General features: G+C 35.9%; 47 protein-coding genes and 1 other RNA gene (1 of these 48 running past the window's edge). 18 read left to right on the top strand and 30 right to left on the bottom strand.

Annotated features, from left to right (window positions below; genetic code table 11):
* The 3 genes in view from AC1W31_RS00900 to AC1W31_RS00890 are tightly spaced (at most 17 nt apart) and all read left to right on the top strand, a layout consistent with a single transcriptional unit that may run on beyond the window.
* Positions 1–926 carry the 3' portion of a glycosyltransferase family 4 protein gene (locus AC1W31_RS00900; RefSeq protein ID WP_481732507.1) on the top strand. It extends 175 nt beyond the left edge of the window, so 926 of the gene's 1,101 nt are visible here — the last part of the coding sequence; its start codon lies off the left edge, out of view; its stop codon occupies positions 924–926.
* A gap of 17 nt (positions 927–943) precedes the next feature.
* Positions 944–1,516, top strand: coding sequence for a pentapeptide repeat-containing protein (locus AC1W31_RS00895; RefSeq protein ID WP_481732506.1), 573 nt, complete (start codon positions 944–946; stop codon positions 1,514–1,516).
* Positions 1,517–1,523: 7 nt separating this feature from the next.
* Entirely contained in the window at positions 1,524–2,717 is a 1,194-nt protein-coding gene (locus AC1W31_RS00890; protein WP_481732505.1) for a glycosyltransferase, read from the top strand.
* A 158-nt stretch (positions 2,718–2,875) separates the two neighbouring features.
* Here AC1W31_RS00890 and AC1W31_RS00885 read toward each other — a convergent pair whose 3' ends face one another.
* From AC1W31_RS00885 to hslV, 3 genes are all read right to left on the bottom strand, one after another.
* Positions 2,876–3,664, bottom strand: a complete 789-nt coding sequence (locus tag AC1W31_RS00885; protein WP_481732504.1) for a glycoside hydrolase family 25 protein — start codon at positions 3,662–3,664, stop codon at positions 2,876–2,878.
* Between the two features lie 113 nt (positions 3,665–3,777).
* The gene (locus tag AC1W31_RS00880; RefSeq protein WP_481732503.1) at positions 3,778–4,413 is read right to left on the bottom strand and encodes a peroxiredoxin; all 636 of its coding nucleotides are present in this window, start codon (positions 4,411–4,413) and stop codon (positions 3,778–3,780) included.
* 144 nt (positions 4,414–4,557) lie between these two features.
* Positions 4,558–5,097 carry an ATP-dependent protease subunit HslV gene (gene hslV / locus AC1W31_RS00875; protein WP_481732502.1) on the bottom strand — a complete coding sequence of 180 codons (540 nt, stop codon included), beginning with the start codon at positions 5,095–5,097 and terminating at the stop codon, positions 4,558–4,560.
* A 156-nt stretch (positions 5,098–5,253) separates the two neighbouring features.
* Here hslV and AC1W31_RS00870 point away from each other — a divergent pair, with 156 nt between their 5' ends.
* The 4 genes from AC1W31_RS00870 (at position 5,254) to madM (ending at position 8,960) form a co-directional block, all read left to right on the top strand.
* On the top strand, positions 5,254–6,162 hold the full coding sequence (locus tag AC1W31_RS00870) for an alpha/beta hydrolase (protein WP_481732501.1): 909 nt from the start codon (positions 5,254–5,256) through the stop codon (positions 6,160–6,162).
* Between the two features lie 162 nt (positions 6,163–6,324).
* A complete protein-coding gene (locus AC1W31_RS00865; protein ID WP_481732500.1) occupies positions 6,325–7,809 on the top strand; it encodes an acyl-CoA synthetase in 1,485 nt (494 codons plus the stop codon).
* A 24-nt stretch (positions 7,810–7,833) separates the two neighbouring features.
* The gene (gene madL / locus AC1W31_RS00860) at positions 7,834–8,199 is read left to right on the top strand and encodes a malonate transporter subunit MadL (protein ID WP_481732499.1); all 366 of its coding nucleotides are present in this window, start codon (positions 7,834–7,836) and stop codon (positions 8,197–8,199) included.
* Positions 8,199–8,960, top strand: coding sequence for a malonate transporter subunit MadM (gene madM / locus AC1W31_RS00855; protein ID WP_481732498.1), 762 nt, complete (start codon positions 8,199–8,201; stop codon positions 8,958–8,960). Before madL ends, madM begins: the two co-directional genes overlap by 1 nt.
* Before the next feature lie 80 nt (positions 8,961–9,040).
* Here the strand turns inward: madM and AC1W31_RS00850 are convergent, their stop codons facing one another.
* From AC1W31_RS00850 to AC1W31_RS00830, 5 genes are all read right to left on the bottom strand, one after another.
* Entirely contained in the window at positions 9,041–10,036 is a 996-nt protein-coding gene (locus AC1W31_RS00850; RefSeq protein WP_481732497.1) for a glycosyltransferase family 2 protein, read from the bottom strand.
* A 169-nt stretch (positions 10,037–10,205) separates the two neighbouring features.
* Positions 10,206–17,240 carry an SdrD B-like domain-containing protein gene (locus AC1W31_RS00845; RefSeq protein WP_481732496.1) on the bottom strand — a complete coding sequence of 2,345 codons (7,035 nt, stop codon included), beginning with the start codon at positions 17,238–17,240 and terminating at the stop codon, positions 10,206–10,208.
* A 1,090-nt stretch (positions 17,241–18,330) separates the two neighbouring features.
* The gene (gene trmD, locus AC1W31_RS00840) at positions 18,331–19,020 is read right to left on the bottom strand and encodes a tRNA (guanosine(37)-N1)-methyltransferase TrmD (protein WP_481732495.1); all 690 of its coding nucleotides are present in this window, start codon (positions 19,018–19,020) and stop codon (positions 18,331–18,333) included.
* A 4-nt stretch (positions 19,021–19,024) separates the two neighbouring features.
* Positions 19,025–19,552 carry a ribosome maturation factor RimM gene (gene rimM, locus AC1W31_RS00835; protein WP_481732494.1) on the bottom strand — a complete coding sequence of 176 codons (528 nt, stop codon included), beginning with the start codon at positions 19,550–19,552 and terminating at the stop codon, positions 19,025–19,027.
* Between the two features lie 170 nt (positions 19,553–19,722).
* Positions 19,723–20,304: a 30S ribosomal protein S16 gene (locus tag AC1W31_RS00830; RefSeq protein WP_481732493.1), complete on the bottom strand. Its 582-nt coding sequence runs from the start codon at positions 20,302–20,304 to the stop codon at positions 19,723–19,725.
* 168 nt (positions 20,305–20,472) lie between these two features.
* Between AC1W31_RS00830 and rnpB the strand changes: the two genes are divergently transcribed.
* Positions 20,473–20,997: RNase P RNA component class A (gene rnpB, locus AC1W31_RS00825), an RNA gene on the top strand.
* Between the two features lie 54 nt (positions 20,998–21,051).
* Here the strand turns inward: rnpB and AC1W31_RS00820 are convergent.
* From AC1W31_RS00820 to fabG, 4 genes are all read right to left on the bottom strand, one after another.
* Positions 21,052–22,482, bottom strand: a complete 1,431-nt coding sequence (locus AC1W31_RS00820) for a DUF4403 family protein (RefSeq protein WP_481732492.1) — start codon at positions 22,480–22,482, stop codon at positions 21,052–21,054.
* A gap of 4 nt (positions 22,483–22,486) precedes the next feature.
* Positions 22,487–23,467 carry a Smr/MutS family protein gene (locus AC1W31_RS00815; protein WP_481732491.1) on the bottom strand — a complete coding sequence of 327 codons (981 nt, stop codon included), beginning with the start codon at positions 23,465–23,467 and terminating at the stop codon, positions 22,487–22,489.
* A gap of 18 nt (positions 23,468–23,485) precedes the next feature.
* Positions 23,486–25,567 (bottom strand): VWA domain-containing protein, encoded by a 2,082-nt coding sequence (locus AC1W31_RS00810; RefSeq protein WP_481732490.1) that lies wholly within the window; start codon positions 25,565–25,567, stop codon positions 23,486–23,488.
* 109 nt (positions 25,568–25,676) lie between these two features.
* The gene (gene fabG, locus AC1W31_RS00805; RefSeq protein ID WP_481732489.1) at positions 25,677–26,423 is read right to left on the bottom strand and encodes a 3-oxoacyl-[acyl-carrier-protein] reductase; all 747 of its coding nucleotides are present in this window, start codon (positions 26,421–26,423) and stop codon (positions 25,677–25,679) included.
* Positions 26,424–26,667: 244 nt separating this feature from the next.
* Between fabG and AC1W31_RS00800 the strand changes: the two genes are divergently transcribed.
* Positions 26,668–27,519, top strand: coding sequence for a DUF481 domain-containing protein (locus tag AC1W31_RS00800; protein ID WP_481732488.1), 852 nt, complete (start codon positions 26,668–26,670; stop codon positions 27,517–27,519).
* 250 nt (positions 27,520–27,769) lie between these two features.
* Positions 27,770–29,725 carry a WG repeat-containing protein gene (locus AC1W31_RS00795; protein ID WP_481732487.1) on the top strand — a complete coding sequence of 652 codons (1,956 nt, stop codon included), beginning with the start codon at positions 27,770–27,772 and terminating at the stop codon, positions 29,723–29,725.
* 42 nt (positions 29,726–29,767) lie between these two features.
* Here the strand turns inward: AC1W31_RS00795 and AC1W31_RS00790 are convergent, their stop codons facing one another.
* The 3 genes from AC1W31_RS00790 to AC1W31_RS00780 are packed head-to-tail and all read right to left on the bottom strand — an operon-like array spanning position 29,768 to position 32,365.
* Positions 29,768–31,297: an FMN-binding glutamate synthase family protein gene (locus tag AC1W31_RS00790; RefSeq protein ID WP_481732486.1), complete on the bottom strand. Its 1,530-nt coding sequence runs from the start codon at positions 31,295–31,297 to the stop codon at positions 29,768–29,770.
* An 8-nt stretch (positions 31,298–31,305) separates the two neighbouring features.
* A complete protein-coding gene (locus tag AC1W31_RS00785; protein WP_481732485.1) occupies positions 31,306–31,887 on the bottom strand; it encodes a DUF502 domain-containing protein in 582 nt (193 codons plus the stop codon).
* Positions 31,847–32,365, bottom strand: a complete 519-nt coding sequence (locus AC1W31_RS00780) for a DUF4139 domain-containing protein (protein WP_481732484.1) — start codon at positions 32,363–32,365, stop codon at positions 31,847–31,849. Before AC1W31_RS00780 ends, AC1W31_RS00785 begins: the two co-directional genes overlap by 41 nt.
* A gap of 162 nt (positions 32,366–32,527) precedes the next feature.
* Here AC1W31_RS00780 and AC1W31_RS00775 point away from each other — a divergent pair, with 162 nt between their 5' ends.
* The 3 genes from AC1W31_RS00775 to ychF all read left to right on the top strand — a co-directional run bounded on the left by AC1W31_RS00775 (position 32,528) and on the right by ychF (position 35,465).
* Positions 32,528–33,607: an Ldh family oxidoreductase gene (locus AC1W31_RS00775; protein WP_481732483.1), complete on the top strand. Its 1,080-nt coding sequence runs from the start codon at positions 32,528–32,530 to the stop codon at positions 33,605–33,607.
* A gap of 303 nt (positions 33,608–33,910) precedes the next feature.
* Positions 33,911–34,246 (top strand): DUF3276 family protein, encoded by a 336-nt coding sequence (locus tag AC1W31_RS00770; protein WP_481732482.1) that lies wholly within the window; start codon positions 33,911–33,913, stop codon positions 34,244–34,246.
* Between the two features lie 112 nt (positions 34,247–34,358).
* Positions 34,359–35,465, top strand: a complete 1,107-nt coding sequence (gene ychF, locus AC1W31_RS00765; RefSeq protein WP_481732481.1) for a redox-regulated ATPase YchF — start codon at positions 34,359–34,361, stop codon at positions 35,463–35,465.
* Positions 35,466–35,602: 137 nt separating this feature from the next.
* Here ychF and AC1W31_RS00760 read toward each other — a convergent pair whose 3' ends face one another.
* The 7 genes from AC1W31_RS00760 to AC1W31_RS00730 form a co-directional block, all read right to left on the bottom strand.
* On the bottom strand, positions 35,603–36,988 hold the full coding sequence (locus tag AC1W31_RS00760; RefSeq protein WP_481732480.1) for an OmpA family protein: 1,386 nt from the start codon (positions 36,986–36,988) through the stop codon (positions 35,603–35,605).
* A 154-nt stretch (positions 36,989–37,142) separates the two neighbouring features.
* A complete protein-coding gene (locus tag AC1W31_RS00755; protein WP_481732479.1) occupies positions 37,143–38,441 on the bottom strand; it encodes a type IX secretion system plug protein in 1,299 nt (432 codons plus the stop codon).
* Between the two features lie 162 nt (positions 38,442–38,603).
* Positions 38,604–40,496 carry an ABC-F family ATP-binding cassette domain-containing protein gene (locus AC1W31_RS00750; protein ID WP_481732575.1) on the bottom strand — a complete coding sequence of 631 codons (1,893 nt, stop codon included), beginning with the start codon at positions 40,494–40,496 and terminating at the stop codon, positions 38,604–38,606.
* Between the two features lie 246 nt (positions 40,497–40,742).
* On the bottom strand, positions 40,743–40,907 hold the full coding sequence (locus tag AC1W31_RS00745) for a hypothetical protein (protein ID WP_481732478.1): 165 nt from the start codon (positions 40,905–40,907) through the stop codon (positions 40,743–40,745).
* 3 nt (positions 40,908–40,910) lie between these two features.
* Entirely contained in the window at positions 40,911–41,222 is a 312-nt protein-coding gene (locus AC1W31_RS00740; RefSeq protein WP_481732477.1) for a hypothetical protein, read from the bottom strand.
* A 285-nt stretch (positions 41,223–41,507) separates the two neighbouring features.
* Entirely contained in the window at positions 41,508–44,048 is a 2,541-nt protein-coding gene (locus AC1W31_RS00735) for an ATP-dependent Clp protease ATP-binding subunit (protein WP_481732476.1), read from the bottom strand.
* 58 nt (positions 44,049–44,106) lie between these two features.
* A complete protein-coding gene (locus tag AC1W31_RS00730; RefSeq protein ID WP_481732475.1) occupies positions 44,107–44,715 on the bottom strand; it encodes a WbqC family protein in 609 nt (202 codons plus the stop codon).
* Between the two features lie 95 nt (positions 44,716–44,810).
* Between AC1W31_RS00730 and AC1W31_RS00725 the strand changes: the two genes are divergently transcribed.
* Entirely contained in the window at positions 44,811–45,701 is an 891-nt protein-coding gene (locus AC1W31_RS00725; RefSeq protein ID WP_481732474.1) for a lysophospholipid acyltransferase family protein, read from the top strand.
* Positions 45,702–45,735: 34 nt separating this feature from the next.
* On the opposite strand, the gene AC1W31_RS00720 is transcribed toward AC1W31_RS00725, so the two are convergent.
* From AC1W31_RS00720 to mltG, 5 genes are all read right to left on the bottom strand, one after another.
* A complete protein-coding gene (locus AC1W31_RS00720) occupies positions 45,736–46,350 on the bottom strand; it encodes an L-threonylcarbamoyladenylate synthase (RefSeq protein ID WP_481732473.1) in 615 nt (204 codons plus the stop codon).
* A 29-nt stretch (positions 46,351–46,379) separates the two neighbouring features.
* Positions 46,380–47,333 carry a glycosyltransferase family 2 protein gene (locus AC1W31_RS00715; protein ID WP_481732472.1) on the bottom strand — a complete coding sequence of 318 codons (954 nt, stop codon included), beginning with the start codon at positions 47,331–47,333 and terminating at the stop codon, positions 46,380–46,382.
* A 168-nt stretch (positions 47,334–47,501) separates the two neighbouring features.
* The gene (locus AC1W31_RS00710) at positions 47,502–48,365 is read right to left on the bottom strand and encodes a YihY/virulence factor BrkB family protein (RefSeq protein WP_481732471.1); all 864 of its coding nucleotides are present in this window, start codon (positions 48,363–48,365) and stop codon (positions 47,502–47,504) included.
* Positions 48,366–48,416: 51 nt separating this feature from the next.
* Positions 48,417–48,827 (bottom strand): acyl-CoA thioesterase, encoded by a 411-nt coding sequence (locus tag AC1W31_RS00705; protein WP_481732470.1) that lies wholly within the window; start codon positions 48,825–48,827, stop codon positions 48,417–48,419.
* 138 nt (positions 48,828–48,965) lie between these two features.
* Complete coding sequence (gene mltG, locus AC1W31_RS00700) at positions 48,966–50,006, bottom strand: endolytic transglycosylase MltG (RefSeq protein WP_481732469.1); 1,041 nt, start codon at positions 50,004–50,006, stop codon at positions 48,966–48,968.
* Between the two features lie 293 nt (positions 50,007–50,299).
* Here mltG and AC1W31_RS00695 point away from each other — a divergent pair, with 293 nt between their 5' ends.
* The 3 genes from AC1W31_RS00695 to AC1W31_RS00685 all read left to right on the top strand — a co-directional run bounded on the left by AC1W31_RS00695 (position 50,300) and on the right by AC1W31_RS00685 (position 52,448).
* Positions 50,300–50,908: a septal ring lytic transglycosylase RlpA family protein gene (locus AC1W31_RS00695; RefSeq protein ID WP_481732468.1), complete on the top strand. Its 609-nt coding sequence runs from the start codon at positions 50,300–50,302 to the stop codon at positions 50,906–50,908.
* Positions 50,909–51,093: 185 nt separating this feature from the next.
* Positions 51,094–51,993, top strand: coding sequence for a DUF58 domain-containing protein (locus tag AC1W31_RS00690; RefSeq protein ID WP_481732467.1), 900 nt, complete (start codon positions 51,094–51,096; stop codon positions 51,991–51,993).
* A gap of 80 nt (positions 51,994–52,073) precedes the next feature.
* Positions 52,074–52,448, top strand: coding sequence for a four helix bundle protein (locus tag AC1W31_RS00685; RefSeq protein WP_481732466.1), 375 nt, complete (start codon positions 52,074–52,076; stop codon positions 52,446–52,448).
* A 28-nt stretch (positions 52,449–52,476) separates the two neighbouring features.
* Here the strand turns inward: AC1W31_RS00685 and AC1W31_RS00680 are convergent, their stop codons facing one another.
* Both AC1W31_RS00680 and AC1W31_RS00675 read right to left on the bottom strand, forming a co-directional pair.
* Positions 52,477–53,841, bottom strand: a complete 1,365-nt coding sequence (locus AC1W31_RS00680) for a redoxin domain-containing protein (RefSeq protein WP_481732465.1) — start codon at positions 53,839–53,841, stop codon at positions 52,477–52,479.
* Between the two features lie 76 nt (positions 53,842–53,917).
* Positions 53,918–55,384, bottom strand: coding sequence for a DUF4369 domain-containing protein (locus AC1W31_RS00675; protein WP_481732464.1), 1,467 nt, complete (start codon positions 55,382–55,384; stop codon positions 53,918–53,920).
* Positions 55,385–55,467: 83 nt separating this feature from the next.
* Here AC1W31_RS00675 and AC1W31_RS00670 point away from each other — a divergent pair, with 83 nt between their 5' ends.
* Positions 55,468–56,307 carry a YdcF family protein gene (locus tag AC1W31_RS00670; protein ID WP_481732463.1) on the top strand — a complete coding sequence of 280 codons (840 nt, stop codon included), beginning with the start codon at positions 55,468–55,470 and terminating at the stop codon, positions 56,305–56,307.
* Positions 56,308–56,410: 103 nt separating this feature from the next.
* Here the strand turns inward: AC1W31_RS00670 and pfkA are convergent, their stop codons facing one another.
* Positions 56,411–57,385 carry a 6-phosphofructokinase gene (pfkA, locus tag AC1W31_RS00665; RefSeq protein WP_481732462.1) on the bottom strand — a complete coding sequence of 325 codons (975 nt, stop codon included), beginning with the start codon at positions 57,383–57,385 and terminating at the stop codon, positions 56,411–56,413.
* Positions 57,386–57,671: the final 286 nt, after the last annotated feature.

Here is a 57,671-nt window from a genome sequence, read left to right as displayed (position 1 = left end):
TTAGGCATATTTTTGGGTTTATGCCTACCAGTATGTTGGTGTCGAGAACCAATCGGTTGAACAGTATTTTACAAATTCAACGTGGTAATTACGACATCTTTCATCCAACATTTTTTCATCATTATTTCCTACAACACCTTAATAATAAACCTTTTGTGATTACTTATCATGATTGCATCAAGGAAAAATTTAATCTTGATCACATTGACAATGCCAGTAAAATACAGAAGCAAGAATTATTGACCCGTGCCTCAAAAATCATTGCCGTTTCTGAGAATACGAAAAAAGACTTATTAGAGTTGTATGAAGTGGAAGCGGATAAGATTGACGTAGTTTATCATTCAACCGATTTTACTAATCACGTTCAACCAAATCATTTTCATCTGAAAACCCCTGAAAATTATTTTCTTTATGTCGGGGCAAGAAACGATTACAAGAATTTTGATGGTTTGTTAAAATCCATTAAACCAGTACTCAAAAAGCACCCTGATGTGGTTTTATTGTGTGCAGGGAGTGGAAATTTCACCGAACAAGAAAATGTCATGCTCAAGACTTTGGGCATCGAAAATCAGGTTATTCATCAGCACTTTTACAGTGACAATACCCTTTTTTCGCTTTATCAACGAGCCATTGCCTTTATTTATCCTTCCCTTTATGAAGGTTTTGGCATTCCAATTTTGGAGGCATTTGCGTGCGGCTGCCCCGTAATTTTGAGTGATAGTTCATGCTTTCCAGAAGTTGCCCAAGATGCGGCTTTATATTTTAACATTGATAATAAAGATGATTTAAGTCAGAAATTGGAGGAAATAATTTCAAATTCAGATTTACGTAATTCATTGATTAACAAAGGATTAAATCGACAGAAAGCATTTTCTGCTGAGAAAAAAGCGAAAGAGACATATAAAGTTTATAAAAGTATTTTGTAGTAAAAACGATTTAATTAATGGATATTTTTTTTACTGAAGACCAGCACTTTCAAGGAATTTCATATTTGGAGGTTGCACTAACCAAAGGGGAATATGAAAATTGCATATTTTCGAACTGCATTTTTGCAAATTCCAGTTTATCCCTCATAAACTTCATTGATTGTAAATTTAACCAGTGTGATTTCAGTTTAGCCAATGTAAAAAATACCGCCTTCAAAGATGCAAAAATGAAAGACTGTAAATTAGTAGGCGTGAAATTTGAAGAATGTAGCACTTTTGGATTTGCCATAAATTTTGAAAATTGCCAGTTAAATCTCTCCTCTTTTTATAAATTAGGCTTAAAAAATGCAAAATTTAAAGACTGTAATTTAGAAGAAGTTGATTTTGGGGAATGCAATTTAGGGAACGTTATTTTCAATAATTGCAATTTATTGGGCGCTAAATTTGACCATACATTTTTAGAAAAAGCTGATTTCAGAACCGCCTACAATTTTTCAATCGACCCGGAGAAAAATAAGATTAAGAAAGCGAAATTTTCATCCAACAGTTTAGCTGGATTATTAGAAAAATACAATATTGAGATTGAATAAATTAGCTATGGCAGCACCGAAAAATATACTAATCTTTGAACCTGACGCAAGTGGACATCATTCTGGATACCTTTATCATTTGATTATTAATTTCTTACAAAACGATTATTCCTATAAATTAATCGTTTTGGTTAGTCCAGATTTTTTTGAAAAACATCATCAAATTCTTCAAAAAACCATTTCTCCGAGAGTTCAGTGGGTAAAATTTTCGGATGCTGAATTTACGGAATGGCAAACACCGAAGAGCGTTTTCAAACGTTCGGTTTTTGAGTGGAAGTTGTTTTGTCAATATGCGAAGCAATACAACGCTGTCGTGGCATTTTTTATGTATATTGATTATTTACAATTGGTTATTCTCACGCAATCACCTCCACCCTGCCCTATTTCGGGAATATTATTTCGTCCAACGGTTGTAAATTATGCGGCTACTTCTTGGAAAGAAAAGTTAAATTACTGGCGCAAAAATATCACTTTAAAGTATTTTGTAAAGAGTAAAAGTGTAGACTCTCTCTTTAATTTGGATGCTTATGCAACCCAATTTATAGCACAAAATTGGCATACTGATAAGGTAAAGTTTTTACCCGACCCCGTTCAGGTATATCCAAGCAAGCGAACGCCTGCAGAAATAAAAAAAACATTGGGAATTGAAGAAAATCGAAAGGTATTTTTAATATTTGGTTATCTGGATTCACGCAAAGGAATTTCCGAAGTAATGGAAGCGATTGGTGCTATTTCCAAAGAAAAATCTCAAAAAGGTTGTCTTTTAATTGTGGGTCCTTGGCAAGAAAATGAAAGAACATTATTTGAAATTCAATTGCCAAAAATAAAGCAAAACACTGATTTTCAAATCATCATCAAAGATACATTCATAAAAGATGAGGATATTCAGCAATATTTTAACGCAACGGATTTTGCTTTAGCCTTGTATCATAAACACTTTGGGATGAGCGCCATTATGGTTCGAGCAGCGACGGCACAAAAGCCATTAATTGCCAACAATTTTGGTTTAATGGGAAGAATTGTTTGTGAAAATGAATTGGGCATTACCATCAATCATGATTTGAAAGAAAAATTGGAAATGCTTCTGGAAGATGAAAATAGCATCGGTAATAAGGATAAAATGAAGGCCTTTGCAGAATTAAACCAGGCAGAGAATTATGCAAAGGTTATTTTGAATCATTTTAAAGCAGTTAGCAGTTAAGGAGCATCCAATTAATAAAATATACTCATTGCCGTTCAACTTCCCGAAAGTTTAACCCATAACGGAGTTATTTCAAAAAGTTCCTCCAAGTCAAAGTGAATATGTTTAAATTGAATTCTTTCAAAGCGTTTATTTTGTATAAATCCTTACATATCAAACTACAAACATAAATCCTTCAAATCTTCTTCCGAACCCAAGAAAACATTATAATCTACCGTACCTTTTACACCTTCGCACCAGCCTTTTTGATTATGTTGCCAAAACCATAAACTTGAACCGTAACCTTTTAACGTTTCCTTTGAATAATCGGCAATCCAAAGCGGATAATCGTCAAAATTGCCTTTGATAAACTTCTTATAAAAGTTGGGATTTGTATAGATTATGGGCTTCACTCCGTAATGTTTTTGCACAATATCCAACCAGATTCCTATTTCACTAACTATTTGACTATCAGACTTTAAGGAATTTTGTTCAATGTCTAAAACGGGGGCAAAATCACCTTTTTTTAGTTTAACAGAATTAATGAAATTCATTGCTTGGCCTCTGGGTTCACGCCAAGTAATAAAAAAATGGTACGCTCCTCTTTTGATTCCTAAATCGCCCAATTTTTTCCAGTTTCTTTCAAATTGCTTATCTGAATGCGTCATGCCTTCGGTGGCTTTTAAGAAGCAAAATTTTAGTCGTAAATCTTCCTCAGAAAACCGCATTTTTTTTACTCTTTGCCAATCAATTACGCCGTTGTGGTGCGAGACATCAATACCGTGCATTTGGTACGTTAGCGGCATAGAAATCCCTAATTTTGACACATTTTTCCAACCATTTGGATTGGGTCTAAACCACATATATACCCCGAATATTACTAAAATAAAGATTAAAATTTTGAGAGATTTCTTGATTAGTGGAGGCAGAAAATCATATTTGAGACGTAAAATACTCAGTAAGTTCATAAAACAAATAAGGGATTAGAAAAATGATTTGTACAAAATTACAAACATTTTCCTAATCCTTTATTTTTTGAGCGTTATTCCACAACTCGCAAAATTGTAGGTACTGTATTTCCCTATTTATTTGGTTGTGGAGTAGTACGTAAATACGGTTTCACAATCGTAAATCCTTTTGGAAATTTAGCCGCTGCATCTTCTGTTTTTACGGCGGGTGTGATAATTACATCTTCACCATCTTTCCAGTCTGCTGGCGTTGCTACTTGATACTGAGCCGTTAATTGCAATGAATCAATTACTCGTAAAAGCTCTTGAAAATTACGTCCAGTTGAAGCTGGGTAAGTTAATGTCAATTTAATTTTCTTATCGGGCCCAATAATAAATACGGAACGAACCGTTGCTTTTTCAGAAGCATTTGGATGAATCATATCGTACAAAGTTGCTACATTGCGGTCTGAATCAGCGATAATTGGGAAGTTCATTTTTACGCCATTAATTTCCTCAATATCTGGAATCCATTTATTGTGCGAGTCCAAATCGTCAACAGAAACGGCAATTACTTTTACGCCTTTTTTTTCAAATTCCCCTTTCAAAAGAGCAGTTTTACCTAATTCAGTCGTGCAAACAGGGGTAAAATCTGCTGGATGGCTAAAAAACATTCCCCATGAATCGCCTAACCATTCATGAAAATTAATGTGTCCTTGGGTTGTCTCCGCTGAAAAGTCGGGGGCAATATCTCCTAATCTTAATGACATATTTTTTGAGTTTTAAGTTAATAAGGGAGTAAATAAATGATTTTTAATTTACTACTCTACTTAGTTACAAGATTAATCATTATTTAGTTCGCAAGGTCATAATTTTTATCCAATATTTAAAGAAAAGTGATGTAAATCATACACTTATACAGGCTTTTCAATCACGAAATTATGATTGGTATAAATACAAATATCGGCGGCAATATTCAATCCTTCACGTACCATTTCTTCCGCTGATAAATGCGGAGCGTGTTTTTTCAAAGCCAAAGCCGCAGAAAGGGCATAATTACTACCCGAGCCAATGGCGGCGATGCCATTTTCAGGCTCTAAAACATCTCCCGTTCCCGAGATAATGAGCGTTTCTTCTTTATTGGCCACAATCATCATGGCTTCCAATTTACGAAGGTAACGATCGGTACGCCAGTCCTTCGCCAATTCAATACTGGCACGTTTCATATTGCCACCGTAGGCATTTAATTTTTCCTCAAAACGTTCTAAAAGCGTAAAAGCATCGGCCGTTGAACCCGCAAATCCCGTAACAATTTTGCCATCCAACATTTTACGAATTTTCTTCACGTGATTTTTAGCAACGGTTGCTCCCATTGTTGCTTGTCCATCCGCACCGATGGCAACTTCTCCATTATGCACTACCGCTAACACAGTGGTTGATCTAATTTTTTCCATAAGACGATTTATTTTTTGCAAAGATATTAGGTAAATATTACATTTGATTTCCTTTCTGTAATCAGTTATTAATTAGAATCGTTCATTTCTACATTCTTAAAATTTTACCAAGGCTATACCATCTTTAATTTTATTAAAAACTTTAAATAAATATCCATGAAAAAATTTATTATCACTTTAAGTCTCTTATGCACAATGACTTACGCACACGCTCAGCAAGATATGCCATTATATCCCAAAGAAGTTCCAAATTCAAAACCAGTTCCGAACACCCAAAAATCTGAAACCGACAAAAATGGGATTTTACGTATTTCGGAGGTAACGGTACCTTCTTTGACGGTCTATTCTCCCCCAAAAGGTACCTCTAATGGAACAGCCGTAATTATTTGTCCGGGAGGTGGTTACAGAATTTTGGCGGCTTCGCACGAAGGTTCGGATGTAGCGAAGGAATTTAATAAAATGGGCGTGACGGCTTTTGTGGTTAAATACAGAATTCCCAACGAAAATGCGCAAATTGATAGAACAATTGCTCCTTTGCAAGACGCTCAACAAGCTATCAGAACGGTTAGAAAAGATGCGATAAAATACGGGATAAATCCTAATAAAATCGGCATTATGGGCTTTTCGGCGGGCGGACACTTGGCGGCGACGGCCTCCACGCATTTTGCAAAACCTGTGGGCGACAATGCAGATGAAACTAATGTTCGCCCAGATTTTTCTATTTTGGCTTATCCAGTTATCACCATGAAAGAATTTGGACATCAAGGTTCGACAGAACAATTAATTGGCAAAAACCCTTCGACTGAATTAAGAGAATTGTATTCAAACGAAATGCAAATTACGAAAGATACGCCACCCGTATTTTTATTTCATGCGGGCGATGATAATGCTGTTCCTGTGAAAAATTCGCTTTCGTACTATGAGGCTTGTCAAAAAAATGGGGTTTCAGCAAGTATGTTGATTTATCCAAAAGGTGGACACGGTTTCGGTTTAAACAATAAAACAACCAAAGATAAATGGATGGACAGTGTTAAAAACTGGATGGATTCAATGGGTTGGTTATAATTTCTTTCCATGTGATTAAGTAAATGAGTGATTTTTAAAATAAAACAAGCCCTCTCAAGTGTTTAAAATGCTTGGGGGGTATCAATCCAACTATTTCTAATTTTGAATCTCTTTTTATTTTAATCTTCTTTAAACTTTCTAATCCACTAAATAAGAAACTAAATGCTTCAAATCATTAACAAAAGCAATCAACCGAAAACGGCTATTATCTCCAATGGAAATTCATATTCCTACGACGAATTACGGGCAGCTTCTCGACAATTTTCTAACCTTTTATTAGGAGAAAATACGGATTTAGCCGAAATGCGAGTGGCTTTTATGGTCACGGCAGGTTTTGATTATGTAAAAACGCAATGGGCAATTTGGCAAGCGGGCGGCGTGGCGGTTCCCCTTTGTACTACGCATCCCTTATCGTCATTGCAGTACGTTATTGAGGATACGCAAGCAGAAGTCATCGTTGTTTCGCCTGAATTTGAGTCAGTTTTAAAAGATTTAGCCTCAGAAAAAGTGATAAGATTTATCGTATTAAATGATACTAAAAATCAAATAATCAAAGACTTACCAAAGCTTACGCCCGAACGAAAAGCCATGATTCTTTATACCAGTGGCACAACGAATTTGCCTAAAGGTGTTGTGACGACTCATGCCAATATTGAAGCTCAGGTAAGCACGCTCGTGAAGGCTTGGGAATATACTGAAAATGACCACATCCTTTGTATTTTGCCTTTGCACCACGTTCATGGCATTATTAACGTGATTTCGTGTACACTTTGGGCGGGCGGAACGGTAGAATTTTTACCAAATTTTTCAGCCGACGGGGTTTTTAATTGGATGAAAAAAATGGCGGAATCTGGCATGAATGGCGTTTTTATGGCGGTTCCTACGATTTATTTCAAACTCATTGCTTATTTTGAAACGCTCAATGAATCAACGCAAAAAGCTTTAACGGAAAACATGAGAACCTTCCGATTAATGGTTTCTGGTTCGGCAGCTTTACCCGTTTCGGTGATGGAAAAATGGGAAATTATCAGTGGACATCGCCTTTTGGAACGTTACGGAATGACAGAAATTGGCATGGCAATTAGCAATCCTTATCACGGAGAAAGGCGAGCGGGACACATCGGTCAGGCTTTGCCAAATGTGGATATTAGATTGGTGGATGAGCAAAATCAAGAAGTAACGATTGGAGAAGCAGGCGAAATTCAGGTGAAAGGAGATAATGTTTTTCAAGAATATTGGCTAAAATTAGACGCAACAAAAAACACTTTTACAAAAGATGGTTGGTTCAAAACGGGTGATGTGGCGGTTTTAAATGATGGTTATTATAAAATTTTAGGCAGAAGTTCCATCGACATTATTAAGTCGGGAGGATATAAAATTTCAGCCCTTGAAATTGAAGAAGTTCTGAGAACTCACCCCAACATTAATGATTGTAGCGTGGTTGGAGTTGACGATGAAGAATGGGGAGAATTAGTAGTGGCAGTCCTTATTTCAGACGATATAAATTTGGATACAAATGCGTTAAACAAGTGGATTCGAGAAAAAATGCCGTCTTATAAAGTACCAAGAAAATATAAATTAGTGGACGAATTACCACGAAATGCGATGGGAAAGGTTACCAAAAACGATTTAAAGAAATTATTTTAAAAATCATCCTCAATTAAAACAAATATGCTAATCAAAGGAGTTGCCCTCTTGGCGGGCTGTTATATTTTAGGTCAATTATTGGGAGAAACTTTAGGCAAATTACTTCATGTAGATGCCAATGTTGGAGGCGTTGGTTTTGCGATGATTCTATTAATTTTCTCGCAAAATTGGTTAGAAAAACAAGGGAAATTCAACGCTGAAATGGAAAGTGGCATTACGTATTGGAGCAAAATGTACATTCCCGTTATCGTGGCAATGTCGGCGGTTCAGAATGTACGAGTAGCTTTATCAAGTGGGGTAATCGCTTTATTGGCGGGTATTATTCCCGTAGTCATTTGCATTTCTTTATTACCACTTTTTTCAAAATTTGCCAAAAATAACCTTCAATAATGGAATACATAACCACTTTACTCTCAAAAAACGGATTAATATTTGCGTTCCTCATTACAGGAATCATCATATTTAGTGCCGATTTTCTATCGAAAAAATTAACCAATCATAAAATCCCTGGGTCAGCCATTGCGATATTTTTGGGCTTAGTGGTTGCTTATATTGGAGGAATCATCACGGGCGGAAATAAAGGAATTGCTGATATTCAAGAATTTTCGGGCTTTGGTGTCATGGGTGGCGCTATGTTTCGGGATTTTGCGATTGTCTCAACCGCTATGGGCGTTAGTTTTAGTGTCGTAAAAAGAACTGGATTGGCGGGAATTATTTCGCTTTTTATTGGGGTCGTTTTAACTTTTTTAAGCGGGTCAATCATTGCTATCAGCTTAGGATACACTGATGCTAAAAGTATCACTACGATTGGAGCGGGTGCCTGTACTTTTGTGGTAGGACCCGTTACGGGGGCAGCCGTTGGAGCATCGTCGGACGTAATTGCCATTAGTATCGCTACTGGTTTGGTAAAATCCATTTTGGTGACGATTGGTACGCCATTAATTGCCCGTTCAATCCAATTAAATAATCCATCTACTGCGATGATTTACGGCGGATTAATGGGAACAACCAGTGGCGTAGCAGCAGGTTTAGCGGCCACTGACCCAAAACTTATACCCTACGGAGCCATGACGGCCACTTTTTATACGGGACTGGGCTGTTTATTATGCCCTTCACTTTTGTATATGTTGATAAGTGTGTTTTTTGCTTAGCGACTAACTTCCCGAGAGTAAAAAAAACTTTCGGGAAGTTATTATCAGTCAAATATGGAGCGTTAATTTTATAATTCTCTCTACTTAAACCGCACATCAATATTATCGGCTTCAGCAATTTTGTAGAAGCCTTTTATTTTGAAGAGGGTTTTCCAGAAATATTTCAGATAAACCCCTGTTTTTAAGGCTAATATTTGTTGACTTCTCAATTGAAAAAATGGGTTTCTGAGTTTAAAAATATTTACCGTAATTTTCCATACGTAAAAGAAAATGGCTAAGGTTACGTAGTGAAAAATTAAGAATAAATAAGGTAAAACGCCGTATTCTTTCCGAATCCAAAGGAGATTGGACACTTGCATTTGCGTACCAAATTTGTTAATTGGCGTAATATTGGTTCTTCTAAAAGGAGAAGGTTTTTCCAAATGAATGAAACGAATATCATCAAAATAACACAATTTACCCGCTTTTCTGAGTCTGCTTGCCCATTCAAAATCTTCGGCGTACATAAAAAAGTCTTCGTCCATCGCTCCTACTTGATTGATGGTTTCACGGCTCATCATCATAAAAGCACCACAAGGTAATTCGGCTTGATGTGGGTCATCGAAATGAGGTTCTGGGAAAATTTTATCCATATATTTATTAAAACGACTTGGAACAACGTACAAAAACTTTCTAAACTCATTCCGATTTCTAAAATACGGCATCGGACTCAAATCGGAAAATAATTGCAAGCCTGCAATGACCGCAATCTCTTTATTTTCACGTAAACGATTGAAGGTTAAGGTAATGGTATTTTCAAAAAGTAAGGTATCGGCATTGAGTAATAATAAATAATCTCCTTTCGCCGCTTTGAAACCCGCATTATTTCCCCGACTAAAACCTGCATTATAACCCGTTTCTACCCACACAATATCGGGATGTTTAGCTTTAATAATTTGTTCCGAATTATCTTCCGAAAAATTATCTACCACCACCACTTCGTAGGTAATTCCCGAAGTAAATTTCTTGATTGAGGTAATGCAATTAACCGTTAATTCGGCAGATTTATAATTGACAATGATGATGGAAACGTTCATTAAAAATTCGATGTTTGTTATTCGATACTTGTGAAAGTAAAATTACTTAATTCTTAACGAAACAAAACAAAAAAGCATAACCCCAATGGGATTATGCTTTCCGCACTCTATTCCTTACTTTGTTTTTTATTGTCTTTATGTTTCGATTCTACTGAATGGAGAAACTTTTTTATTTTGTCTTTGTGAATGAGTATGGCAAACAAACGTCTGGTTTACACTCGCAAACTCTTACTTTCAATACCACCGTTTTATCCGTGAAACAATCTTTATTATTGAAAACTCTGACGGTATAACTCTTATCCGTCGTTGGATTTACTAAGCCGTTGGCTATTACTCCATTGGTTGGAATTACCGTAGCATTCGAAAAAGTTTTGGTTCCTGTATAAGTTGTTCCTTCCGAATAATCATATTTATTAGCCACATCAAAACCTGATAAAATTAATTTTGCATCTGGATTTGCTGCGCCTATCGTACACGTTGCTTGAGTGGTATTGGCATCGAAAGTTGGTATTGCTTTGGTTTTAACTGATACCGTATCTGTACATCCACCTAAATTTTTCAAGATAAATTTGTATTCACCAACCGTTGTTAAACCAGTTACTTCTCCCGTGGTTGCGTTAATTAAGGTTCCTGCGGGATTGGTTGAAATGCTTGACCATGTCATATCGGTTGGCGCATTCGCTAATTTTACGGTTTTAATATCCGCACAAATTTCAACGTCAAGTCCAGCATTTGGCTTGGCAATTCGTTCTACTTTTACGGAGTCAGTACATTCACCTTGAGTTAAAACGAAAATGTAAATTCCGTTTGTTTCCATTTTAGTAATTGTACCCGTTGCGTCAATTGTTACCGTTCCGAAACCTAAACTATTTGTAGCAACCGACCATACTTGATTAGTACCTGCCGCTTGCAATTTAGCGGTTTTCGAGGGTTCACAAATTCCTCCGCCTGTTTTAACTGTTTGGTGACCGCCTGCCATTGGTGCTGGCTTTCTGATAATTGCCACCGTATCCGCACAGTATGCTGTTCCTGCTTGTTCCAAAATGAATAAGTAATTTCCATCTTGACTTACTCCAGTAACATTTCCATTCGCATCAATCGTTGGCGTTGGTAAAGTTGAACCATTGGCAAAATATCGCCAAGTTTGTCCCGTATTTAATTTCAATAATTTAGCCGTTGAGGTTGGCGAACAAATCACCACATCGTCCCCAGCATCCAATTTTGAATTTCTAAAAATATTTACTACATCCTTGCATCCACCCACATTTGTGATGATAAAAACATACGTTCCATCAACGGTCATACCGCTTACTTTTCCATTGATATCCACGGTTGCTACGACTGGATTTGTTGGGTCGGCCGACCATGTTGCTCCTGTAATTACAGTTAGTTGTGCCGTTGAAACAGGTGAACAAATTGACATATCATTTCCGCCATTCAATTGTGAATTAACAACTACTACTATTGTTGCTGTTGCATTACATAAATTTGCATTCGTTACAACTACGGTATAAACACCATCATTAATTACTTTTGCATTCGGGATTGAGGGATTTTGCGTTGAATTTATAAAGTTATTTGGTCCTGTCCAAGCAAATTTTGTTCCACTGGTAGTTACCCCTAAATTTATGGTATTCCCAAAACATACGGGTGAGTTTGAACTTGCCGTAGCAGCGGGGGCAGTATAAATTGCCGTTGATGCCGTTGCTAAAGCAGTACATCCATTTGCGTTGGTTACTTTCACCGTAAATTCATAACTCCCAGCGGTTGGTAAAGTAATTACAGGATTTTGAATGGTTGAAGTAAATGTTGGCGTTCCCGACCATTCGTAACTTTTAGCACCAGCTGGTGTGGAAGTTAAAGAAATACTTCCTCCCGTACAACCAGGAGCAGAAGCAGTGGCGGTTACACCTGTGAGGCTCGGATTAATCACTACTAATGTCGTGCCAGTACCTTTACAACCGTCTGCATTTTCTACTGCTACTGTCCAAACGCCACCGTCTGCATTTGTCGAGACATTCGTAAATGGATTCTGTAAAGTTGAACTGAATCCACTTGGGCTTGTCCACAAATAAGTTGCTCCCGTTCCACCAGTAATTCCTAATTCTAATCTTGACCCTAAACACACAGGGCTATTGCTGGTTGGGGTTACGGTTAAGGCTGTTCCTACGGTTACTGCTACAGTTGCAGTTGAGATACAAGTATTTCCGTCCGTAACAGTTACCGTATAAGTTCCTTTATTAGCATCCGTTGCATTGGCAATTGTTGGCGTTTGCAAAGTTGAAGTAAAGGGCGCTGGTCCTGTCCAAGCATATTGTAAACCTGCCGGCAAAACCGATATTGTTCCACTTCCACCCAAACAAATGGCAGCACCCGTAGCAGTCAAAACTGTTTTTGGATAAACTGTTACACTTGTGGTTGCAATGGCAGTACAGCCGTTTGAATTACCAGTTACGGTATATATTCCTTGTTGAGTTACCGATAAATTTGCCATGGTTGTGGTAAATGCGCCACTTGGACCTGTCCATGAATATGAAGTTGCACCAGAAGCAGTTAATGTACCAGTTATCCCCGCACAAAAAGCTAAAGTATTTACGGTTATCGTTGGAATTGGATTTACCACTACATTTGCCGTTAATGCCGAAGTACAAAGATTTGAATTCGTAATTAAAACCGTATAAACTCCTGAATTAGTGGTCGTTAAACTTGGCAAAGTAACTTCTTGCGTAGTTGCGCTAAAAGCAGTTATTGCGTTTGAAGACCAAGCATAGGTAGCTAATGGATCAGAACTGGTTGCTTTCATAGTTAATGATTGACCCACACAAAGACTTGGAACCGCAATTGTTCCAACCGTTGAACCTGGGCAATCTCCGATAATACCCGCATCAATTGCTAAATTACTTTCTCCCGCTGCAAGTGTGATTGATGCAGATTTTCCCGTTGTCAAATCTGCATCACTATCTTTATCCGTAGTAGTGGAGGCAGTATTTTTTGGAGAAAAACTATTTCCTGTTCCGATAGAAGTCTTAACAAATTCAACCGTATAAGTTCCAGCGACTAAATTATCGAATAGATATTTTCCGTCCGCCCCCGTTGTGGCAGTTGCGATAGGTGTAGTATTTGTTCCTGCATATAATTTTACAATAACACCACTTACGCCAACCGTTTCCGTTGGGTCTTGAATTCCGTTTTTATTGGTATCTTTCCAAACGAAATCTCCCAATTGAGCGGGTTGAAATAAGCCAAAATCAATGGTTAAATTTGAGTTTTTGTCTTCCTTTGTACCATTTGTAACATCACCATCATTGATGGGCTCAGTTAAATTATCTAATTCAACCGTTTTACTTCGAATCAGTTGCCCCGTTGTTGATGTTCCATCATCATCATCATTCAAATCAGCATTGGGGTCGCCCGCAAAAGGTTCAAAAGGACCCGTTGCCGAACCATTCGTTCCTGTACTTGATTTGTAGCCTACTGGTGCATCAATTTCAACGATATAAAATCCGGGGATTAAGTTTGAAAACAAATATTTTCCATCTACTCCAGTTGTTGTGGATGCTATTGAAGTTAATGGGTCAGTCGCATCGTATAATTTTACGGGAACATTACTTACGCCCACTTCTCCATTATTATTTAAACCATCATTATTGGTATCATTCCAAACTAAATTACCCAATTTTTGACATTTCGTAATCGTTGTCATAATCGTTGCGACGGCAAAACAGCCATTCGTAAGTGTAACTTTCAAACTATAAACACCAGCTTGTTTTAAATCAGGTTTTGTCAAAATTGTGATGTTCATGGTTGTGGCAGTAAAACCATCTGGCCCCGACCATAAATAAGAACCTACAATTTCATTTGGTTTTCTATCAACTGTTGCATCTCTTAAAGTAAGATTTTCACCCACACATTGATTTAAGAAACCAGCTAATTGAGTAACCGTAATTTGCGAAAAAGCAACTTTAGCAGTAGCCGTTGCAGAACATCCAGTTGAAGCAGTTGCGGTGACCGTATATGCACCCGCATTATCCAAAGAAACATTGGCAATTGATGGATTTTGTTGATTTGAAGTAAAACCTAATGGCCCAGACCATAAGAATATTAATCCTGTATCGGTGGTGTTGGCAGTTAATTGTAAATTTCCTCCAGTACATACACTCACATCAGTTGACGTAAGATTTACGCCAGCAATTTTTGTGACTTTTACCGTATCAGTACAACCATTCGCAGAAGTTAACACAAATTGGTAAACCCCTGGATTTATCATACCTGATACATCGCCGAACTTAGGAACAACCGTTGCGGGTGAAGGATTTGCGGGTGATGTTACGACTGACCAATTATCATTTATATCAATATCAATTAAAGATGCCGTTGTGAGACAGGTACTAATATCTAAACCTGCATTTGACCTCGCTTTTCTGGTAATTTGAACTTCATCAAAACAATCTCCTTGCGTTAATCGGAAAGTATAAACACCGTCTGTGGTTAATGCAGTTACTACTCCATTGGCAGCAACCAAGGGAGTAGTTCCGTTTGGTTTTGTAATTACCGACCAAGTTTGCCCAGCAACTGCAGCATTTATAGTAGCTGTTGTAGCAGGAGAACAAATAATTTGACTTGCTCCTGCTACAACCACTGGATTTATCGTAATAGCAACCGTTTCAGAACAACCAGTCGCATTATTGGTTAAAACAAATTCGTACTTTCCCGAGGCAATCAAACCAGTAACCACGCCAGTAGTAGCATTTATAATTGCTGCAGGGTTTGCAGGTGAGGTCAAAACCGTCCAAGTTTCTGCTTCTATTCCTGTTTTTGCATCTGGTAAATCAAACGTTGGACTGCCATCGCAAATAATTACATCTTGTCCATTTGGTTTTGCTGTTGGGGTCAAACATTTAAACCCTACATCCAATGTATGGTCATTTTCTCCTGCATTTCCAGTACTGAAAGCAATTGAAGCATAAGTATTCGTTCCCGAAACTGTTGCATCAGAATCAATTTCATTATTTGTTCCTGCATTTGCCGTTGTCGGCATTGACCCTGCTAATTTCGTTTGCTTTGAAGCTCCATTGACATTTGGCACACGAACTTCGTAACCGGTACTATTTGGCACTAAACCTGTGAAATAATATTCACCAGTTGTGGCATTTGTCGTAGTTGAAGAAACCAATGAACCAGCCTTCCATAATTCAACGGTAACACCCGTCAACGCTGGTTCACCAGCATCCTGAATTCCATCTTTATCGGTATCATTCCAAAGTCTATTGCCAACCTCAATGGGTTGTGAGGCACATAATAATTCTAAATCGCCCAATCCATTTGCTTTTCCGAAGGTCGTTGAACCTCCACCTGCATCCGTACCAAAAATTTGGTATCCCCTCGGAGCTGCCCCTGTTGTATTATTAAACCAACGTGTACCCGCTGCTCGAAATGCACTTGCAGGGTCAAAAACGGTTTCCACTACTTCATTTTTTCCCGGTAATAAAGCGATACCTCCTAAAGAAATTTCTTGGTGTCCACCTCCACCAGTATTAGAACCATCTGGAAAATTTTTATTGGCATTTTTAGTGTACATATCTTGCCAGTAGAATTCTCCACCACCGGGGCCTTGTGCAGGTGTTTGGTTTGTTCCTCCCGAAACTACCCCACTAACCGTTGCATTGCTTTCTAAAGTATAAGTTCCGTTGGCATTTAACCCCATTCTCAACAAATCACCCGCAGAAGTTCCTTCGTAAGTTTTTGTATCTAAAGGATCAGGACTATAATTTGAATTCCCTAATTGATGTCCAGCTCTATCCATAAAACCCAAAATCATTGAACCATCTACATCAAATTCGATATCCGAAAGGATTGGCTGAGGACAAATGGTTTGACTATAAGTTGCCGCCCCTGGAGCAGGATTTGTAATATCACTCCATTGAGCAATCCAAGGTTTCCAAGCGGCTGAAGTTTTTAGGGTTGTACTACTGATACTTGTATATCCTCGACTATAATTTAACGGGAAATTAGTTACTTCCGTAAAATTATTTGGATTTGTATCGCCAATATTAAATGAATAAATGTATGCTTTTAAATTAGCGGCAGTACCCCCTGCATTTTCTGCCGTACAAACTCCTCCAACATAAACTTTCCCACGCCAAACTTTAATTGCCCAAGGTCTAAACACACCGTTTGTACAGCCTGGGTCGGGTAAAGTATGCGCAATTTTAGTGGTAGGTTTTATTGCAGGAGAACCAATGGGAAGTTCATATAATTTTCTATCAAAAACATTGATAACCCAAAGCGTTTTCTCATCATCCGAAATATCTATATCACCCAGAGACATCTTTCCCACTGAACCAAATACCGAAGCATCATGATTGGGTTGCGACTTTATGGTACTTAAAGAATCCGCCGCCGACGATGGATTTCTGGTATCTGTACCCACAGCAATTCCTAAATCTGAAAATAAATCAACAAACTTTGTGGTTACATGGGATGCCGTTGAAACATCAATTTTATAGATCGCTCCTGGCCCACCAGTCCCAAAACCTGAATGTCTTTTTAAGAATGCACTCGCAAAAATAAATTTTGAACTTCTCTGATAGGCCATTCCCCACGTTGCTCCCACTTCAGAACCTTTAGAAAGATAGGCATTTTCAGACGTTACGGTACCATCGCCCGTAGGCGTATAAGGTACTGTTACAATAAAAGGGTCGTTGGCTGAATTACTAATCTTGGTTCCGCTATTCAACGGTGTTCCATTTTCATAACATGGCGTGACTAAAAGCGGATTTGCAATTCCACAATAATCAGCAGGATAATTGACCCCCAAATTAGCGGTAGCTCCTCCATTCACGAATTGAGTGGAAGTGCCACTACCAGAACCTTTTGGACCTGAAAAATAAGCAGTTGGAAAATTTGAGAATTCAACTCGAAATTGGTTTGTTGACCCTACCGTAACCGTGTAAGAACCATCAACAGTAGTTTGAATATTCGCACCTACTTGAGTTCCATCCGATTTAAAAACTTTAATAGTCACCCCAGCAACGCCAGGTTCGATTGGATTGGTAGCAGATTGTAATCCGTCCGCATTAAAATCACGAAAAACCTTACCTGTAATATTTTGAGCGTAGGTATATGTGAATGATGAACCAACAAAAAGTAGCGAAAAGCAAGGAATGATAGCCTGTACTATCCGAAGACGTAAGGATTTTTTCATTGATAAAGGGATTTTTATGAACCGAAATAACTGTAAACAAAAAACTTTGAAATCATTTAAAAATAATTGAATCAATTTTGATTATGTAAGAAAATACGAGCGTGTTTTTTGAATGTAAAATTTAAAGGGTTAATTATAGCTAAAACTTCAAAAAACTTTGCATCGGGCGGAAAGAAAGGGAATGAATTTGTTTGGCATATCATCGAAACAGTCTTACAAAAATTTAATTGCAAAAGCTATGCCAAAAATTTAATATGGGTGAAAAATTGTGTTGAATGATATAATTTTCATTTAAAAAAAATAATGCTTAAAGATTCTCCAAGTGATTTAAAAATATTAAAAAAAAAGACATTAATCCAAAATGAACTGAGGTCTTGAAAAATTTTAACTTTTCTTATTTTGAAACCTTTTTGATAATAAATAGAAACAGATATTTGCTTTACAATCAATTGGCACTGGAATGAATCCTACATCATCATTATATTTGCTGTTACGTGAAAAATGCGGACACATTTGGTTCTTCGTCGATTTTGGGGCAACTAATTCCTAATCTGACGCTGGCAGCTGAACCGAAGTCTTCTTGCAAGAACCAGCAGGTTCTTCCTAAATTCCCACGGGAAAATTAGAAAATTCTTTTCTTAAAGCACTATTTACCCCCGCAATGGTGCACGAACCATCAATAGCGATATTTGAACCAATATTCTAACTTTTTTTTGCAAAACGATGTTCATTAAAATAAAAAAAAGTTATTCAAAAAAAATGCCCCAAATATTTTAACACAAAAAAGCCCAACGTTATTAACGTCGAGCTTTCCGAATTATAATCCTTACTTTGTTTTTTCTAATAAATATTGAATTATGTTTACGCATTCACTACACAAATCCCACAACATAATATCAACTAATCTTCATCAACTAATCTTCTTTTAATTCAATATAACAATTCTTTTCTACTGAATTGGGAGTGCAATATAGCAAATTTGTTTGAAAAAAAAACAAATATTTGAAATATTTGTTTTGAATATAACCATTGATTTAAGGAGTAATTATCCACAATAGCTAAACTTATCTTTTAATTGATTGATATTGATCTACATCAGTCCCGACTTCAATAATAAATCAGGTCTTCTTACCCTGGTTCTTTCCAGTGATTGTTCAAAACGCCAATCATTTATTTTGGCTTCGTGACCCGATAATAATATTTCTGGAATGCCCACTCCTTCAAATTCAGCAGGACGGGTGTAAACAGGTGGTGCTAACAAATTGTCTTGAAAAGAATCTGTCAAGGCAGAAGTTTCATCATTCAAAACCCCTGGAATTAACCGAATAATGGCATCGGCACACACAGCCGCCGCCAATTCTCCCCCTGAAAGTACATAATCACCAATTGAAATTTCCTTGGTAATGAATAAATCTCTAACTCTTTGGTCAACTCCTTTGTAATGTCCGCAGAGAAAAATTAAATTTCCTCCCAGCGACAAATTATTGGCCATTTGCTGATTAAAAGTCTCCCCATCCGGGGTCATATAAATCACTTCATCATATGCTCGTTCGCTTTGCAAATGACGAATACATCGGGCAATTGGCTCGGCAAGCATCACCATTCCTGCCCCACCGCCAAAAGCATAATCATCCACTTGACGACTTTTTGTGGTGGTATAATCCCGCAAATCATGCAGAACTACCTCGGCATGACCAGCCTCTTGTCCACGTTTCAAAATGGAATGTCCAAAGAAACTTTCCATTAATTTTGGTACTACCGAAATGATGTCTATCCTCATTTTATTAATCTTCCATATAAACCTCCAACAAACCATCGGGAAGATTTACATTCAATATTTTAGCTTCTTTATCCGCATTTAAAACAATTTCTGAAATAACAGGAATTAAAACTTCTTTGCCTTTGTATTCCATCACCATTAAATCTTGGGCTTGCATAGAGTGGACTGTTAAAACTTTTCCTAACTCCCCTAAATTTTTATCAACCACTTGATAATCAATAATTTCGTGGTAATAAAATTGGTCTTTTTCTAATTCTGGCAATTCTTCTAAAGGCAAAAATGCTTGAAGATTTATCATGGCTTCGGCCTTCTCAAAAGTATCAACTTCTTCAAATTTTACGATAGCACGATTGCCAGATAAACGGTATGTTTCAATAAAATATGGAATCAATTCGCCCCGTTCTTCCAGAAAAACGCTTTCTAAATCTTCATAATCTTCAGGAAAATCAACGTCAAGCCAAAGCACAACTTCACCTTTCAGACCGTGTGTCTTTGTAATTTTTCCTAACTCAAAACAAGTTTCTTTTGTCATTATCTGATATATATTTGCCACCAAAATACCAAGTCCCTCAGAATATTAATACTAAAATAGTTCGAATTAATCTTGGGGTCTTAGTGCCTTTGTGGCGAAGGTTCAAAAAAAAATGATACAAAACAACATTTCAGCGTTTTGTATCATTCCTTAAATTATTTCTTGAAAAACTACTCTGCAACTGGTGCTTCTGGAGTAACCTCTGCCACTGGTGCTGATTCTTCAACAGCAGTTTCAACTTCTGCAACTGGAGCTTCTTCAACAACTTCTTCTACTTCAGCAACTGGTTCTTCAACTACATTTCTTTTCGCAATTGCTGCTGCACGAGCGGTGTTAATTTCAACTTCTCTTGCCATACGAGCTGCTTTATCAGCATCTTTTGTAGCAGTTAAGCCATCTGATTTACCTGTGATTTTGGCATCTTTCGATGTTTTCCAATCAGCAAATTTGTTATCTGCAATTTCTTGAGATATTGCTCCTTTATTAACACCTACTTGTAGATGTTTTTTCAACAATACTCCTTTGTACGAAAGTATTGCACGAGTTGTATCTGTTGGTTGAGCACCGTTCAGAATCCATTTTAAAGCCGTTGCTTCATTCAAATTGATTGATGCAGGATTTGTATTTGGATTGTAAGTACCGATTTTTTCGATGAATTTACCATCACGTGGAGCTCTTGCGTCAGCAACGACGATATCATACATTGCTAATTTTTTACGTCCACGACGTGCTAATCTAATTTTAACAGCCATCTGTTATTTACGTTTTAATGAAGGAACCCGTCCTTCGGTTATGGTATTTGTAAATTGGAGTGCAAAGATAGTGAATTATAAGGAGTTGGCAAGACGTTATTTCAAATAATTTAAAAAACTAATGCGGATTAGCCAATTACTCGTTTTTCATTCATTAACTTTACGATGAAAATAGGTCGTCTTATCGCCTTCGTTTATTCGGGGGAGGAAAGTCCGCACAACGTAGAGTATCATGCTTCCTAACGGGAAGGTACGGGTTTGGTGACGAATTCGTAACAGCAAGTGCAACAGAAAATTACCGCCCGAAAGGGTAAGGGTGAAAAGGTAGAGTAAGAGCCTACCGCCTCGATGGTGACAGCGAGGGCGTATGTAAACCTCATGAGTTGAAAGACCAAATAGGCTGACGAGACAATTAATAATGAAAAGTTAAAAATTAATAGTGAAAACTGTTAACTATTAATTGATAATTATTAATTGAAAAGGGGCTGCTCGTCTGATGTCAGTGGGTAGGTTGATAGAGCGTATCGGTGACGGTACGTCGAGATAAATGATAAGACAGTTGTTGGTTATTAGTTATTGGTTAGTCGTTATTAGTCGATTTGGGGAATTAAATTTTCCAATAGCTAATTCCTCATAACCAATAACTAATAATTAAATGACTGACAGAATGCGGCTTATAGACTTATTTTTACCAAAACGGCTTTGGGGATTTCCTTAGAGCCGTTTTGGTTTTTTATTTAGAATTTATCAAAGTCCATCAATTTTTATATCCAATTTTCCTTTCGCATTAATCACACAAATAATGGAATTAGGCGTTAAATAAACTTTGTCTGGCGTTAAGTCAAGCACATTTCCATTGAGGGTAACGCCTTTTGAAACTTGTTTATTCAAATTGGCTTGCATTTGTTTTTTCATGTCATCAATTTGTCCACCAATATTGAAAGTCAGAGATTCTTTCATATTCTTAGCAAAAACGCCTTGAAATAACCAATTGGCAGCACCGATTAAAAAGTTCTTGGTTTTAAGGTCATAATCAAAATTATCCAAGTAAACCGTTTTCTTGATTGGGTCATAAGCGGGCGTACCTTTGAAATAAATTTTACCGTTAATATTCCCTTTCAAGCCAGATTTGATCACCATTTTCTCGTCATCTCCATAAATATCTATGTCCGTTACTTGCACATTATATTTTCCATCTTTGAAAGAAAAATTTTGTCCAATCAAGGTATCACCGGTCAATTTTGCGGCTTCACTCAAGGGAATTTCAGCCATAATTCCTACTTGAAAATCATCTGGAATGGAAGAAACTATCTTTAAATCGGGTACCGTAATGACGGGTAAATAAGTAGGTTTTGCTCCCGTAACCGTCTCGGTAATCGCTTTAATGCCAATCGTTGCTTTTACTTTGTTATTCACCGAAGTCAGCGGCGTCATTTGCAATTCTGTGGGTGTAATTTTCAACCAAGTACGATATTTTTCAGAAAGCAAATACGGTTGCATGGCAGTATTCCAAGCCTGAATGATGTATTTTTTGATTTCAACATTCTTACGAACCGCATCGTCTAAAGATTTCAAAATCGCATCTTGCTTTGAGTTAAGCGCTCTTTCTACTAATCCAGCGACCGAAATATCAAAACCTGCCAATCGAACCGTTGGTTTTTTTATCCAATCATACCCAATCGGAAAACTTTGAACGTGTGCTTCCCAGTTTGGCGCAATGGAAAATTTCGAACCAAATTTTACATTAAATTCAAAATTCAATTCTTGCGGAGGAATACTCATTCCCATCACTTTATAGCCCACTTTCGCCCAAACTCTCAAAGGAACATTAAACGTAAAAGCTTCATTCTGCGTAGTTACGACAATATTATCACGTTTGTAAACTTTACACATGAAGTTGTCGTAATTATTATCATCCATGCTATTATCCTCAAAAACTAAATCTTTGATATTCGCATTGATTTGACGTTCAACGTCAGCCATCGAAATTTCAAAGGGAATTCCAATGGTCGAAATATTTTTTTCCACTTGTTTTCCTTTATAAAGGTACGATTCCTTTGGGCCTTCTGGATTTGATTGGGTTACGGTGGTTGCTGTTCCTCCACTTGATGATGTACTTGAACTGGCACAGCTTTGGAGGATTAGGGCTGTTATTGTTAATATTATGGTCTGTTTCATTTTATTATTTAATTTTTACTTTAGTAGCGCCATACCCAAACTTCTCTTTCTGAGCATCTTCAAAATATTGCACATTTTTATTACCCGACAAACGCTTGTGAATGGCATCACGCAAAACACCATTTCCTACGCCGTGAATGAAGATAATTTCGTCCATTCCATTGGCAATGGCGGCTTCAAATTGTCTTTCAAACGTTCCCATTTGTAAGGTTAGCATTTCTGTATTTGACATCGCCCAAGCATCTTTTGTCAGGACTTCAATATGCAAATCAATGGTTAATGAAGGCTTTGATGGCAAAATCATTGGTTCGGGCGCCTGCTTTTCAAACATTTGCTCAATAATTTTTGCGGGGTCAAGTTTCAAGTTTACAGGTGTAACCGAATCCTCCGCATCCATCTGAAACAGATGAGCATCAACATTCAATAAAGGTGCTTTTGATTGATTTTTGAAGAAGGTATTTACCCTAAATCTCAATCGTTTAATCAAAGGTTCTGGCAGTTTCATGAATGCCAATCGGAAGAAAAATGCTTGAAAAACAAACGTTCCCCATTCGTCAAAATCCTTAATCAAAAGGCTTTGGACTTTAATGGAAGTTTTTGGTTTCAATACGCCCGAAGCCAAGCCTTTATGATGCGGGTCTGAACCCGACGAGAGCATAAACGGCAAATCCCAATCCGTATTGTTGATAAGATGTTGTGAAAGTTCACGATCATTGACTGGTATAAAAGCCATATAAACCCCACGATTCGAGAGAATCTCGTTGACAGGTTGTCTTCTGTCCGTCGCTTGTGGTTCAATGCGTGAAGCCGGTGTTGGATTAAATATTTTTTGCTCCAAAGCATTGATTATCACCACTTCATTCGCTTTTACGGGTATCGTAAAACCGTCCTCAATCTCTATTTCAATGATATTGTTGCCTAATAATTTGGTAACGATTCCCTCTTCTTTTCCTCGCATGAGGCGTACTCTGTCTCCTATGTTCATGTTTTTTGTCTGTTAAAATCAATACCCTCCCAAATACTTCCGCATTACCCATTCCACCGTCAAAAGACTCAATATCAAAAAGAAAATCCAGCGTAGATTTATGATTTCTTTTAAGTCTTCTGTAGCATCAATTTTCTCTGGTACTTTGTGGTTTAAAATGGTTTGTTTAATATTCTCAAATTGATTATTCTTAAAAAACTTCCCGCCTGTTTTAGCAGAAAGTTGTCGCAAAACATCAAAATCTGCCGTGAGATTTAAATTTTCTAATTGAATATCTCTAATCACAAATTCACCCGTTGATAATTCTGATTTGCCCAAAACTGTGGTACCTGCACGGTAGCGATACACTCCCGCAGGCAATGAACTGATTTCAAATTTTGAATTATCGGGTGTGGTTGCGTAACCAAAATTACGAGCTACGCCTTTCTCATCTTTTACTTCTAATTTGATGGGTAAATTATACAATTTCTCATAAATCGCATTGTAAATCTCCGTTTCAAAAATCACTTTTTCACCCAACAAAAATTCTGTATTAATTGGATAAACTCTTAGTTTTCTTTTATCATCTTTGGCTGAAATAAATTGTAAAACCTTCAAGACTAAATCATCCACAACTTCCTGTTTTTCAGTGAGTTGATATTCTTCCAAACGCCAAGACCAAAGTCCTTCTCCTGTAAAAATAGCTGATTTTTTTGCTCCTGTATTCACCACAAAAAGTGGCTTTTGGGTTTGCACAGAACCTACTTTTTGATACAATAAAACTTCTGAATTTGGCAATAATTTAAACTCGCCAAACGGTACTGAAATTTGGGGGAATTTATTGATTAATTGCATTTTCTCCGCATCAAAATTCAAAGATTTGAATGTTTGATTGTACGTCCCCGTCACCTTATCACTTTGCCCCGCTTGCGAGTTTATTTGCATCACTTGATTAAGCTGATTCAAATAAGTGGTCCCAGATTGATTTCCTAAGACAAACATCGTGGGCGTGCCTTTGTCGATAATGGGTTTGAAAATATTGGCGTAAGAATTAAAATAATCGGGTAATTGATGAAGAATCAATAAATCATACGATTTTGACTGAACGTCAGGATTTGGATTTTCCGTCAAGATTTTAATGTCTAATTCATAATTTTCATTCTTTTCAATGATACTTTTAAGGGCTTTAATATCTGGATGAGGCGAAAGTGCGAGTAACAAAATCTTTTCCTTTCCATCAATTACTTCCACATAAATATCTTGGTGATTATTTCGACTCGAAAATTCACCACCCAAAACATCTACCTCAACGACCAAATGTTGTACGCCAATTTGCGTGGCAGTCGTGTTAAAGGAAACCGTTTTTACTTCATCATTTTGCTTGAAAACTAAATTCTGTTTATCAAGTATTTTTTCTCCTTGTTTCAAATACACATTTGCACTTTTTCCAGAAAAACCAAAAGCTGACACATCCGCTTGCACTGGAAATTTATTACCCAAATAAGCAACTTTGTTCGCATAAACGGACTTAACAGCAATGTCTTTTTTGGGAATAGTATCGCCCAAACCAACGGTATGAACGGCAAAATTAAAATTCTCTGAAGCAAGTGAAATTCCTTGATTGGCAATACCGTCAGTAAACAACACTACATCCGTTAAGTTTTCACCTTCGTAGGCATTTTTTACACCCGAAAGCAAACCCGACAAATTGGTCGTTTTCTTGTCAAATTTAATTCCTTCAAGGTTTTGATTCGTTTCGTCATTCAATGATGCGAAGGCAATATTGAATTCTTGTTCGGCTAAATCTTGTTTTAATTTATTGAGATTCACGGTCAAATCCGACAAATTTTTCTGTCCAGAAACATTCATAGATTGTGAATTATCAATTGCCAAAACAACCGTTTTTTTCTGAATGATTTGCGTGACTTGACGTATCAAAAAATTCAAAAGCAGCAGGCACAACAAACTAACCGACAAGAACCGAAAGGCACTCATCAGAAGGTTTTGGGTCTTGCTCCAATTTGCATTTTTTTGATACAAAACAAAAGCATACAATCCACCAGCCAATAAACAAAGAGGGATAAACCAAGGTGAGGTTTGAAAAAGAAAATCGAATTTCATAATTTAGGTAATTAGGGATTAGGAAACTGGGGATTAGGAAAATAAAATCAGCGGATTATTTCCTAATCCCCAATCCATAATTATCTAATCCCCATTAACTAATTCTATTTTATGTGAGCATTCCACCATCCACTTGAAGCACTTGTCCCGTGATGTATTTTGACATATCTGAGGCTAAGAAAACACAAGCATCTGCCACTTCTTCGGGTTGTCCACCTCGTTTTAAAGGAATAGATTTTGTCCATTCTTCGGTTGCAGATGCGTTTAATTCGCCCGTCATTTCGGTTAGTATAAAACCTGGAGCAATGGCATTTGAACGTATATTTCTTGAACCTAATTCTAAAGCTACCGATTTAGTAAAACCGATAATTCCAGCCTTTGAAGCCGCATAATTTGCTTGTCCAGCATTTCCACGAATACCAACAACTGAGGTTAAATTGATGATTGAGCCTGATTTTGCTTTCATCATTGGCTTAATTGCAGCTTTGGTCAAATTGAAAACTGATTTCAAATTTACTTGAATTACAGAGTCCCATTGTTCTTCCGACATACGCATTAACAAACCGTCTTTGGTGATACCCGCATTGTTTATTAATACATCTATTGTGCCAAAATCTGCAATAACCGAGTTCATTAATTCCTCTGCTTGTTTATAATCAGAAGCATCTGAGCGGTAGCCTTTTGCTTTTACGCCCAAAGCTGAAAGTTCAGCTTCGAGTGCCTCCCCTTTTTCTACTGATGAAAGATACGTAAAAGCAACACTTGCTCCTTCCTGAGCCATTTTGAAGGCGATTGCACGCCCGATTCCACGAGAAGCACCCGTTACTAAAACGATTTTATTCTGTAATAATGCCATTGATTAAATTTTATTTCGTTGGTTGGGAAATATTTTGAAAATCAAATTTACGGTAACGTTGGAAGACGGCAAAATTGGGGAGTAGGATTTAGGGATTGGAGATTAGGTCTTAGAACAATTATCTATTCTTATTTAATTGATAGTCAGATACTTGAATAATAATTATTCTATATATTTAAACATAGTTATTTTGCAACGATTTTTTATCTCGTATCTTTGTCCCTCCACTTTTTATATTTTTATCATGAAAAAAAACTTCCTTTTCTTTCTATTTTCCTTACTTTCGCTTGTAAATGTTTCAGCACAGACACCTGACAGTACGCAAATTCCAATTCCTTCAAACACACAAGCGATTGCTAATGTGGATACAACTCAGGGTAATACCGAATTTCAATCTACTGATAATCTCATTATGTTACCGAGCTGGTTTTATAGCATTGGCTTGGATGGGACGGCAAGTTCTGGAAATGTCAACCGTCAATTATTAAACCTACGAACAACTTTAAGTCACGAGAATCCTAAATCTATCTTAGGTTTTTTCACCGCTCCAAAATTCCAGTATGGAACAAATTCTGATGTTTTACAAGAGAGAGAAATATTTCTTGACTTGAATTCAACGCTCTTTTATGCCCAGCATGATGTTTATGGATTAATTTTTGGCGCTTTTGAACAAAGCAATCTCCGTAAAATTGCAACTCGATATAATGTTGGATTGGGTATTGGTTGGAAAATTTTAGGCGGCAAAAAAACACCAAAATCAAAGTTGAAATTAAGTATCACGAACGCCATTGTGCATGAAGTAACTGATTTTGAGATAAAACAAGACCGTTATGTATATCGAAATTCTACAAGAGTTAGAGTAAAATATGACATCATTCCTAATAAAATGCTTTTTCAAAGTGTAATTTTTCTTCAACCCTCCTTAACGGACAATTATTATCGTTGGAATTCCTCTTCTCAATTTTCATATAAAGTCGGAAAAAACATTTCAATTTTAGCTTCATTTGAAAATACTTATGAGAATTTTAACATGGTTGGCATCCAAAATTCACAGACCAATACCACGATTGGGTTGACATATAGTGGCTCAAATTAGGCTCTCATCACAAAAGCACCTATTAAATTAGGTTTTTATGCACCTTTCAATTATTTTTGAAATTGCAAAGTCGTCACTCATTTTAAGCTCCCGCCATCGCTTATTTTTACGCCAAAATTCATCCCGTCAGTGAAATTTTCAGGCAAATTATAATCCTTTTACTATATTCAGATGCCTTTTTTGTCTTGGGACGAAAATGAATAAAGTTTATTAGGGTATTATTCCCTTACGAAAAAAATCCATAAAAATTATGAAACAACTATGTTTAGCAATGGGATTGCTGGCATATTTAGGAAATGCCAATGCCTTTTCATCCGCACAATTAGCTTCTTTAGAAACTAAAAGCGAGCCTGTCAAAATCCTAAAATTTACCCCTGAAGATATTCCTGCTCAAACTGAGGCTATAAAAATCGTTACTGAAATGCCAAAAAATGTTTCTAACGACCCTACTAAAAATGCAAATGCAGTAACTTGTTTCAACAATAAGTCGGGCGTTGGACTTACGCAAAGTAAAGATTTTGATGGCCGAGATATTTTAGCATTTCCTTTAGAAAAACTTCGCAATAATGTTCGCTATGGCTACATAGAGAATTACAAACAAGGTTTTGCAAGAATTAAAAAAGATGGCGTTTGGGGGTTTTTAAACCTGTGTGGCGAGGAAATTATCGCTTGTCAGTTTGAAAAAGCTGAAAATTTCAATGAAGGCAAAGCACTCGTCATGCGTGTAGGGTGGCTTTTTATTGATAATATTGGGATGGAAAGTGAAGAATTACAAAATATTGTCGATGTAAAAGCTTTAACCAAAGGATTGAGCTTAGTCAAATTCAAAAATAACCAAATGGGATTGATAGACAATAATTTTGACAAAACTAACAAACCTGTTTCAGGGCTTTATGATGAAATTATTGTGTTGAATAGCAGCACTTTAGCCGTAAAAATCAATGCCAAATGGGGTGTTTTCAAAATTGGCGAAGGTGCTGTAACCGAAGCAAATTTTGATTTAATCGAACCATCAGGCAGAGACAATTTATTTAAAGTTTATTTCAATAAAAAAGTAGGTCTAATTAATGCGCATGGTGAAATACTTTGGAAACCAGAATTTAATCTAATTACGGATGTTGATAGCTATGGATTTGTGAAAGGTATTGGCGAAGCTAAACAACAGTTGATTAATATTAATGACTTCAGAGTCAGTAAAGCGTACAAACAAATTAGCGATTTCGACCCCAGAGGATTGGGAATTATTCAAGGTGAAAATAATTTATTTGGTTTAATAGATAAAGATTTAAAAACGATTCTCGAACCACAATTTAATACCATCGGTGCAATTGGGGAATTTGATTTAGTTCCTGCGAGTAAAGAGATTGCTGGCAAAGGCATTAAGCACGGTTTTATTAATTTAAAAGGTGTTGAAGTGATTCCGTTCGAATATGAATCAGTTGGTAAAATCAACAAAAAAGGACTTTTAGTAGTAAAGGAAATTGTCAGTTGTAACCTTGATGAAAAAGGCAAAAAAATAGGAACCTGCAAAGCAGACAAGGTAATTGATGTAAATGGCAGTACTGTAATTTTACCAATTACAAAATATCCTGATGCGGGCAAAATTAATTATTCAGTAACCGATTCGATGGTTCATAATTGCATAGTTGTTCGTGCTTTTAAGAATGAAGATAAACACAAATACGCAAAATCTATGCTTATTCGTGGGGAAGACTTCAAAGTTATTACGCCCGAACCTTTTGATTTTGTTCAGGCGGTAAGTAAGAATCAGTTCTTCTTTGTACGCTTAAATGGACTTTGGGGAACACTTGATACCACTGGAAAATACTTAGCAAAATGTCAGTTCAAAACAGCTCCCATGGCATCCGAAGGCTATTATTTAGTGCAACATGATAATGGTAAATATGGTTATCTCGACCAAAGAGGGAAAGTACAAGTTTCACCAGACTATGAAACCTTGGATTCATTCAAAAATGGATTTGCGATTGCTTCAAAAGGTGTAAATCAAATGGGTTTAATAAATAAATTTAATGCGAAAATTATCCCATTTGTCTTCAAAGAAATAAAATATTTGGATACATCCAAGGAATATGTAGTGTTAGACAAAGACAATAATCGGTACGTATTAAATCAACAGGGTGAATGCCACATCAATTGTCGTGAATTAGAGGCAATTCGATTGAAGGCTAATGGTGTAAATAATTAACAGAAAGTTCCTCAATTTTGAATTTGAGGAACTTTTTTGTTGTCATTTTGCTTTTCCTCCGCCCAAATATGGACTATTCAACAATTTTTCTACACCTTTAAAATCAACTGGTGTTTTATTATACCCAAAAGTAGTTGCCAATGAATGCGTTTTGTTGTTATCACCCATCACCATATCCACGTCTTGCATTGTCATCTGGCAAGGGTGTTCATACCCACATGCGTGGGATATTTCGAGGATTTCTTTGTTAATATTTTTTACATAATTATAAAAACGCTCACTTTTCAAAGCAGGGTCAATGCCCGATTGAAGCCATTTATCTGAAGTTGCCACGCCCGAAGGACAACGATTGGTATGACATATTTGTGCTTGAATACAGCCAATTGACAGCATGGCTTCACGGCCTACATTTACTAAATCACAACCCATCGCAAATGCCATCATTGCCTTTTCCGGAAAGCCTAATTTCCCCGAACCGATGAAAACGACTCTATTTGTTAAATCATATTTCTGAAATATTTTATAGATTTTAGTAAATCCATAATTGAAAGGCAATGACACATGGTCGGCAAATGCGTGCGGAGCCGCTCCAGTTCCACCCTCTCCTCCGTCAATGGTAATAAAATCGGGTCCTTTTCCAGTTTTAGCCATATATTGAGCCAATTCTTCCCACAATTCCGTTTTGCCAACAGCAGATTTTATGCCCACTGGAATTCCCGTATTCTTAGCCATGTCTTCTATGAAATGTACCATTTCTGGAATCGTTGAAAACATAGAGTGAAAAGCGGGAGAAATGGCATCTTTTCCCATCGGAATATGACGAATATCGGCAATTTCTTGGGTGATTTTTGCGGCAGGCAACATTCCACCTTTCCCTGGTTTTGCTCCTTGTGAAAGTTTCAATTCTAACGCTCTAACGAAAGGATTTTCAGTCGTCATTTTGACAAGTTTTTCCATCGAAAAATTCCCTTCATCGTCTCGAACACCAAAGTAAGCCGTTCCAATATTCACAATAACATCCGACCCATATTTGTGATAAGGCGACAACGAACCTTCGCCCGTATTGTGGTAGCAACCAAACTTTAAAGCACCCTTATTTAACGATTCAACGGCTTTTGCGGATAAAGAACCAAAACTCATTCCCGAAATATTAACGACAGAATAGGGTTTAAAAGGACGTTTTCTCTTGTGAAATTCGCCAATTGTTTTGGCACATGGCACTGCACTTAGGTCAGTTTTATTCGGGTGATTGGGTGGCAATTGATGTCCCAACATGGCGTGTTTAATAAAGATATATCCCACCGAATTAAAGTCTTGGTCAGAACCAAAGCCTTGAAGGTTATTTTCTTGTTTGGCTGAGGCATAAACCCATGCTCTTTCGCCACGATTGAAAGGTAACTCTTCTCGATTATTTGCCACAAGATATTGGCGAATTTCAGGGCCAATCTTTTCAAGCATATATCGTAAATGTCCAATTACTGGAAAATTATGCTGAATGGTGTGACGATTTTGTAAGATGTCACGAATTGCCAAGATGGCAAGGGCAAGGGGAATTAATAGCCAATAGCTCATAAAATTATTTAGTTTTTAGTTTCCTGACTCAATGAAACTCCTCCCGAAATAATCATTTTCATCACGTCAGAAGCGGGTAAATTCAAAGGAGTTACGTTTAAAGAAGGCACAATATAAAGTTCTCCAGAAAAAGCATACGAATGTGGACAATAGACCATGATTGAATCTTTAATTTCTAAAAATTGGAGGTCTTCTTGCGTTAAAAAACCTATTTTCTGAATACCATTTTCTTTATTCAGAAAAAAAGTTACCGGTTGATTGAATTTCTTTTTATCACCTACAAATGCTCCTACGAGGTCTTTTAAAGAAGAATAAATAATTCCAACCAGAGGAATTCTAACAATTGCTTCCTCAAAAATTTGGACAACGGGTACAGATATAAAGGTTGAACCCAAGAATCCAACAATCATGATTATACCAATCAAAACGATTAAACCCGTACCTCGGTATTGCACAAAAAACTGACTGTCTAAGGAATCAAGAAGGTTGAAAATAATGTAGCCCGTTACGTACACGGGTGCCAGTAAAAGTAAACCTTTAACAAAAAAACTAAAGAGTTTTGCGGATATTCGCTTGAAGTTGGAGGACATTTTCGATACCAAGGATATTTTTATTTTTAGGATAAGTTACATTATATTTTACTTCTAAAACCTTTTTTTCACTGGGTTTCAGTCGAAAATTCCAAGCCAAACGCCCACGAGCAAAATCAATTTCAGCATCAGAACTTTCCAAAATTTCTAATTCTACCTGACCATCTTTTGAAGTCGGAATTAAATCTTGAACTTTCATTTTCAAAGCCACATTTTTAGGATTCTTAAATTCAATTTTATAAGACCTGAATTCCACGATTTTTTTGCCAACATTTTTTTTAGTATTGCCCATAATAGTACGTTTAACGTCTATTTTTTCATTATTGGAAATACTCACAAAAAGGGTATCTCTACCCATACCTGTAGTTTTTTTGACATTTTTTGTTGAAATTTGAGCATGAGAACTAAATCCTAAAAGTAGTAATGTACTACTGATAAGAACAGAGCGACTAATTGAAATAAAAATGTTATAAAGCATTTATATAAAGATTAATGTGCAAGAAATAAACGTTTTACAGACGAATTAATTCTTTATATTGGAGTTTTTAATCAATAAAATTTATCATAAAACCTCAATCCAGACTTTAAAGTGGAAGTTCTTGGAGGTAAATTTGTCATTTAAATTTTCAAAAAAGTACTTATGATTTACGAATATAGCTATTTACAAGAATTTATCCGAAAAGTTTTTTTAGCCATTGGGTGTCCAGCGGCAGATGCAACCTTAGCTTCAGAGGTTTTGATCTCAGCGGATTTGCGAGGTGTGGACTCTCACGGAACTGCCCGTTTAAGCGGGTATGTTAGACTTTTTGACAATGGTCGGTTAAATCCAAATCCACAAATTAAAATTATTCACGAAACCCCTTCTACCGCTGTTATTGATGGAGATAAGGGTTTAGGCTTAGTTGTAGCACCGTTTGCGATGAATGTTGCGATGCAAAAAGCGAATAATGTTGGTTCAGGATGGGTTTCCGTTCAAAACTCTAATCACTTCGGTATTGCTGGCTTTCATGCGATGATGGCCTTGAAAAATGACATGATCGGTTGGGCAATGACGAATGCAGCTCCTTTAGTTACGCCGACTTTCTCAAAAGAAAAATTATTGGGAACAAACCCAATTGCGGTTGCCGTTCCCGCAGAAAAAAATCCGCCTTTTGTGGCAGATTTTGCCAGTACAGCGGTAGCATACGGAAAGATGGAAATTTTACAAAGAAAAGGCTCTCCTGCGCCCATTGGCTGGGTTCAAGATAAAGATGGCAATGCCACTGACGATTCAAATGCGGTTAAAAATGGCGGTGCTTTGCTCCCACTCGGCGGTGACCGTGAACATGGTTCGCACAAAGGATACGGACTTGGTGCGATTGTAGATATATTTTCTGGCGTATTGTCTGGGGCAAATTTTGGGCCTTGGGTTCCTCCATTTGCCACAGCTGGATTTATGAACGCAGGCGAACAAGTGGGCAAAGGTACAGGACACTTTTTAGGAGCAATGCGCATTGATGGTTTTAGACCTGCCACTGATTTCAAAGCAGATATGGATCGCTGGATTGACCGTTTTCATGCCGCCCCAGCCATTGACGGACAAAAAGTATTAGTGCCAGGCGACCCAGAAAGAGAGATCGAAGCGGAACGTAAAGCCAATGGAATTAATCTTTTAGAGCCTGTAATGAATGATTTAAAAACCTTGGGCGATAGGTTTGGGATAGCATTTAATATCATATAGATTTTAAATATAAACCCACTCAAACACAGATTTGAATAGAATTTATCAACTTCAAAATATAATTTAACATAAAGGCAACTTTTCAAATCTGTGTTACTTACATATATATTGTCTATGCTTAGTGGGTAACTTATAATCGTTTTCATCACCAAAATCGAAACAATTTATCGTTCAAATCCAAATAACAGACAATTCATAAATATTCTAAGAAAAATACCACATATAATTTTTCAAGATAATTTTGTAAAAACTGATAATATTCCTATTTTTACGAAATCATAAACCCTAAATTATCATTTCAAAGTGGAAGAAAGAGACAGAGAAGAATTGTTTTCGAAACGAATCAGAGCTGGAAAACGAACGTATTTTTTTGATGTAAAGTCAACTCGCTCGAACGATTATTACATCACGATTACCGAAAGTCGCCGTTATCAGAAAGATGATGGTTTTGGTTATGAAAAACACAAGATGTTTTTATACAAGGAAGATTTCGGAAAGTTTATGGAAGGGCTTCAAGAAGCCGTTGACCACGTTAAAAATGAATTATTACCAGATGTAGATTTCGCTCAATTTGACCGTGAGGAAGAAGAAAGAGGAGATAGTAGCAGTAGTTTTGGCAGTGATTTAAAGTGGGAATAATCCATAAAAAGCAATGATTTTTGAAGCCTCTGAAATTTCAGAGGCTTTTTTGCGGTATTTTTAGTAATTTTGCGTTCTTTTTCATTTCAAGAATTAAATAAAATTAAAATAAATGGGCTTACAAGTAGGCATCGTAGGTTTACCAAACGTTGGAAAATCGACATTATTTAGTGCAATATCTTCAAATAAGGCAGAAGTTGCCAATTATCCTTTCTGTACGATTGAACCAAACGTTGGTATCGTAACAGTTCCTGACCAAAGATTAAACATTTTGGAAGAACTCGTAAAGCCACAGCGTGTGCTACCAACAGTTATTGAATTTGTGGATATTGCTGGTTTAGTGAAAGGAGCTTCGCAAGGAGCAGGTTTGGGCAACAAATTCTTAGCGAATATTCGTGAGGTTGATGCAATTCTTCACGTGGTCCGTTGTTTTGAAGACGATAATATTATTCACGTTGAAGGTCGGGTTAATCCTGTTTCTGACAAGGAAATTATTGATTTTGAACTTCAATTGAAGGATTTAGAATCAGTGGATAAAAAAATCCAGAAAATTGAAAGAGCCGCAAAAAATGGCGATGCAAAATCAAAGGCAACCTTAGCTGTTTTACAACAATACAAATCAACTTTAGAAGCGGGCAAATCGGCCAGAACGGTACAAGGAATTGATCCTGAAGCTAAATTTGAAGCCATCGGTGATATTTTATTATTAACCGACAAACCTGTCATTTACGTAGCCAATGTGGATGAAAAATCAATTGCAGTGGGTACAAATGATTACGTTGAACAATTACGCAAAAACGTGGCAGAAGAAGGTGCGGAAGTAATTGTGATTTGTGCAGCATTGGAGGCTCAGATTGCAGAAATGGAAGATGCTGACGACCGTCAAATGTTTTTGGAAGAATATAATTTAACTGAATCTGGCTTGGATAAATTGGTGCGTGGCTCTTATAGTTTATTGAATTTAATAACTTATTTCACCGCAGGTGTGAAAGAAGTTCGTGCTTGGACCATTCAAAAAGGTTGGAAAGCTCCTGCCGCAGCGGGCGTAATTCACTCAGATTTCGAAAGAGGTTTTATTCGAGCAGAAGTTATCAGATTTGCTGATTATCAACAATATAAATCTGAAAATGCTTGTAAAGAAGCTGGAAAATTATCCGTTGAAGGTAAAGAATACACCGTAATTGATGGTGATATCATGCACTTTAGATTTAATGTGTAATTTTTAGGTATGAGGTATGAGGTATGAGGTATGAGGTATGAGGTATCAAAAATGGGAACTTGACGAATCAAGTTCCCATTTTTGATTTTATTTTGAGCTTTTTACTTCATAATTCATACCTAATACCTTCTCACTATTTAAAGTTTCAAAACCACGAACTCCACTCTCCTATTCACCTTACGTTCTTCATCAGTTCCTTTTTTCACAATCGGACGAGTGTCACCATAGCCAACTGCTTGAATGCGAGCCGATGGAATGCCTTTTTTTACCAAGTAAGTTTCACAGGCATCCACACGATCTTGAGAAAGTTCTAAATTAGCTTCTGGATCACCCACAATATCCGTGTGGCCTTCCAGACGAATTTCCATCATTGGGTTATCTTCCATCATGGTTACTAATTTATTTAATTCAGCAAAAGAAGCGGCCAATAAATCTGACTTTGATACCTCAAAATAGATATTTTTAAGGGTAATTTTATCGCCTACCGCCAAGGGAGTTAAATAAATATCTTTTGTTACTTTTCCTATTGCTTTGCTCAAATCAATTACATCGTTTGAAACTAAATATCCTCTCGCTGAAGCAGCATACGTATAAACCTGTCCTTTTTGTAAACTCATTCTGTAAATTCCAGTACTGGCAAAACTTTGTACAGAATCAATTTCTTGCTTAGAACTTGACAATTTATAATCAATCGTGGCACTAATTGGTCGATTGGTCTTTGCATCTCTCACAATTCCTGATACCAACACCGTCGTTACCACTGGGGCTGGCGGAGGCGTATTATCTACTTCACCCACTTTGCCCGATTTAGTTCTTGATTTTGTCGGGGTTTTCGAAGTATTATCAGTATTTGTTGGAGCAGGAATTGGCGTTGATTGAGGCATTGGTTGGTTATACACATCTGCCGGATTTTTTACGTATAAATCGTACATGTTCCAACAAATATAATTGTCAGAATTACACTCATTCATGTCAAAATTTTCCAAGCCTTTATCCAATCGTTCAAAGTACGCAACAAAATTCAATGATTCGCCCGAATTTAATCTTCGTCCATATTTAGAAATGTTGATGGCTTGATTATCATTTAAAAAAGGAATGTTATCAGTCTTAATTGCTTTGAAAGTTCTTGCACCGTTTGCTGCTATCAAAACGGCATTTTGTTGAAAAGCAATGTATTGACTGCCATCATCGGTTATCGTTCTACCATTCTTATCCTTGCCAGTTTTAGGCGTATTGGTATTAGTAAACGTCAAATATAAAATTGTATATTGATCTGTCAATCGAATATTTCCAACTTTAAGATTATCATCCGCAGAACGTCCATTTCCTGTTTGAGAATTGCTCGGATAATTCGATGGCGTTTGTTGAGGATAAGTCTGAGGGCGGTCGCCACCATTTGGCGTTTTATTACCGCCAGAGTTGCCGGTATTTGAACCGTCATAACCACCTGAACCCTGTGGATACGTTCCAAAACAGCCTTGTAGTAAAGTAGAGATCGTTAAAAGAAAAAATACTCGTTTCATTTTTGGAAATATTTAGTAATGGTTAATGAACGAAATTTACAAAAACTTCTTGTTTTATCTAAATAGTTTAACGAATCATTAACAAAACAGCTTTGAGCAGTGCACAATGAGCAAAATAATTACCGTCCAAAACTCACTGATAAAAGCTTGTTGCTCAAAGCGATTTTATCAGAGAATAACCTACTAAAGCATCCGCCCTTGAACCAATGGGGCGATGATACACAAGTATTTCGTAAGCATTTTCAGTTTGTGAATGTGTATTTTCAAAGTCAGATTCACTTTTATGCCCTTGATTATCAACTGTAAGATAATTGTAGTTATAAATTCCTTGTTTTAATTGAATAAACACTTCATACGCCTGATTTTCAACCACATAGTGCATTAGATTCGTTTCGTCCAATAGCCAATTATGAAACGCTCCATTTACATAAACCTTTTTATTTTCCAAAGAATCAGATTTTAGAAAAAAGCTTACTCGCACATAATCCGACTCCGTTTCGCCCCGATTTGTTTCGTAATTATCAATAACAAATTGTCCATCGAAATCATTTACGGAAACGTAAGCCATTTTATTTTGAGATTTTTCGGGAAAAATCTCAATTACACTTTCCTTCTCACCTTGAAAGACTTTTGAAATATTTACCAATTTTTGTTGGGTACTTCTTCCGTCAAACATTCTAAATTCGTTGCCTCCCTCAAATTGGTTTTCTCCATCAAAAAACTGATAATCCAATTTTTTATTATAACTATCTACCAGAAAAGGAATCAGCGGTTTTGTCATTTTATCATCTCTAAAATTTTGACGAATCATTACTTTTAAATCCTGCTTTGGGTCTATTATTTCGTAATTATTGTAGTTAATACCAAAATTTACTTGCTGATGAGTCATCCTTTTTTGTGCATTATTTGGGTAACTTGTTTTTCCACCAACACTCACCCGATTATCATACACCATAAATTTACGGGTCAAAACAATATCATCTTCATTCCGATTCTTATAAACCATTACGATATAATTTCCAGATAATTTGACGGGTGGCAACTCAAAATTGAAATGATTGTATTGAATTTTAGTCGCAAATGAATTCTTATAATCATTAATTGGGAAGTCATTATATTCAGGCAAATATTCAATTTCGTTCAAAACAGACGGTTTCCAGTCGGCATTGCAATGAAAAACTTTAACCCTAAAAAATTGATAGTCAAGGTTTATGCAATCAAATTCCAACATCAATGGTTGATTATCTTGCAGTTTTACAACGGGAGGATTGAGCGAAGCTTGCGGGGTTTTTCCAGAATTTAAGATTGGATACAATTGAACCGTCCGAATGTAAGGTTCGTAAATATGATTGTCGTAAATGATTTTCTTAGGTTCGTAATTGTCTCTATTTTTTTTCTTCTGAGCAAAAACGGAGACTGATATTAACAAAAAAATGGTGATTAATTTTTTCATATTTAATTGATAAGATATTTGCGACAAAAGATAGACCACGGATGACCCGCAATGGAATTGGGATTGAACAGATTTACATGGAGAATTAAAAATCAGTAAAAATCAATCTAATCCAAATTCTATTGCGGGTTATCCGTGGTCTAATAATTCAGTATGTTTATTTTAAACCAAACTTCCCTCCAACTCTTCAATTTCCATCATTACTTGTTCCCATTCATCATTCACTTCTTCAAGTTGATTGAGAATTTTTTGGTAGGCTTCGTTTTCTCGTTTTAACGCAACGGAATCATTAAAAATTGTAGGATCTGCTAATGTATTCTCTTTGGCAAGTTTTTCAGCATCCAATTTTGCAATAATTGCTTCAGTATCAGTCACTTTTTGATTTAACCTTTTCAAGTTTTTCTGAATTTCTTTCTTGGCAGAATCATTAATTACTGGCTTTTTTTCAACTATTTTTTCAGTCGCCTTCTTTTGATTTTTTTCAACGATAACTTCTCCATTCAAAATGCGTTGTTCTTGCCAAGTTTCGTATTCATCATACGTTCCTGGATAAACTTTTATTTCTTCATTTTCGATGTACCAAATTTTATTGGCTATTTCAGAAACAAAAAATCTATCGTGAGAAACAACCACAAATGTACCTTCATATTGCTGCAATGCCTGAATCAAAATATTCACCGACATCATGTCCAAGTGATTGGTAGGCTCATCGAGTAATAAAAAATTAGCTTCCGAAATCAAAACTTTTGCCAAAGCAACCCTTGATTTTTCACCTCCCGAAAGCACCTTGATTTTCTTAAAAGCATCATCACCCGAGAATAAAAAGCATCCTAAAATACTCCGTAATTCAGTTTCTAATTTTCCCGTTCCTGTCATTTTCAATTCGTCAAGTAGGGTATTATTTACGTCCAAACTTTCTAATTGATGCTGGGCGTAAAATGAGTCAATCACATTATGTCCCAATACTCTTTCACCATCAATGGGTTCTGAGCCGTCAATAATTCTCAAAAGCGTTGATTTTCCCTTTCCATTGGCACCAATCAAGGCTATTTTATCGCCTCTTTCAATCATTCCAGCCGTATTTGTCAATATTTTCTTTGAACCATACGCTTTCGTAATTTTATCCAAAGTCATGATAAAACGTCCAGGTTGTGTTCCAAAATTGAACTTGAAATTTACCTTTGCATTATCATCCGCCACGGCATCAACTTTATCCAAACGCTCCAAGGCTTTTACACGAGATTGTACTTGACGGGCCTTAGTTGCTTTCGCTTTAAACCTTGAAATAAATAACTCAGTTTGTTTAATTGCTTGTTGCTGATTTTCGTAAGCTCCCTTTTGAATTTCATTTCTGAGGGCTTTTTCCTCTACAAAAAACTCGTAATTACCAGCATAAGAAATCAATTTTGAGCCAGTTACTTCCACAATCGTATTAACGGTATTATCCAAGAAAAATCTATCGTGAGAAACTACAATAATTGCGCCGTCATACGTATTAATATAATTTTCTACCCATTCAATGGAAGGTAAATCCAAGTGATTGGTAGGTTCATCGAGCATCAATAAAGATGGTTTTTGGAGCAATAATTTCGCCAACATTACTCGCATTCTCCAACCGCCAGAAAATGTATGAAGTGGCTGTTGTAGCTCTTCGGTAGTGAAGCCCAAGCCTTCTAAAATAGTTTCAGCTTCCGACTGAATAGTATAACCTCCCAAGTTTTCAAATTCATCCTGAAAACGTCCTAATTTGTCAATATCAGAATCTTCATAGTTGGTTTCCATTTTATGAAGAACCTTATCAATTTCACCTTGAAGGAAGTTTTGCCGCTCGAAAGCCTGCATAGCAACTGTCAAAATTGATTCTTCACTTTGATAAGAAAGTAGGTCCTGATTTAAGAATCCAATTGAACAATCACCTGATTTTGAGATAGTTCCACCATCGGGCAGATACTCGCCATCAATGATACGAAGAAGCGTGGATTTGCCAGTACCATTTGCCCCCACAAGACCGATTTTGTCTTTGGGCTTAATGTGTAAATTCGCCCCATCATACATGGGACGTGAACCGAAATAAAACGAAAGATTATTGATTGATAACATAATACAAAGGTACGGAAAGAGTTTTGCAGTATGTAATTGTTACAGAAAAATTAGAATTATTTGAAGAAAAATCTACGTATAATACAATTTCAGTTTAGATAAATACAGATACTTAACGCAGGCTTTTCCACTGAATATCAGATACATAGATATTTATTTTAGAGAGGATACTTTTATGAACTACATAAAAAAAGGCAAAAACTAATTTTTGCCTTTTTCAATGGGATATTCCGTGCTCAATTTTGCTACTTTTTCGAGGATTTCTTTGGATTCTAAACGAATCGGGAAAAAGTAATGATCTTGATTATCGTAAAATGCAGTAAAATAATATTCGTCTTTTACTGATAAAAAAGTTATATCGTACATCCTTTAGTACTTTTCTTTTTCAGAAAGAACATCTTCAAAAATTGTAATCCCACTACCATCTAAAACTTTTATAATGATTTTTTGCTTGAATTTATTATCAACATATAAATTAAATTTTAAAGCACTCACTTCTTGGAATAATCTTATTTCAACTTTCTTCTTATATTTTATTTGCGATGGATTTTCGATTGACAATGCATCTTCCAATATAACCATTTTGGGAAGGCAGGCTTTTTCCATTGAATCTAATACTGGAAAGTTATTATCAATCATGCGTCCCGTAACCGATAATTTTTGAGCTTTCGTTTGAAGCACTTTCAAAAAAACTAATTCTAATCCAAAATAAATAATTTTTATTAATTATATATTTTTTCATTATAGTGGAAATATCAAATTTGGTTTTCTAAAATTTATCCTAATTTAGAAAAAAAATATTGTAATAAGAAGTTAATGAATGTAAACATCTTAAAATAGGTGAAAGTAGAATATTTATTAACAAGTGATAAAATTGTATAGCGATTAATAAAAGAAAATTTTTATTGATAGTCATAAAAAAACGAAAGGGGCTTATTGCCCCTTTCGTTTTTTTATGACTATCAATTATTCCGTTACTGCGGTTGTAACAATTCTTGACATTGTTAACTCTTCGCCTTCGCCAGAATAATCTGCCAAGATAATGTCACCTGCGGCAAGATCTCCTTTCAAGATTTCTTCTGCTACTGGGTCTTCCAAATATTTCTGAATGGCACGATTCAATGGTCTTGCACCGTATTGAGAATCATACCCTTTTTCAGCAATAAAGTCTTTGGCTTTTTCCGTTAATTCAACGCTGTATCCCAAAGCACTAATTCTCGTGAAAAGTTTGTTCAACATCAAATCAATGATTTTGTGTAAATGTTCTCTTTCCAAAGAATTAAACACAATTACATCATCCAAACGGTTTAAAAATTCTGGAGAAAATGCTTTTTTCAAGGCACTCTGAATTGTTGATTTTATGGCTTCCTCGACATTATCAACTTTTGATTTTGAAGAGAATCCAATGCCTAATCCAAAATCTTTCAAATCTCTTGCTCCGATATTTGAAGTCATGATGATTATCGTATTTCTGAAATCGACTCTGCGACCCATTCCATCCGTTAAAATACCATCATCCAACACTTGAAGGAGTATATTGAAAACATCTGGGTGAGCTTTTTCAATTTCATCCAACAATACAACGGCATAAGGTTTACGACGAATTTTTTCCGTCAATTGTCCACCTTCTTCATAACCCACGTATCCTGGAGGCGCTCCAATCAAACGAGAAACACTGAATTTCTCCATGTATTCACTCATATCAATTCTCACTAAAGCGTCATCTTTATCGAAAAGGTACGTCGCTAAAACTTTCGCCAATTCCGTTTTACCAACACCCGTAGGTCCTAAGAAAATAAAAGAACCGATTGGTTTTTTAGGGTCTTTTAAACCCACACGTGTCCGTTGAATTGCTTTAACAAGTTTGGCAATTGGCACATCTTGACCAACTACTTTTCCTTGCAATTCTTCGTTCATATTCAATAATTTTTGTCCTTCGGTTGCCGCAACACGACTTACAGGAATACCCGTCATTTGGGCAATTACTTCAGCAACACTTTCTTCAGTAACAGTATAACGACGACGTTTAGTATCTTCTTCCCACTCACGTTTTGCACGGTCTAATTGGTCTAAAAGACGTTTTTCACGATCACGGAGTTGCGCTGCTTCTTCGTATTTCTGCGATTTTACAACGGCATTTTTCTCTTTCTTGATATTTTCAATTGCTTCCTCCAAACGAACGATATCTTCTGGTACCGAAATATTCATGATGTGAACTCTGGCACCAACTTCATCCATTACGTCAATAGCCTTATCTGGCAAGAATCTATCAGAAATATATCTTTCTGACATCTTTACAGATTGCTCAATGGCTTCAGGTGTGTAAGTAACGTGGTGATGATCTTCGTATTTATCTTTGATATTATTCAAGATTTCAATCGTTTCTTCAATCGAAGTGGCATCCACCATAACGGTTTGGAAACGACGAGCCAACGCACCATCTTTCTCAATATACTGACGGTATTCATCCAAAGTTGTTGCTCCGATAACTTGAATATCACCTCGAGCTAAAGCTGGCTTGAACATATTTGAAGCATCCAACGAACCCGAAGCACCACCCGCTCCTACAATTGTATGAAGTTCATCAATGAAAAGAATTACATCGGGTGTTTTCTCCAATTCGTTCATTACCGCCTTCATGCGCTCTTCAAACTGGCCACGATATTTTGTTCCCGCTACTAATGAAGCCAAGTCGAGCGTTACAACACGCTTGCCAAACAACACTCGTGATACTTTTTTCTGAACAATTCTGAGGGCTAATCCTTCGGCAATAGCAGTTTTACCAACACCAGGTTCTCCAATAAGGATTGGGTTATTTTTCTTTCTACGAGAAAGAATTTGGGCTACCCGCTCAATTTCTTTCTCACGTCCAACGATTGGGTCAAGTTTTCCCGATTCAGCAACCTTAGTTAAATCTCTACCAAAATTGTCTAAAACCGGTGTTTTTGACTTTTCTGCGTTTTTATTTGCGCCAGATGCTCCTCCACCAGCGTTTCCTCCGCCAGCGAACATTCTTGCATCATCGTTATCATCAGTGTCTGATGGTCCCGATTTAATATTCGGATTCGATTGATATTCTACCATGTCTTTAATGAGTTCATAATGAATTTGGAACTTTTCGAGGATTTGCTTGGCCAAATTATCCTCATCTCTGAGGATTGCCATCAACAAATGTTCCGTTCCGACCAGGTTAGTTTTAAAAATTCTTGCTTCTAAATAAGTGACTCTCAACACTTTCTCGCACTGTCGTGAAAGCGGAATATCTTGCTTATTTTTGATGGTATATGACGACCGAACCGTACTTCGAGTTGCTTGTTCAATGGTTACTCGCAAATCGTCAAGCGTTGTTCCGCACTTTATAATAAGGTCCAGGGCAATGCCTTCGCCTTCTCTTATCATACCCAAAATGAGGTGTTCTGTCCCGATGTAATCATGCCCAAGCCTGATTGCCTCTTCACGGGCGAGTGAAATAACCTCTTTTACTCTATTTGAAAATTTTGCCTCCATGTAAGAGTTTTTGAGTTGATGTTTTTTTTAATATTAACGGTATTTTAATCCGATTTGTTCATTTTGTAAAAGACTCTTTCAAAACCGATAATGACTGATTTCCTTGACAAAATAATAGATCAAGAATAGACAAATTAGGCACAAATTCATTGCCAAAGTTTTGCCGATATGAGAAAGGTTGATAGAGATTATTCAATTCATAATTTCTTTTTGGATGAATCAGCCCTCTATAATCAGTTTCAACGTTTTTTTGATAATTTTCAGTAAATATAACTTTTTTTTCGAGACGAAGAAGTTTCAGACAAATTGTCAGGATTTCAAAATTAAAATCAAACAAAAAGTCAGGTTTCTTGTCTAAAATTATTTTAAAATATTCTGAATAAAATTCAAAAAAAGGTGATTTACCATAAGCAGAATGAATTGCTCCCCAATGTCTTCGATTCCAATCTTGCGAATAATCTATTTTTAAATCTCTAATTAAAACTTTTTTATTCCCATTTTGCACCGGAACGGTTAAAGTATCTATTTTATTTGTTGTCTGAATTATGCAACGATTTCGGTAACTTTGTTTCTCGAAATATTCGTGCGCTTCAATAATTATTGCTTCGTTTTTGAGCAAAGTACAAAAATATTCGAGACTGGGAAAATACTGTAAATCAATAGTCATTTTAGTTTTTTAGTATATGAGTCTAAAAGTTTATGAGTTTACAAGTATCATTTAACTCATAAATTACTAACCTCATAAACCTTCAACTTTATAATATGCTTTTCTTTAAATACTTTTCAAAGTTACCCTTTTTTGTGCTTTATGGCATCTCTGATTTTGCTTATTTTATAATTTATCGGGTCGTAGGATACCGTAAGAAAGTAGTTTTTGAGAATCTACGGAACTCTTTTCCCACTAAAACGGAGGAGGAAATAAATCAAATTGCCAGAGATTTTTATAAACACATTGCTGACCTTTTCATTGAATTCTTGAAGGGATATTCAATCTCGAAAGAAGAAATAAGCGAACGAGTGAAAATCTTAAATCTTGACGTTATTAAAAATTATACTGATAAAAATCAGTCGATAGTTATCGTGACGGGGCATATCAGTAATTGGGAGTGGCTACTTCACCCTTTGAACTTGACGGGCATTCCAATGGATATTGTCTACCAAAAGCTCAGTAGTCCACTTTTTGATAAATTAACTTTATTTATCAGAAGTAGATTCTCTATTTCTCCCTTGATTGAAAAAAATGACACTTTACGTAAAACAGTAGATAGAAAAGACATTACTCGTGCCTTAGTGTTGGGGTCTGATCAATCTCCACAAAACTGGAAATCTGCTTATTGGACAAGGTTTTTAAACCAAGATTCAGGCTTTTTTACAGGTACTGAACGCATTGCCCGAAAGTATGATTATCCCGTAATTTTTTCAGAAATGAGAAGAATAAAAAGAGGATATTATGAAGTAGAATTCACTGAAATTGCCCGTCCATACGAATTTGATCAATTGCTAATGGGTGAAATTACGGAACGATTTGTGATAATTTTAGATCAGTCAATTAACAAACATCCTGCTGATTATTTATGGTCGCACAGACGATGGAAACACAAGCGAAATGAAAATGACATTGTGAAAACCAATTTTAAAGAGTTGAAATCATAATTCGTTTTTGGATGAAAAATTATCGGCTAAAAAATTATTCCAAATACCCTACTCCTTGTCGAATAATTTCAAAATCATCCGTTGTGGCATCCACAATGGTTGAGGGAATATTATTACCGTATCCTCCATCAATCACGATGTCAACCAAATTCTGAAATTTTTCAAAAATCAATTCAGGGTCAGTTGGATATTCGAGAATATCGTCATCATCGTGCAATGAAGTCGTAATGATGGGATTACCCAATTCTTCTACGATTATTCTTGGAATAATATTATCAGGGATACGAATTCCGACCGTTTTTTTACTCTGAGATAACACTTTAGGTACTTTATTATTCCCTTCTAAAATAAACGTAAAAGCCCCTGGTAAGTGTTTTTTCATTAATTTGAAAGCGGCAGTTGAAACTTTAGCATAGTCAGAAATGTTACTCAAATCGTTACAAATAAATGAAAAATTGTTTTTGTTAGGTTTAATGCCTTTTATTTGACAGATTCGTTCAACCGCTCGTGCATTATGTATGTCGCAACCCATTCCATAAACGGTGTCGGTAGGATAAATAATAACTCCTCCACTTCGTAAAACTGAAACAATGTGTTCAATTTTACGCATATCTGTCCCTTTTTCGTATAATTTTATAAACTCGGCCATGTTTTATATAGGTTTGGGTGTTCAAGGATTTACTTAAATCTTATGTAAGCTCTAAATGTAATGTATTTTAGATAAATCATATTCAGAGGCAATTTAATGGTATTCAAGAACCGAAAAAATCTGGTTTGTAAATTGTGACCTTGTAGTTGATTCAACATGGAAATAACTACTTCGCCCGACTCGAAATTTTGGGTATAAACGCATTTCCTCAACACCACTTTCAGTCTATGAATTAACGCTTGATTTTCGGATTGAGTTTCATTTAATGACAGTGCCTTTTGACAAACTTTGACCGTAGAAGGGATTAAGTTATTTTTTTTCAAGGAAAAAGAAGAAGAATGCGACCCCGCAATAACTCGTTGTTGCACTAAAATTTTGGGTACATGAGCGTACTCGCATATACGGGCTGAACGTATCCAAAAATCAAAATCTTCGTAGGCCAAAGTTTCATCGTAGCCACCCAAATTATCTAATATCGACTTCCGAATCATCATCGAAGCGGGTAATATAAATGAGGTTTTGAGCAACAATTCATACATCTTGCCCGTATTTTCTGCATTATTTTTTTGATAAAAATTTCCTAACCAATTTGAGTTTTCATCAATATATTCAGCATCAGATGTAACTACGCCAATTTTATCAGATTCTTCAAATATTTCTACTTGTTCTTTAATTCTATTGGGCTTCAAAATATCATCGGTTGATAAATCAATGATGTATTTTCCCTTCGCTATTTTCAAACCTTGATTAAAAGCACGACAATTTCCGACATTTTTTTTGTTAAAAATATATTGAACAGAAAGGTTTTTTTTGTGGAAATTCAAAATTTTTTCTCGGCTATTATCCTGACTAAAATCATCTACAATTATGAGTTCAACATTACTATACGTTTGGTTTACAACTGATTGTAAACAGTTCTCCACAAACTTCTGGTGATTATAACATAGAGCAATTACAGAAACAAGCGGAGAATTTTGTAACATGATAAATTAATTTACAGAAATTTTAATACTTGGCACGAAATTGGCCATAAATCATATATAAGAAAATGAAAGACATCTTAGTCTTCATTGATTTTTATGGGTTAGGGTTATTGGAAAGCCACACTTTTATGAAGTGTGGCTTTTTTTGCGCTCAAAAACGTGAATTCTTCAACCATTAGAAGCTTCTTTACTTTCCTCAATACTGGCATTAATATCAAAACCCAGAATTAAAATGAGTGCAATTAAGTAGAACCAAACCATTAAAGCAATTAACGTTCCGATGGCTCCGTACAAGCGGTTATAAGACGCAAAATTTGATAGATAATATGAAAATAAATTGGTAATAATAATGGTAAGAATTGAAGCCGTGATGGAGCCTGAATTGAAAAATTTCCACCGTTTTGGTATGGCTGGCGCAATGTAATAAATGACGGAAATAGTGACAAAAAAAACTGAAAATACCACAAAATAGGAAATAATTTGAAAAATGTAAAAGTTAAAATCACGGTTTAAAACCCCTTCATCAAATAGAAAATCGACAGCAAAACGGCCAACGATTAATACAATTATCGAAATCATCAAAACAATAGTCAACATAAAATTCAACATTACCGCTATCAAACGAGACTTGACAAACCCTCTTTTTTCGGCCGTTTCGTTGGTCATATTGAACGCTGTCATTAAAGCCATCATGCCACTTGTGGAAGCGTAAAGGGCGAATATGAATCCAAATGACAATATACTTCCCCGTGGTTTACTCACAATTTCGGTTATCGTAACTTTTGCTTCTTCAAAAATTCCAACGGGCATTACCTCCGATAATAAATTTAAAATTTGTAAATCAAGGTGTTCAACGGGAATGTATGGGATGACAGAAAACAAGAAAATGATGGTTGGAAAAATGGCTAATGTAAAATTATAAGCCACCGCCGCCGCCCGAACGTCGATATCAAATTTCAGAAGTTTACTTTTTAGAATCATCAAAACTTGATAAAAAGTCGCAGTCGTATTATGCAAGTGGCGTTTTTGCATAAAAATTTTGGTAATTCTGTAAAGCCTTGTATTTCTTAATTTGATTTGCATTTATTTCTCAAAGTATGGATATAATTTCGCTAATAAATCCTTTGGGGCGGTGGTTAAACGATTGTTTTCCATTTTAACAAAAACTAAGGTTGTTTCACCAATATGAACCACCTTTTCTAAACTATTCAAAATCTCATAGTGAAAAATTACTCTCGCCGCAGGAAGCACATTTATCGTAGTTTTTATGGTTAATAATTCATCGTATAAAGCAGGGGCAATGAAGCGAGATTTGTTTTCGTATACGGGCATCATTATCCCAGAATCTTCCATTTCTTTGTAGCTAAATCCCAAACTTCGCAAAGCCTCTACCCTTCCGATTTCATATAAACGGGCATAATTTCCGTAATAAACATAGCCCATTTGGTCTGTATCGGCATATCTTACTCGGTACGTGGTTCTGTGAATGTACATGAATTGAATGGATAATTTTAATTGACAATGGATAATTGAGAATTGACAATTATTAATGAACAATTAATAATGCATAATATATGGCGTTGAACATTTTCTATTAAGCTAATTACACATTATCCATTGTCAATTAAAAACCTACTTCATTATATTTCTTTTATTCAAAGCATCTTGATAAATCCTTGCATTGTTTAAATGATCGGCAAAAGTAACGGCAAAATTATGATACCCCGAAAAGTCTTCTTTGGCACAAAAATAAAGGTAATCGTGTTTTTCGTAATTCAATACAGCATCAATCGAGGCTAAATCGGGTAAGTTGATTGGGCCAGGTGGTAAACCCGTAAATTTATAGGTATTGTAAGGAGAATTTATTTGAAGAAGTGCTTTTGTCACTCTCTTGATCGTGAAATCTTGATGCGCAAAAACTACGGTTGGGTCAGCACCCAAAGGCATATGGTCACGCAAACGATTCATATACACGCCCGCAACCCGTGGTTTTTCGTCGGCTTTTTTAGTTTCTGCCTCCACAATTGAAGCCATAATTTGTGCTTTGATTGGGTCTAAACCAATTTCATGAGCTTTTCGTTTACGTTCTTCGGTCCAAAATTTATCGTACCATGTTTTCATGGTTGATAATAATTCATCGGGTGTATCAGTCCAGAAAACTTCGTAGGTATTCGGCAAAAACATACACATAAAAGTCTCGTTGGTAAATCCGTATTTTTTGGCAGTTACAGTATCCGTCAAAACTTTTTCTAAAGCCGTTGAATCAAAAGAAAATTTATTGCCAATTTTATGAATTAAGTCGCTTTTAAGGCGTATATTATTGAAAGTCAACTTAATAGGATCTTGATCACCTGAACGCAACTTTTTTATCAATTCATAATTGCCCATATTCGCTTTTATGACATAACGCCCTTCTTTCACATTGTCTTTATACTTCAACAATTTTGCTAAAAACTTAAACGAAAGTTCGTCTTTTACAATTTTATTAACTTTCAAGGAATCCCAAACCGTTTCAAAGTTTGCGCCTTTGGGAATCAATAGTGAAAACCCTTTCTTTTCATCCACTTGATAATTTGGCGTTTTGGTAATTTGCCAAATATAGTACGAAAACATCGTTGTGAATAGCATAAAAGCGATGAAAACGTAACGAATTAATTTATTATTTTTTTGCATTTTGTTTATTTTATGAGGTTGTTAAGCAGCTTAGTGTTTTGTAGCTTATGTTTTATCAAAGTAGTAATTCATACAAAAATACAATCGAAAAATGGATTTTGCTCTATTCTGTAATTTGTAAAATAATAAGCAGGCTCGCTAAGATTTATTTACAATCTTAAAATTAAAAATTGGGCTTACTTATTGAACTTAACGAATAAAAGTTTTTATTTAGCCTTGAAAATTGGTAATTTTACAAACCACTATGGGAGATATTGTGAGAAACGACAAAACAATAATTCCAATTTAAATTTATGATTAAGCAACTTCTGGGAATTATTTTCACCTTAGCGGTTGTATCCACAACTTCAAAAGCGCAAAAATTAGGTGACGAATCCTACGGAATTGGCTCATTTTACGCAGACTACTTTTACGACCGACCAACTTCAACGGGCGAACTTCTCCAAAAAAACCAATACACAGCTGCCCACATGACTTTACCATTCGGAACGATGGTAGAGGTTACTAATTTGGTCAATAAACGATTTGTGATTGTGCGGGTAAATGACCGTGGGCCTTACAAACCTGGCAGAATTATCGACCTTACCGAAAATCCAGCCAAGTGGTTAAGAATCAAAAATGTAGGATTAACAAAAGTGAAATTAAAAGTCGTTGGCTTTGATGGCGATATTATGCTTGAGCCTTTTGATTCATTAAGTTTAACTTCAGCGCCAAAATTTGTTCCTCAGTTTTATCAAAAAACAAAATTAAAATATAAACGATATTATCGACTAAAAAAGGATTGGAGAAAACGAAAATATCCTCAATTCAAATATCGGCGTTTGCGAGTGAGTTCGTATTTGAGAAAATTATCAAAACAGCGTAGAAAGGCATATTTAGAAAGTCGTCGAAAAAAGAAATAACTCGGCTTACCTTGGCTTTAGACCTTAAAAGGTACAAAACTCATCAACAAGACGAGTTTTGTACCTTTTTTTATGCCTAATCCAGACAACGTTATGGCATAATATTCGTACTTTCGTTTTGAAATAGTGTTAAAAATGAGGAATTAGGAAACTGCCTTCTGCCAACTTAAAACTGCCAACTGATAATGGATTTAGCTAAAATTAGAGAATATGGAAATGTAGAATTCCTTGCCAAACAAATGGTAGAGGGATTTATTACGGGTCTGCACAAATCACCTTTTCACGGTTTCTCAGTAGAATTTGCCGAACATCGCCTGTATAATACGGGTGAAAGTACCCGTCATATTGATTGGAAAGTTTTTGCAAAAACCGATAGACTCTACACCAAAAGATACGAAGAAGAAACCAATTTGAGATGTCATTTATTGATTGATACCTCTTCTTCTATGTATTATCCTGAGAAAACTAACGGCAAAATCACCTTCTCAACAATGGCGGCGGCCGCTTTGGCGTATATGCTTCAAAAGCAAAAAGATGCCATTAGTTTGACGACATTTTCATCTGAAATTGAAATTCAAACACCCGTAAAATCCACGCCTTCGCACATACACAAGATTTTTTTGGATTTGGAATCAATTTTACAAAAACCAGTTTCTAATAAAAAAACCGCCGTTGCTGAGGTCATTCATCAAATTGCGGAAAGTATTCATAAGCGTTCGTTGGTCGTAATTTTTAGTGATATGTTCGATAACATTAACGAATCTGATCGTTTGTTTTCATCACTTCAACATCTAAAACATAATCTTCATGAAGTTTTAATTTTTCATGTTACCGATAAAAAAACAGAATCAGATTTTGAATTTGAAGACCGACCTTACGAATTTATTGATTTGGAAACCAATGAACGGATAAAATTAAATCCTTCGCAAGTAAAAATGGATTATCGTAAGACTTTACTACAATTTTATCACGAATTAAAATTGCGTTGCGGACAGTATAAAATTGATTTTATTGAGGCTGATATTGCAGAAGGTTTCGAGCCAATTATGTCGGCATATTTAGTAAAACGTGGTAAAATGAAGTGATTTTTAGTTGGCAGTTTTTAGTTAGCAGTAGGCAGTTTTGCCGCAGTAATATTTTTTACAAACCACTAAATTAATGTGTAATGAATGATTTTAGGTCATTGTTAGCTTACCAGAAAGCGTTTATGTTGGCGATGGAAATTTTTAAAATTAGTAATAATTTTCCAAAAGAAGAAAAGTATTCATTAACCGACCAGATAAGACGTTCATCACGTTCGGTATGTGCTTGTATTGGTGAAGCGTATAGAAAAAGACGATATCAAGCTCATTTCATAAGCAAATTAACTGATTCTGACATGGAAAATACGGAAACGCAAGTTTGGTTAGATTTTTCATTATCCTGTAAATACATTGAAAGAACGAAATATGAGGAACTTATTGAAAAAAGCGAGGAGGTTGGCAAGCTAATTTATTTCATGATTAATAATCCAGAAAAATTTCTACCAAAATCAATATAACTTGAAATGCAATCTTGCCAACTGCCTACTACAAACTGCTTACTATTATTTCTCGCATTGTGTCAATGTTCATATTTCCTTTACCAATAATTTTTTTGTTTTTGTCCAAAATATAAATTGTTGGCGTAAATTGGGCATCAAATTCTTGATAGAGATTTATTTTCCCCGTTCTATCAATCACATTTACAAAAGATTCTGAGCCAATTTCTTTAATAAATGCCTTCCAAGTTTCTTCGTTATTACCAAAAATTGGCGCAAACACCTCAATTCCCTTTGCTTTATATTCTTGAATAAACTTTACCAATTGTGGCGTAAAACTTTTACAATGATTGCAATCAGCCGCATAAATGTACAGAATTGTAAATGCAGCGGATTTCATCTCATACAAGGCTCGTTCTTTTCCGTTTACATCCGTGGCTTTTAAATTGGGAATTGTACTGCCAATGAGCAAATTTTTCAGAAATTTATATCTTTCTTTCACTAATCTAACCGTCGTTGTATCCCACATTAAGGGGTCATTAATGTAATATTTATTGAGTAAATGAGCATAAACGGCATCTCTGCCCATCACTTTGCTCGTTTCAGCTTGATTCGCTAATTTACTCACCAAGTATTTTCTCATGGGCGAGGTTTTACGAGATTTACTCAAAAATTTGTCCATCAAAACAATCAAAGAATCATTGGGTAAAAAATCTAATTGGTCAAAATAATATTTGATGGGTTGGTATAAAAACGGCGTGTAAATGAGTCGCTCGTCGTTAAGGTCGATGTTATCAAAATAATGTTCGACAAAAAATTTATTGCCCCAAAGTGGGTCTTCTTCGCCATTGGCTAATTTTGGAGCGGGAGGAATATCCGAAGCTAAGGTAGATTTGATAATATTTGAAGCAAAAGTACCTTCAAATGCTTTAATAAATTTATTCTTATATTGAATTGATTCGTATTGCAAATTATACATTTGATTGACCGAGATTGAATCTGTTTTTTTTACCAATTCTGAAATTTTAAGAGCATCTTTCACACTTTTCTGTTGGTAACTATAAAACAAATCATTTTCCCGTGAACCAAAGAATTTCAAGGAATTAAAAATATCCTTTAGGTTGGCTTCAAAAGAAAAATTTTGTTCCGTTATCAACAAATCAAAACTTTGCCATCCACCAATCATTACGTTGTACATCCCACTTTTGAGCGGCTTTTTACCTTCAAAAACGATGGTTCCATCCGAACTTGCAACGGTTGAGTCTTGAATAAAATTTTGATTTTCGTAATAGTACGTTAAGTAGCAAGTGGAGTCCTTCAAGCCCCTAATTCTTCCATCAATTTTGAAGCCTTGTGCATAAATGATTGAAGGAAAAAGGCAAAAGATAAAACCAGTTAGTAGTTTTTTAGGCATTTTTATGGGTATTTTTCGATGTTCGATTTTCGATGTTTGATTTTCGGACAGCAACGAAAATCAAACATCGAAACTACTATTTTCCACTCTTAATTTTCTCTTTTTCACGAACGGTTTGCTTGCGGTGGAAATCAATAAAATCTTCAATTTGTTCCACTGGAAGGCGTTTTGCAATGATTTTTTTATCCTTGTCTAAAATATAAACTACGGGCGTTGCATAAACATCGAAATTATTTTTGAAATCGGTATAATATTCCTCTTTGCCCGTCTGGGTGTTTTTATGAATATCAATCCCATGAATCATTTCTTCAAGTTTAAATTCCTTGATAAATTTCTTCCATTTGGCTGGAGTTCTATCAATAGAAGCCGCAATTACTTTGACATTCTTCGATTTCAATCCTTGATACATTTTAGCCAATTTAGGGGCTGATTCACGGCAATGGCCACATTCTGGGTCATAAATAAATAAAACCGTATAATCTGCCTCAATTTTAGGAATCAAAATTTCTCTTCCCAAAGTATCCGTCAAATACATATCTGGCAACGTTTTTCCAACCAATAACGGTTTCAAAACGGCTACTCTTTCCTTCATTTTTCTAACGGTTGAAGTATCCCATAGGGCTGGTTCGCCGATATAATATTTCTCCGCAATGTGTACGAATGCACCGTCAGTTCCCAAAATTTTAGGATTCTCATAGGTACTCGCAATCTTATAAATCACATACCTTCGTACGTCACGACCTTTGGCACGAGCCAACACTAAATCCACCGCTTTTGAAATTGAATCCGATGCTTGAACGGTCAAATCATCAAAATATCTTTCAATTTTCTTTTGCAAAAATGGACTACGCATCAAACGGTCGTCGGACAAATCTACGTTATCCCAAAAATGGTCTTTGTAATAATTAAATTGATATTGATAAAAAGCGGTGGAGTCAGCCTTGGTTACTAATGGCTTACCGAATGATGGAATTTCTGGCTCTTGGGAGGCTTTTATGAGTTTATTCACAAACATTCCATCCGTGGCTTTCAGCCAATCTTTTTGAAAAACAGCGATGTCACTTTGAAGTCTTTTTATTTTTCCCGAAGCCAACATAGAATTACCCATCTTCTTCTCCATTTCCAAAACCCTCATTTCTTCAAATTTCGATGCCATATCCTGCTGAAATTTAAAAAATGTTTCGTTTTCTTTTGAACCCGTCACTTTCATTTTTGTAATCAGATTGGTCGTATCTGTTTCAAAAGAAAATTCTTGGTTTCCAATAATCATATCCATGTATTTACTTTTCGGCAACGACACCAGATACAGCCCTTCTGGAAGCGTTTTATCTCCCACAAAATGAAAATTTCCTTGCGCATCTACTTTGGCCGTATCTTTTATAACTTGCTGATTATAACCAAAATAGTGGGCTAAAAAGACCGTAGTATCTTTAATGCCACGCACTTTCCCATGAATCGAGAAACCTTCTTTTTTCTGGGCAAAAAGATTAATTGAAGAAATTAGTAGTAGTAAAATGGGTAAAAATTTAATTGGTAGTTTCATGATTTTATTGAAAATTTCAAAATTTGACTTATGACAATCCTTAAACGAATTTGTCATACTTTTGTGTATTATTTAAGCTAAATATGTGGCAATTTACGCTACTTATCTCATATCTGAAAATTCGGGTTAATCCTTTCGCCATGTTTTATTTCCTCTCCAAAATTCTTTTCTATATTTTCATGCCTTTATCCTTAATCTTGATCGGTTTATTGGTCGCTATTTTTAGTAAAAACACCCGAACAAAAAAACTGAGTCTAAGAATTTCTTTGGGGTTAATATTTCTATTCGGTAATGGCTTTTTAATCAATGAAGCCTTTCTTTGGTGGGAAACCCCTCCTATTTCACCCGATGCCATTTCTCAGCCTTACGATGTAGGTATTATTCTCACAGGAGGAATGATAACGAATAAGCAATTATCTGAAAATCAAATATTTACCGACAAAACAGCCGATAGATTTATTCAACCATTAAGGCTCTATAAAATGGGAAAATTAAAGAAAATACTAATTTCTGGTGGAAGTTCTGACTTAAAAATTATGCGACAAGATGTTACGGATGAAACTATGAAAGTAGCTCAATTATTGGAAGAATTAGGTGTAAAAAAAGAGGATATAATTTTGGAACGAAACGCAAAAAATACCCGAGAAAATGCGATGAATTCAGTGGAAATTTTAAAGAAAAATCCACAATTTGGGACTAAATATTTACTTTTTACCTCCGCATTTCATACCAGACGAGCGATGGGTTGTTTTCTAAAAATGGGTGTAAAAATTAATGCATTTCCAACGGCTTTCAAATCGAAAGCAAGAAGTTTTACCATTGATAATTTATTGATTCCCAGAGAGTTAAATCTATTTGAAGCCTACGACCTTATACATGAATTGACTGGATACGTAGTTTACAAAATTTTAGGTTATTGTTAAAATCAGCGAACGAAAAATAAAAAAGGAGGGAAAAGAAACAAAAAATAGCAATTTGTTCTGTTTTTCCATTTCTTCTTTCCTCCTTTTTGCTTTTTTCTCTTGCTTATTTACTCAAAATTCCTGAAAGTCTCAATAAATCAGGATTGATTTCCTTTTTCTTCGTGATAGTATCGTGGAAAGCAGTATAGACCAATTGGTCGTTTACAATACCCGCCATTTCATTTTTATGACCTGCTAAAAGTCCTTCCAATGCTCCTAAGCCCAATCTGCTGGCCAAAATTCTATCAAATGCACTCGGACTTCCTCCTCTTTGAATATGGCCTAAATTAGTCACCCTGATATCCACAGGAACATCTATGGTATTTTTAATTTTCTCGGCAATAGTTGCGGCGTGTCCTTCTTCGTCTCCTTCGGCAACAACCACAATTGATGAAGATTTTTTCCTGGCAAAACCCGCTTTTAAAGTTGCTACGATATCGTCAACTGTTTGTCTTTCTTCTGGAATCAAAATTGATTCTGCACCTCCCGAAATCCCTGATTGAACCGCAATATACCCAGAATCACGCCCCATCACTTCAATAAAAAATATTCTATCGTGTGAGTCAGCGGTATCTCTAATTTTATCAATGGCATCCAAAGCGGTATTTACAGCGGTATCATAACCAATCGTATAATCCGTTCCAAAAAGGTCATTATCAATAGTTCCTGGTGCTCCAACGGTTGGAATCTGAAACTCATTGAAAAATATCTCCGCACCCGTAAATGTACCATTTCCCCCGATAGCCACTAAACCCTCAATGCCATGAGATTTAAGTTGATCATATCCTTTTTTACGACCTTCGGGAGTCATAAACTCTTTGCTTCGTGCCGACTTCAAAATGGTTCCGCCTCTTTGAATAATATTACTTACTGATTGTGAATTAAGCGGAATAATATCGCCTTTAATCAATCCATTGTAGCCTCTAATAATGCCAAAAATTTCGACTCCGTGATGAAGTCCACCCCTGACAACGGCTCTAATACAAGCATTCATTCCTGGGGCGTCTCCACCTGATGTTAATACTGCAATTCTTTTCATACGATTTAAAGCCTCCGTTCTAACTGGTCAACATTGTATTGGGAGGAATATTTAAAATATTGTTTATACCAAATTTAATACACTAATTAAGCTATTTTATGGAATTTTATGCTTGTTTTTGGTAGATTTACCAATTTTATTTTGGTATAAATACTTTACTAATTCTTCAAATAGTCATTTGCAAATTTATTATTTATAAATGACGTTTCTAATAATTATTAAAAAAAAATGGCATTAAATTATTTCAGTTGTCGATTATATAAGTATTTCAACAAAAAATTGAATT

This window comes from Arcicella sp., from assembly GCF_964672035.1.
The sequence above is the reverse complement of the archived record's forward strand: the minus strand, read 5'-3'. Positions and strand labels throughout refer to the sequence as shown.

What these genes read in the sequence shown, in the direction of transcription:
- AC1W31_RS00895 (WP_481732506.1), top strand. Translation starts at nt 944, where the DNA reads ATGGATATTTTTTTTACTGAAGACCAGCACTTTCAAGGAATTTCATAT.
- AC1W31_RS00890 (WP_481732505.1), top strand. Translation starts at nt 1,524, where the DNA reads ATGGCAGCACCGAAAAATATACTAATCTTTGAACCTGACGCAAGTGGA.
- AC1W31_RS00885 (WP_481732504.1), bottom strand. Translation starts at nt 3,664, where the DNA reads ATGAACTTACTGAGTATTTTACGTCTCAAATATGATTTTCTGCCTCCA.
- AC1W31_RS00880 (WP_481732503.1), bottom strand. Translation starts at nt 4,413, where the DNA reads ATGTCATTAAGATTAGGAGATATTGCCCCCGACTTTTCAGCGGAGACA.
- hslV (WP_481732502.1), bottom strand. Translation starts at nt 5,097, where the DNA reads ATGGAAAAAATTAGATCAACCACTGTGTTAGCGGTAGTGCATAATGGA.
- AC1W31_RS00870 (WP_481732501.1), top strand. Translation starts at nt 5,254, where the DNA reads ATGAAAAAATTTATTATCACTTTAAGTCTCTTATGCACAATGACTTAC.
- AC1W31_RS00865 (WP_481732500.1), top strand. Translation starts at nt 6,325, where the DNA reads ATGCTTCAAATCATTAACAAAAGCAATCAACCGAAAACGGCTATTATC.
- madL (WP_481732499.1), top strand. Translation starts at nt 7,834, where the DNA reads ATGCTAATCAAAGGAGTTGCCCTCTTGGCGGGCTGTTATATTTTAGGT.
- madM (WP_481732498.1), top strand. Translation starts at nt 8,199, where the DNA reads ATGGAATACATAACCACTTTACTCTCAAAAAACGGATTAATATTTGCG.
- AC1W31_RS00850 (WP_481732497.1), bottom strand. Translation starts at nt 10,036, where the DNA reads ATGAACGTTTCCATCATCATTGTCAATTATAAATCTGCCGAATTAACG.
- AC1W31_RS00845 (WP_481732496.1), bottom strand. Translation starts at nt 17,240, where the DNA reads ATGAAAAAATCCTTACGTCTTCGGATAGTACAGGCTATCATTCCTTGC.
- trmD (WP_481732495.1), bottom strand. Translation starts at nt 19,020, where the DNA reads ATGAGGATAGACATCATTTCGGTAGTACCAAAATTAATGGAAAGTTTC.
- rimM (WP_481732494.1), bottom strand. Translation starts at nt 19,552, where the DNA reads ATGACAAAAGAAACTTGTTTTGAGTTAGGAAAAATTACAAAGACACAC.
- AC1W31_RS00830 (WP_481732493.1), bottom strand. Translation starts at nt 20,304, where the DNA reads ATGGCTGTTAAAATTAGATTAGCACGTCGTGGACGTAAAAAATTAGCA.
- AC1W31_RS00820 (WP_481732492.1), bottom strand. Translation starts at nt 22,482, where the DNA reads ATGAAACAGACCATAATATTAACAATAACAGCCCTAATCCTCCAAAGC.
- AC1W31_RS00815 (WP_481732491.1), bottom strand. Translation starts at nt 23,467, where the DNA reads ATGAACATAGGAGACAGAGTACGCCTCATGCGAGGAAAAGAAGAGGGA.
- AC1W31_RS00810 (WP_481732490.1), bottom strand. Translation starts at nt 25,567, where the DNA reads ATGAAATTCGATTTTCTTTTTCAAACCTCACCTTGGTTTATCCCTCTT.
- fabG (WP_481732489.1), bottom strand. Translation starts at nt 26,423, where the DNA reads ATGGCATTATTACAGAATAAAATCGTTTTAGTAACGGGTGCTTCTCGT.
- AC1W31_RS00800 (WP_481732488.1), top strand. Translation starts at nt 26,668, where the DNA reads ATGAAAAAAAACTTCCTTTTCTTTCTATTTTCCTTACTTTCGCTTGTA.
- AC1W31_RS00795 (WP_481732487.1), top strand. Translation starts at nt 27,770, where the DNA reads ATGAAACAACTATGTTTAGCAATGGGATTGCTGGCATATTTAGGAAAT.
- AC1W31_RS00790 (WP_481732486.1), bottom strand. Translation starts at nt 31,297, where the DNA reads ATGAGCTATTGGCTATTAATTCCCCTTGCCCTTGCCATCTTGGCAATT.
- AC1W31_RS00785 (WP_481732485.1), bottom strand. Translation starts at nt 31,887, where the DNA reads ATGTCCTCCAACTTCAAGCGAATATCCGCAAAACTCTTTAGTTTTTTT.
- AC1W31_RS00780 (WP_481732484.1), bottom strand. Translation starts at nt 32,365, where the DNA reads ATGCTTTATAACATTTTTATTTCAATTAGTCGCTCTGTTCTTATCAGT.
- AC1W31_RS00775 (WP_481732483.1), top strand. Translation starts at nt 32,528, where the DNA reads ATGATTTACGAATATAGCTATTTACAAGAATTTATCCGAAAAGTTTTT.
- ychF (WP_481732481.1), top strand. Translation starts at nt 34,359, where the DNA reads ATGGGCTTACAAGTAGGCATCGTAGGTTTACCAAACGTTGGAAAATCG.
- AC1W31_RS00760 (WP_481732480.1), bottom strand. Translation starts at nt 36,988, where the DNA reads ATGAAACGAGTATTTTTTCTTTTAACGATCTCTACTTTACTACAAGGC.
- AC1W31_RS00755 (WP_481732479.1), bottom strand. Translation starts at nt 38,441, where the DNA reads ATGAAAAAATTAATCACCATTTTTTTGTTAATATCAGTCTCCGTTTTT.
- AC1W31_RS00750 (WP_481732575.1), bottom strand. Translation starts at nt 40,496, where the DNA reads ATGTATGATGGGGCGAATTTACACATTAAGCCCAAAGACAAAATCGGT.
- AC1W31_RS00745 (WP_481732478.1), bottom strand. Translation starts at nt 40,907, where the DNA reads ATGTACGATATAACTTTTTTATCAGTAAAAGACGAATATTATTTTACT.
- AC1W31_RS00735 (WP_481732476.1), bottom strand. Translation starts at nt 44,048, where the DNA reads ATGGAGGCAAAATTTTCAAATAGAGTAAAAGAGGTTATTTCACTCGCC.
- AC1W31_RS00730 (WP_481732475.1), bottom strand. Translation starts at nt 44,715, where the DNA reads ATGACTATTGATTTACAGTATTTTCCCAGTCTCGAATATTTTTGTACT.
- AC1W31_RS00725 (WP_481732474.1), top strand. Translation starts at nt 44,811, where the DNA reads ATGCTTTTCTTTAAATACTTTTCAAAGTTACCCTTTTTTGTGCTTTAT.
- AC1W31_RS00720 (WP_481732473.1), bottom strand. Translation starts at nt 46,350, where the DNA reads ATGGCCGAGTTTATAAAATTATACGAAAAAGGGACAGATATGCGTAAA.
- AC1W31_RS00715 (WP_481732472.1), bottom strand. Translation starts at nt 47,333, where the DNA reads ATGTTACAAAATTCTCCGCTTGTTTCTGTAATTGCTCTATGTTATAAT.
- AC1W31_RS00710 (WP_481732471.1), bottom strand. Translation starts at nt 48,365, where the DNA reads ATGCAAAAACGCCACTTGCATAATACGACTGCGACTTTTTATCAAGTT.
- AC1W31_RS00705 (WP_481732470.1), bottom strand. Translation starts at nt 48,827, where the DNA reads ATGTACATTCACAGAACCACGTACCGAGTAAGATATGCCGATACAGAC.
- mltG (WP_481732469.1), bottom strand. Translation starts at nt 50,006, where the DNA reads ATGCAAAAAAATAATAAATTAATTCGTTACGTTTTCATCGCTTTTATG.
- AC1W31_RS00695 (WP_481732468.1), top strand. Translation starts at nt 50,300, where the DNA reads ATGATTAAGCAACTTCTGGGAATTATTTTCACCTTAGCGGTTGTATCC.
- AC1W31_RS00690 (WP_481732467.1), top strand. Translation starts at nt 51,094, where the DNA reads ATGGATTTAGCTAAAATTAGAGAATATGGAAATGTAGAATTCCTTGCC.
- AC1W31_RS00685 (WP_481732466.1), top strand. Translation starts at nt 52,074, where the DNA reads ATGAATGATTTTAGGTCATTGTTAGCTTACCAGAAAGCGTTTATGTTG.
- AC1W31_RS00680 (WP_481732465.1), bottom strand. Translation starts at nt 53,841, where the DNA reads ATGCCTAAAAAACTACTAACTGGTTTTATCTTTTGCCTTTTTCCTTCA.
- AC1W31_RS00675 (WP_481732464.1), bottom strand. Translation starts at nt 55,384, where the DNA reads ATGAAACTACCAATTAAATTTTTACCCATTTTACTACTACTAATTTCT.
- AC1W31_RS00670 (WP_481732463.1), top strand. Translation starts at nt 55,468, where the DNA reads ATGTGGCAATTTACGCTACTTATCTCATATCTGAAAATTCGGGTTAAT.
- pfkA (WP_481732462.1), bottom strand. Translation starts at nt 57,385, where the DNA reads ATGAAAAGAATTGCAGTATTAACATCAGGTGGAGACGCCCCAGGAATG.